The sequence below is a fragment of the Kibdelosporangium aridum genome (assembly GCF_900176515.1).
Lineage (GTDB): Bacteria > Actinomycetota > Actinomycetes > Mycobacteriales > Pseudonocardiaceae > Kibdelosporangium > Kibdelosporangium aridum.
The window spans coordinates 55,631-112,328 of the sequence record NZ_FWXV01000017.1 but is presented as its reverse complement, the minus strand read 5'-3'; the positions used below and the strand labels follow the sequence as shown (position 1 = coordinate 112,328).

The window sequence follows — 56,698 nt, the reverse complement described above, 5'->3', positions numbered from 1 at the left end:
TTGTCAGTGGTTGGCCGAGTCGCAGGTAGCCGAGGCCGACTGATTCCAGGTGATGGAGGGCCTTGGTGATCGCACGGTCGGGCAGGCGCTGAATGGCGTCGGTGATCGTGAGGTCGTCCACGTCCGCAATGGACAGTCCGTCGACCTTGTGGCTCAGCACTTCGGGCGTGAAACGTCGCCCACCGCACGTCTGGCACACGGTCTCCTGGCCGTCCATGAAGGCCAGGTCCGTGTAGATGATGCCGAGGCCGTCGCAGTCCGGGCACGCACCCGACGAGTTGGCGCTGAACAGCGATGCGGGGACGTTGTTCAACCGGGAGAACAGTTTCCGGATGGGTGTGGCGATGCCTGTGTAGGTGATCGGTGTCGATCGCCGGTTCGTGCTGACGGGCTTCTGGTCGATCACGATCGCGTCATGCTGGGCGACCAGTTCGCTTGCCAGACTTGACTTTCCTGAACCCGCGACGCCGGTGAGCACGGTCATCACGCCGGTCGGGATGTCGACCGTCACGTTCTTGAGGTTGTTGCGGGTTGCGTCGGCGATGGTGACGGTTCCGCGTGGCTTCCGTGGTTGATCCTTGATCGGGCGCTGCTGTGCCAACGCGGTTGCGGTGGGCGTCTTGGCGCGGCGGAGTTCGGCGAAGGTTCCTTGGAAAACGAGCTCACCGCCCTGGTCGCCTGCGCGTGGCCCGATCTCGATGATCTGGTCGGCGACCGCCATGACCGCAGGATCATGCTCGACGACCAGGACGCAATTGCCCTTGTCACGAAGCTGTTCGAGCAGGGTTGTCATGGCGGAGACGTCGTGCGGGTGCAGGCCGACCGTGGGCTCGTCGAACACGTACAGCATCTCGATCAGGCTGCTGCCCAGGTGTTTGACCGTCTTGATGCGCTGGGACTCGCCGCCTGACAGGGTTGTCGTGCCGCGGCCGAGGTGGAGATAGCCGAGGCCGATGGTGACCATGGCGTCCAACCTGTCCTTCAGCGCGGCCACGACCGGTGCCACGCTCGCATCCGTCACGTCCGTCACCAGGTCGGCGAGTTCGCTGATCTCCATACGTGCCATCTCGCCGATGGTGTGACCGAGGACTGTGGCGGTTCGGCTGGCTTCGTTGAGTCGATCGCCGTGGCAGTCGGGACATACCTCGGAGCGCGTGAACCGGGCGATGGTCTCCTTCTTGCGGTCCGACAAGTTGTCCGATGTACGCAGGTAGATCCGTTCGAACCGTTCGACAACACCTTCGGGCTCAGTTCCGTAGAGCAGCGCGTCTCGTCGCGCTTTGGGCCAATCGCGCAGCGGTGTGTCGACGTCGAAGGTGCCGTCGGCGTAGAGCGAGTACCAGTAGCCGCCGTTGCCGAAGCCGGGCAGCAGGATCGCGCCGTCCTGCAGCGACTTGTCCAGGTCCAGGAAGCGGTCGACCGCGCTGGCCACGACCTCACCGAGGCCCGAGCACGTCGGGCACATGCCTGCCGGGTCGTTGAACGAGAAGTGGTTCGACTCGCCGACGTGTGGCGTGCTCACGCGGGAGAACAGCAGCCTCAGGTAGGTCCAGGCGTCGGTGATCGTGCCGACCGTGGAACGGGCGTTCCCGCCGATCCGCCGCTGGTCGATCACCACGACTGGGGACAGCCCTTCGATCTGGCCGACTTCGGGCCTTGTCCACTTCGGCAGCCGGTTTCGGGTGAACGGCGGGAACGTCTCGGTGAGCTGGAACCCGGCCTCGGCCGCGATCGTGTCGAACACCAGCGACGACTTGCCCGATCCCGACAGTCCGACGAACACCACCACCTGACCGCGCGGCACGTCGACGTCGATGTCCTTCAGGTTGTTGGTCCTGGCTCCCCTGATCCGGATCATGCTTCGACGGTACGAGTAGATGTGGCCAGAAAATGTCCGCGATTTCGGCGACCATGGACGCATGGCCGATGTGATGCGACGAGTCCTCGCGCTGCTCGCGGCCCTGCAGACGGGCAAGGCGTTCACCGGCGACGAACTGGCGTCCCGGCTCGACGTCAACCCGCGCACGCTGCGGCGAGACGTCGACCGGCTACGGAGTTACGGGTATCCGGTCGAAACCCAGCCCGGTCCAGGCGGCTACTACCGGCTCGCCGCCGGCCGTGCCATGCCGCCGCTGCTCCTGGACGACGATGAGGCCATTGCCACGCTCCTCGGCCTGGCGACTCTCGCCGCGACCGGCAGCGCCAGCGAAGGCAGCGTCGACGACGCGGCGACCCGTGCGTACGGCAAGGTCGACCAGTACCTGCCCAAACGCCTACGTCCGCAGGCCGTGGCCCTGCGTGCCAGCTTGGAGACCACTTCGGTGTCGGCTCCGAGCACCAGCGCCGAGACGATGAGCACGCTCGCCGAGGCGATCCACCACACGCAGGTCGTGACGTTCGACTACGCGGACGCGGCCGGGGCCAGCACCACCCGCCGGGTCGAGCCGCACCGCCAGATCCACCTCAACCTGCGCTGGTACCTGCTGGCCTGGGACACCGACCGGGAGGACTGGCGGGTCTTTCGCATCGACCGCGTGACCAACGTGCACAACACCGGCCGGTCCTTCACCTTCCGGCCGTTGCCCGCCGACAGCGGCATCGACTACCTCCGCCAAGGCCTGACCAAACACAGGCAGCGCGTTGTCGTGACCATCGATGCACCGATGTCCGTAGTGGCGGACGCCTTCACGTACCAGGACGTCGAGTTGACGCTCACCGAGAGCGGGACTCGCGCGGTTCTCATGCTCGATTCCTGGCAGTGGCTCGTGCTGAATCTCGCGTTCATCGACGCCGACTTCACCATCCACGAACCCGCCGCGTTCCGGGAGGCGTGCGCGCGGTTCTCCGGCCGCCTTCAGAGCGGTGCTTCGACCCCGAGGCCGAGCTCGACGGCCTTGCGCAGGATGTGATCGGCGGCGAACAGATCCTCGGTAGCGATGCCGAGCGAACGGAACACCGTGATCGCCTCCGGCCCGGACCGGCCAGGTGCCTTGCCGATCAACAGATCGCCGAGTTCCCCGCGTACGTCCGGCGGGTCGCTCTGGAACTCCTTGGCTTCGCCGAGCACGGACTGCATCGCGTCGACGTAGAGCTCAGCCGCTCGCACGGTCGCCGTGTCGACTTCCTGGTGCTGCACCGTGCTCGCGCCGACAGCGTTGACGTGAGTGCCTGGGCTGAGCCAATCTCGTTGTACCACAGGGTCTTTCGACGTCGTCACGGTCACCACGATGTCGACGTCCCGGACAGCTTCCTCGGCCGTGGGTACTGCCTTCAGCTCGAAGGGGACATTCATCCGTTCCACGAACTCGGGCGCGGAACGCGGCGAGAACACGCGCGCCTCTTTGATCTCCCGGACGAGGGGAATCGCATGCAGATGTGCCTCGGCTTGGACACCGGCACCGATGATCGCGAGGGTTTTGGCATTTTCCCGAGCCAATGAGCGGGTGGCCAGTGCGGACACCGCGGCCGTCCGGATTTCGGTGATCGTCGAAGCGTTCATGAATGCCAGCGGCTCGCCGGTGACCCCGTCGAAGAGGGTGACCGCGCCCTGGTGCGTGTCCAACCCGCGCCCCGGATTGTCCGGCACGATGCACAAGAGTTTTGTCCCGAACAGCGGTGTGCCGCCGCCGCGATACGCGGGCATCCAGACACCGAACGCGTTCGTGGACGACGGCTGGAAAGCGGTCCGCAGCGGCTGCTCGACCAGGCCTTGCGCCCTGGCCTTGAGGGCGTCGGCCATCACGTCGACGCACTCGCTCATCGGCAACGCACGCTTGATGTCCGCCGCGGAGAGTATTCGCATGTGCCCAATTAACACACTGAATCGTTCACGGAATCGTGACTCAGCCCACGGCGCGTGTCGTTGCGACACACGCCGAGGAGGAGAAGTGTTTGAGGATGAGGCCGCGCAGTGTCGCCGACTCGCATCCAGATGCCGGCGCGGCGCGTATCAAGTCGGGGTATTTCGGAAAGGCGACCGCGCATGTCGACACCAACAGTGAATCCATCGCACGTCGACTTCGACGACGACGGTTACAAACCGGGTCTTGAAGGAGTCATCGCGTTTCGGACGCAGATCGCCGAGCCGGACCGGGCCGGCGGTGCGTTGCGTTACCGCGGCGTGGACATCGAAGACCTCGTCGGCCGGGTGACATTCGGCAACGTATGGGCATTGCTCGTGGACGGCCGCTTCGGCCCGGGCCTGCCGCCCGCTGAGCCGTTCCCCATTCCCGTGCACACCGGGGACGTGCGGGTGGATGTGCAGGCGGCGTTGGCGATGCTGGCGCCGATCTGGGGTTTCCAGCCGTTGCTGGACATCACCGATCTGGAAGCACGCGCCCAATTGGCCCGCGCCTCGGTGATGGCACTGTCCTATGTGGCGCAATCGGCTCGCGGTATCGGGCATCCGGCGGTGCCGGAGAGCCGGATCAACGAGTGCGACACGATCACCGAGCGGTTCATGACCCGCTGGCGTGGTGAGCCGGATCCCGCTCACACCAAGGCAATCGACGCCTACTGGGTGTCCGCGGCCGAGCACGGCATGAACGCTTCGACGTTCACCGCGCGCGTGATCGCGTCGACTGGCGCGGACGTGGCCGCGGCTCTGTCCGGCGGCATCGGTGCGATGTCCGGGCCGTTGCACGGTGGCGCTCCGGCTCGGGTGCTGCCGATGATCGAGGCCGTCGAGCGGTCCGGGGATGCCCGCGGGTTCGTGAAGGGCATCTTGGACCGTGGCGAGCGGCTGATGGGTTTCGGGCACCGGGTCTACCGTGCCGAGGACCCGCGGGCTCGCGTGCTCCGGCGGACTTGCCTTGAGCTTGGGGCGACGCGTTACGAAGCCGCGGCGGCTTTGGAGCAGGCGGCGTTGGCGGAGTTGCGGGAACGCCGGCCAGACCGGGCGATCGAGACGAACGTGGAGTTCTGGGCCGCGGTGATCTTGGACTTCGCCGAGGTTCCGCCGCACATGATGCCCTCGATGTTCACGTGCGCCCGGACCGCCGGGTGGTGCGCGCACATCCTGGAGCAGAAGCAGACCGGCCGGTTGATCCGTCCTTCCGCCCGGTACACCGGCCCTGACGCCCGTAAGCCCGAGGAAGTCGAGGGCTGGGACACCATCGCCCACCAGTGATCTGACGAAGCCCCCAGCGCCACGTTGGGGGCTTTCCATCACCCCTGGTGGTGAACATTTCTGTACAGTTGTGAACAGAAATGTTCACCGGGAGGGATGACCATGCTGTCGTTCAGTGATGTCCGGGGTATCGCCACCACGCTGGCCACCAGGGCGGGGAGCAAGCTGCTCGCCGAGGCAGGCGACCTCGTCGCGGCCACCGACTCCAAGCGGTATCACCACAACCCCTATCCAGTCCTCGAACGGATGCGCGCCAAAGGCCCTGTCTACAAAGGGCTTTCCGGGATATACGCACTGACCTCGCACTCCGACTGCTCACAGGCCCTCAAGCACCCGCAGATGAAGGTCAGGCCGCTGCCTGGCAAGCGCGACATGTTCATGACGCAGACCAACGCGTTGGAGGGCTCGTTCGTCCTGATGGACGCGCCGGACCACACCAGGCTGCGCCGGGTCACCGCACCGGCTTTCCGGCCGAAGATGATGCGGCAGCTGCGCGGCAAGATCGAGGCGACCACGCACCGGCTGCTCGACCAGCTCGGCAGCGAGTTCGACATGATGACCGACTTCGCCGGGCCGCTGCCGATCACGGTGATCAGCGATCTGCTCGGCATTCCCGACGCGGACACCGCCAGGTTCGCGCGATACGGCATGGTCATCGCCGAGGCGTTGGACGGCTTGTCCACCCCGGCGAAGGTGCGTGAGTACAACGCCGCCTACGCCGACATCGAGCAGTTGTTCACGCGGCTCATGGCGGAACGCCGGACAGACCCTGGCGACGACGTGATCAGCGTGCTCGTCACCGCCGAGGCCGAGGAGAAGGTGACCACCGACGAGCTCATGACCACGTGCATGTTGCTGCTGCTCGCCGGGTTCGAGACGACCGTGAACATGATCGGCAACGCGACCGTGCTGTTCAGCGAGCACCCCGACCAGTGGGATCTACTGAAGGCACAACCTGATCTCGCGCCGGACGCGGTAGAGGAAGTGCTGCGGTACGAGTCCCCGGTTCCGGTGCTGACGCGGTTCGCGCACGAGCGGGTCGAGCTCGGTGGCGGGGTCCTGCCAGCGGGCGTGGCTGTGCTGTTCATGATCGGCGCGGCCAACCGTGATCCGGCAGTTTTCCCTGAACCACACCGGTTCGACATCACCAGGACGCGAACCGTCGAGCATCTGGCGTTCGGTGGCGGCGTGCACTACTGCCTCGGTGCTCCACTGTCTCGTTTGGAGGGTGAGATCGCGTTCCGGGCGATGGCCGAGCGATTCGCCACGATCAAGCTCACCGGTGAACCGGTGCGCAGGCTGTCGTCCACCATTCGCGGGTTCAGCACCATTCCCGTTCGAGTCTGAGACCTTGTCCACCGATCGGTGGACAACCAGATTCAGTCCAGCAGTCGTTCCGCCGTGCGCTCACCGCGACGAGCATTGTCGGCATGACAGCGGTACAAGTGCGGGGCCTGCGTAAGGCGTACCCGAAGATCCAGGCTGTCGCCGGGATCGACCTGCAAATCGAACGCGGCGAGGTGTTCGCGTTACTCGGCCCCAACGGGGCAGGCAAGACCACGACCGTGGAAATCCTTGAGGGGCACCGGAAACGGGACGCCGGCACGGTGTCCGTGCTCGGCCAGGACCCGGGCACGGCCGGGCGGGAATGGCGAGCACGGCTGGGCATCGTGTTGCAGACCGCGACCGATGCCGCGGAACTGTCGGTGCGCGAGACGATCCGGCACTTCGCGGGGTACTACCCGCGGCCACGGCAGCCCGAAGAGGTCATGGAACTGTGTGGCCTCAAGGAAAAGGCGAACGCGCGGGTGAAGAGCCTGTCTGGTGGGCAGCGCAGGCGGCTGGATGTCGCGCTGGGCATCATCGGCACGCCTGAACTGCTTTTCCTCGACGAACCGACGACTGGCTTCGACCCGGAGGCACGCAGGCAGTTCTGGAGACTGATCCAGAAGCTCGCCGCCGACGGCACGACCATCGTGCTGACCACGCACTACCTCGACGAGGCCGAGTCGCTGGCGGACCGGGTCGCGGTGATCGCCAAGGGAGAGATCGTCGCCGAGGGTGCGCCGGGTGAGCTCGGCGGGCGCTCGAAGCGGGAGGCGACGGTCCGCTGGGTCGACCAGAACGGCGAGCAGGCGGTACAGACCGCGACACCGACCAAGGTGATCGGCGAGCTCTCCCGTGGGGGTGGAGAGCTCGCCGGGCTCACCGTCACCCGGCCGACCCTCGAAGACATCTACCTCGACCTGGTCGGAGGCGCCCGATGACCACCCTGCACCTGCCTTCGCCGGTCACGATCGGCGTGGCCCGTGGCCTGACCGAGCTGAAACTCTTCTTCCGCAGCAAGGAACAGGCGATCTTCACGTTCGCCTTTCCCGCCGGGATCCTCGCCGTGCTCGGCTCGGTGTTCAGCCAGACGTACACCGACACCGGGGTCGAATCCAGCCATGTGCTCACCGCGAGCATGGTCGGTGCGGGCATCATCGCGACGTCGTTCGTGAACCTGAGCATCAGCGTCGCGGTCGACCGGGAGGACGGCACACTGCTGCGGTTGCGCGGCACGCCGATGCCCGCGGTGTCCTACTTCCTCGGCAAGATCATCCTGGTGCTGGTGGCCAGCCTCGCCGAGGCCGTGCTGGTGATCGGGGTCGGCGTGCTGATGTTCGGGATGCCGCTGCCGACCGACCCGGCGAAGTGGCTGACGTTCGCGTGGGTGTTCGTGCTCGCCGTGGTGAGCTGCTCGCTGATCGGCATCTTCACCGCGTCGCTGGCGAAGTCCTCGCAGAGCGCCGCCGCGGTGTCGAACCTGCCGTACGTGGGGCTGCAGTTCATCTCCGGCGTTTACATGAACCCGATCACCTGGCTACCCGCGGGTATGGTCACGGTGGCGTCGTTCTTCCCGATCAAGTGGGCGGCACAAGGCTTCCGGTCAGTGTTCCTGCCGGACAGCATGACGAAGTACGAGATGGCGGGGTCATGGGAACTGGGCAAGACCTCACTGGTCCTTGGCGCATGGTGCGTGGCCGGGCTCGTGCTGTGTCTGATGACGTTCCGGTGGAGCAACAAGAGCCGGTGATCGAGGCCGCCGACCGCTACTTCTGGTTGTGGGACGCGTTCTTCGCGGTCGTCTACGCCTTGGTCGTCCTCTTGGTGCTGTTCGTTGCCGAGGAGGCGACCACGGCGGAACGCTGGGGCTCGATCGCACTGCTCACCGCGATCGCGGCAGGTTACGCCTTCTTCGGCAGGCGGCACATCGCCGCCGAACGATTCGGCTGGCGGCTCAACACGTTCGTGGCCGTGCTGTTCTGCTGCCTCGCCGGGTCGGCGTTCCTTGTCCCGATGACCCAGTACGCCTTCTTCGGCGTGATCCCGATGCTGTTCATGAGCCTGCGGCTGGCTGTGGCGATCATGGTCGTCGCGGTCTCGATCGTGGTGACGACGCTGTTCGCCTCCGCGGGCGACCCGAACGCGAACTGGCTCACCACCGGGGCGGCGATCGGGATCAGCGTGATCTTCTCGGTGATGATCGGTGTGTGGATCGACAAGGTGATCCAGCAGAGCACCGACCGGGGCGAGCTGATCAAGCAGCTGGAAGCCAGCCAGGCGGAGGTGTCCCGGCTGTCGCACGAAGCGGGCGTCGCAGGCGAACGGGAACGGCTGGCAGGCGAGATCCACGACACCCTCGCGCAGGGCTTCACCAGCATCATCACCCTGGTGCAGGCGGCGGAATCGGAACTCGGCCGCGACGAACCCCAAGTGCGCAGGCATTTGGCGCTCGCGCTGCGGACCGCACGGGAGAACCTGGCCGAGTCCCGTGCTCTGGTCGCGGCTCTCGCCCCGGCCGAGCTGACCGAGAGTTCGGTTCTCGACGCGATCCGGCGGCAGGCGGCCAAGCTGACCGAGGAGACCGGCATCGCGGTCGACGTCGACGTGCAGGGTGAGCGACGGCAGTTGGCCACCGGGATCGACGTGGTGCTGCTGCGGACGGTGCAGGAGTCACTGTCCAATGTGCGCAAGCACGCGGATGCGAGAACCGTCGAGATCGTGCTGTCCTATCAGGAGAATTCGGTGGTTCTGCTGGTCACGGACGACGGCAGGGGTTTCGACCCGTCCGCGCCGACCAGCGGGTTCGGGTTACGCGGCATGCGGTCGCGGATCGACCAGGTCGGCGGCTCGCTGTCGGTGACCAGCTTGCCCGGCTCGGGCACCACCGTCGAACTGGAGGTCTGCACGTGATCAAGGTGCTGCTTGTCGACGACCATCCCGTTGTGCGGGAAGGGTTGCGTGGCATGCTCGACGCCGAACCGGACCTGACCGTCGTCGGCGAGGCCGGTTCCGGCGAGGAAGCGGTCGCGCTTGCGGCGGCTCACCGGCCCGACGTCATCCTGATGGACTTGCGGATGCCTGGTCTGGACGGCGCCGGTGCCACCGAGAAGATCATGTCGTCCAACAGCGGCAGCCGGGTCATCGTGCTCACCACGTACGAAACCGACGCGGACATCCTGCGTGCTGTCGAGGCGGGCGCGACCGGGTACCTGTTGAAGGACGCTTCCCGCGCCGAACTGGCTGGAGCGATCCGGGCGGCGACACGCGGTGAGACCGTTCTGGCGCCTTCGGTGGCCGGACGGTTGATGCGGCGGATGCGTCAACCCGCCCAGCAATCCTTGACTGCCAGGGAGATCCAGGTTCTTCGGTTGGTCGCGAAAGGACAGACAAATGCTGAGATCGGCGCGTCGCTGCACATCAGCGAGACCACCGTGAAGACGCATCTGTTGCGCGTGTTCAACAAGCTTGGCGTCTCGGACCGGACTGCGGCCGTCACCACGGCCATGGAACAAGGCGTGCTGTGAAAGAAAATGGGCCCGCTCGATCGCGGGCCCATTTCCGACGAATCAGCCGAGCTGCTCGACGACCCACTCGATGGCGTTGGTCAGGATGGTGATGTCGTCCGGCTCGATCGCCGGGAACATCGCCACCCGCAGCTGGTTGCGGCCGAGCTTGCGGTACGGCTCGACGTCGACAATCCCGTTGGCGCGCAACGCCTTCGCGACCGCAGCCGCGTCCACGTCCTCGGCGAAGTCGATCGTGCCGACGACCTGAGAGCGGTGCGCCGGGTCGGCCACGTACGGCGTGGTGTACGCGGTCTTCTCGGCCCACTGGTACAGGCGCGTGGACGAGTCGGCGGTGCGGGCGGTCGACCAGGCCAGGCCACCGTTGCCGTTGATCCACTCGATCTGGTCGGCCAGCAGGAACAGCGTGGCCACCGACGGCGTGTTGTACGTCTGGTCCTTCACCGAGTTGTCCAAAGCCGTTGGCAGCGAAAGGAACTCGGGCACCCAGCGGCCGCTGGCGGCGATCGACGAGACCCGCTCGAGAGCCGCGGGGGACATCAGCGCGATCCACAGGCCGCCGTCGGAGGCGAAGTTCTTCTGCGGCGCGAAGTAGTAGACGTCAGCGTCCTCGATGTTGACCGGCAGGCCGCCGGCGGCGCTGGTGGCGTCGACCGCGATCAGCGCGTCACCGGAACCCGCCGGACGGACGACCGGCATGACCACACCGGTCGAGGTCTCGTTCTGCGCCCACGCGACCAGGTCAGCACCCTCGGAGTACGTGATCTCCGGCGCGGTGCCCGGCTCGGCCTTGATCACGATCGAGTCGGACAGGAACGGCGCTTCGTTGGTGACCTTGGCGAACTTCGAGGAGAACTCACCGTTGGTGAAGTGCTGGGCCTTGTCGTTCACCAGGCCGAACGCGGCAGCGTCCCAGAACGCGGTCGTACCGCCATTGCCGAGCACGACCTCGTAGCCCTCGGGCAGTGAGAACAGCTCACGCAGGCCCGCACGGACCCGGCCGACCAGGGACTTGACCGGCTTCTGACGGTGCGAGGTACCCATGTAGGCCGCGCCCTCGGACGCGAGACGCGCCAACTGCTCCGGCCGGACCTTGGACGGGCCGCAGCCAAAGCGGCCGTCGGACGGCTTGAGCTCACCGGGCAACTGCAGAGTGGTCGGGTCAACGGTCTGCGTCATGGCGCCTCTTCGGGGGATCTCATCTGGATCGAAATGAACTGCGGCGGTACCGGCGCCGTTGCCGGGAGGTAACCAGTTTGTCATGTGGCCTAGCGGCGCGTACCCCAGCCGTGAGGGTCGACACCTCCGGGGATCGGACCAGCGGGTTCGTACGGACGGCGGGTGAAGATGAACGTGGCCAGGTCCAGGTGGGAGACCTCGCCGTGCTCGTCGCGCACGACCTTGAGCGTTTCCCCAGCGTAATAGGCGTCCAGGCCGGTCCACGTGCCGTCACCGGCCGGCCGGAACCGCGACGCGCGGCCGGCGCCCTGGATCGGCACCAGCTCAAGCCACGCGTGGTCAAGCAGGCGCAACTGGTACATGGCCGGACCCCAATACCAGGCGCCGGTGAGGTCCAGCAGGTCCTTGTTGACCGTCGTCGCTGGCGCCCACTCGGTCGGCAGCTCCGGCTCCATGTCGTCCGCGATCTTCATCAGGTCATAGGAAAGACCGACGATGCCGACCCCGGCCGTCGCGTTGGTCAGCACCAACGAGCCGGTCCCGCTGGCCGCGTCGGTGAGCGCGCACGCCAGGAAGCCGGGCATCGACCCGGTGTGCCCGGCCATCCGCCGCCCGGAGTCCCGCGCGAGCTGCAGGCCAAGACCGAACCCGGCCGTCCAGTGATCGCCGTCGTCCACCATCACGGGCGCGCGCATCTCGGCCATGGTGTCGGGGTGCAGCACGTCGCCGGTGTCCCCGGCGATCAGCCGCAACCAGCGCGACAGGTCGTTGAGCGTCGACCACAGCTGGCCAGCGGGTGCCATCGCGCCCGCGTCCGGTGTGGGTTCGGGCAGCAGCACGTCGGCGTGGGGATGAACCGCCCAGCCCAGTGCGTGCGGTGCCACCGGGTGCGGGGTTGTCCGCGTCATCTCCAGCGGCGCGAGCAGCTCCTGGTTGACCGCGTCCAACCAGCTCATCCCCCGGTGCCGCGACACGAGTTCGCCCAGCGCGCCGTAACCGACGTTGGAGTAGTGCAGCTTGCTGCCCGCACGCAGCACCAAGGCCTCAGGCCCGAGGCTCGCCTGCAGCGCCGCCCAGTCCCCGCCGGGCGCACGCTCCCAGAAGACCCCCGGCGACTCGGAGGTCACGCCGCCCGTGTGCGACAGCAGCTGCGCGAGCGTCCGCTCACCCATGACAGTGCCCGGCACGTGCTTGTCCAGTGGATCGTTCAGGTCCAGCTTGCCTTCGTCCCGCAGGCGCATGACCAGGACGGCGGTGAACGTCTTGGTGATCGACCCGATCCGGTACTGCGTGTCCGGCCCCGGCACCTCGCCGTCGACCCGGCCACGCGCGCCGGACCACACGAGTCCACCCTCCCGCACCACTGCCGCGACCAGGGACGGTGCCCGGCAAGTTGCCTGCTCGTGCGCGACGCGGCGGAGGAGGGCCAGCTCAGTTGAAGGCAGCATGCGGTGATTCTCGCGTGTCATTCTGGGAGCGCGCCCTCGCCCAGGGCATCAACGACGTCTATGGGCGAAAATGTCCAGGTGAAGTGGACTCGCGCGTTCCAGCACCTCGAAACATTGGCGACGGCGTGCGACGAGATGCGCGGCCTGCCGTTGCCGGTCACCCAGCTGTGGGTGTTCGGCCAGTTCCTGGAGTCTCCGGCCGATTTGGACTCGGTGCACGTGGCGCTGGCCGTGGACCTGCCTGAGGTGCCTTGGCTGTCGGCACCGGCGGGCGCATCACACTGGGCCAACGCGACCCGGATGGCTCGCAACCCGTTCACACCGGTGTGGCGGTCGGCCCGGGCACCGATCTGGAACCACTTCGTCGTCCGGCCCGCGCTGGTCTGGGACGCCTCGGAGGGCGTGTTGTCCGACGCGCTCACGGCAATCCGCGACGAGAAGGCAGACCGGGTTCGGATCGCCGCGCCTGGCACGGAGGAGTTGCGGGCGCGGCTCGACGATGAGCTCGCGATCAGCCTTGCCGCCATGCGGTCCCGGGTCTCGGCTTACTCGGAGAAGCGCTGGAGCCCAGGCAAACTGGAGCCCGTCGCCGACGATCTTCATGCGGTGACCAGTGGCTACCTCGACATCCTCGACGCTAGGCGTTGATCGGGCGGCGTTTCTGGTGTGAATTCACCGCTGCTCGCAGGGCTGCGCCCGCGCCTTCGACGATCGGTTCGCCGTGGCCGAAGCACACCGTTTCCACATCCAGGTCCGCCAGCCGCCGGAAGCCGTCGAGCATCAGGTCTTCGTCCTGGTTGAACACGCCGAGCAGCACTCCGCCCTCGTTCGCGACGGTGTCCCCGGTGAACAGGGTCTTGTGCTCGGGCAGGTAGATCGCGATGCTGCCGGGCGTGTGGCCGGGCACGTGCAGGATCTGCGCTCCGCCGCCGAAGTCGAGCACTTCCCCGCCGGACAGCTCGACGTCCACTGTGGATGGTGGGACGTCCATGCCCGGGATGCCCAGTGCCTGGATTTGTTCCCAGATCGGCTTGTCGAACTCGGTCAGGACCGGCGGTGCCTGGCGCGCCTCGCCGCGCACCACAGCCGCGTCGGCCGCATGAACGTGCACCGGGGCGCCGTGCCACGCGCGGATGTCGGCCGCTGAGCCGTAGTGGTCTTCGTGGGCGTGGGTGATGAGGATCCGGCGGATCGCCGAGGTGTCCCGCTGGAGGTGGTACCGGAGGGCGTCGTGAATGTCCTCGGCCGAACCCGGGATGCCGGTGTCGATCAGCGTGAACTCGCTGCCGTCCTGCCAGAGGTACGCCTGCCCGAATTTCAGCTGCACCTGGTACAAAAACGGCCGCAGAGCCATGATCCCCATGCCACAACGCTAGGCAGGATCATGGCCCGCGGCCAGTTTTTTCGCCGTCAGCGGACTACGCCAACGCCGACGTCGGTGGCAGGCGGGCGGCCCGCATCGCCGGGTAGGCACCGGCGATCGCACCGACCACGGCCGAAATCCCGACTCCGCCGATCAATGCCAACGGCGGCAACACCGCAGGCCAGTTCTGGCTCAACGCATAACCCGCCGTCACGCCGATACCGATGACCACGCCGACGATTCCGCCGAGGCCGGACAAAAGCACTGACTCGGCCAGGAATTGACCACGGATCTGCCTTCTGGTCGCGCCAAGCGCCCGGCGCAGACCGATTTCCCGGCGTCGTTCCAGCACCGAGATCACCATGGTGTTGGCGACACCCACTCCGCCGACCAGCAACGCGACTCCACCCAACGCCAGGAACAACGCGCTGTACGACTCGTCCACGAGTTTCTGCGCGGCCAACGCATCCGACGGCAGTGAGACCTGGACCTCGTTGGGGCGCTCAGGGTTCACCGTCGCGGCAAGCACACTGCGGACGTTCTCGACCTGTGCGTCCTGCGCACGGGTGTAGAGCGTGGTGGGGTGGCCGTCGAAGCCGAGCTTGTCCTTGGCCACGTCCCAGCCCACCAGCACCGACCGTTCGATCTCCGGTGCCAGGGGCATCGCGTTGAGGATGCCGACCACGGTGAACCACTGCCCGGCGATCCACACCTGCGGTGGTGCCGCCGGGTCGAGGTGGTCGATGCCAAGGCGGGTCGCCGCGACCGATCCCAGTACGACTGCGGGGAACTTGGCCGATGCCGCGTCGATGAACTTCCCGCTGTGCATCGTTCCGTTCAGCACACCGATCAGGTCGGGTTTTGCCGCGAGCACCGCGAGCCCGGATGTGTCATCGGACGGGATCTGGTCGTTGCGGCGCACCGTCGCCTTGATGTTCCCGGTTGCCGACGCTCCCGTCACCGGGCCGATCCGGCGCGCCATCCCGACCGAGCTCTCCGGCAGTTTCGCCGGATCACCGAACAACGTCTGGCCTGGTTTGGCCACGAGCAGGTTCGGCCCGAGTGCGGCGATCTGGTCGGCAAGCGCCTTGTTGCTGGACGCCGGAATGCTGACCACCGCGATCATCGCGGCAACCCCGATCGCGATTCCCAGTGCTGACAACACCGCTCGCAACGGACGGGTCAGCATGCCGTGGGCGCCAAGGCGAAGCATGTCCTTCGACCCGAGCCGACGCGGGGACGGCAGCGGATCAGCCTCCGGCGGACGATCAAGCAGAGCGGTCATGCGGCGGCTCCCGTGTCGAGGCGCAGCACGCCGTCCCGCATCTCGACCCGCCGTGGCATGGCAGCCGCGATGTCGTTGTCATGCGTGATGACCACGATCGTCGTGCCCGCCGCGTTCAGCTGGTACAGCAACGACAGGATCCCGGAACCGGTTGTGCTGTCGAGGTTCCCGGTCGGCTCGTCGGCCAGCACGATGGCTGGCCGGTTCACCACCGCACGCGCGATCGCGACACGCTGCCTTTCACCGCCGGACATCTCGCTCGGCAGATGCCACGCGCGGCCACCGAGACCGACCTGTTCCAGCGCACCCAACGCGATCTGCCGTCTGCGCCGAGCCGAAACTCCCGCGTACAGCAGGCCAGTCGCCACATTGTCCACTGCGGACAACCCTTCGGTCAGGAAGAACTGCTGGAACACGAACCCGATCCAGCGCGACCGCAAGGCGGAGAGCCGGCGGTCGTTCAACCTGGCGACATCGTGCCCGCGGATCTCGACCCGGCCGGACGTCGGAATGTCCAAAGTGCCCATCAAGTGCAGCAATGTGGACTTCCCCGACCCCGACGGGCCGACGATCGCCAGCAGCTCACCCTGCGACACCGACAATGACACATCACGAAGTGCTTGCACACCACCGGGATACGTCTTCGCCGCGTTGCGGACAGCGAGCACCGGGGTCACGATGTGGTCACCACCTGCATGCCCTCGCGCACGTCCGGACCACTCACCTCGACCTTGCCGTCGGCGAACAGACCCGTCTGCACCGGAACAAGACGCCGCGACGAACCTTCCACGACCTCCAGCGCGTAACCGCCTTCAGCCAACGCCAGCAACGCACCGACCGGCACGGCCAGCACACCGTTGTGGCTCTGCACGGTGAATCGGACGTCCACCGAGCTCGCGTCGGGCGCGGTGATCGCGGCCGGGTCATCCAGCGTGATGGACACGTCGAACTTGGTGTCCTGGTCCTGCCCCGGCATCCCTTGGTTGTTGTCCGGTGCGGCCAACGTGACCTGCTGGACGGTGCCCGTGGTCTGCTTGCCGCCGACGCTCACCGTGACCTTCGCGCCCACCTTGGCGCTGTCGCGCTGCTCGGCCTTGATCTTGACGGTCACGCCACGGTTCACCCCGGTGTACTTCAGCACGTCGGTGGTTGCTTGGCTGCCAAGGGAAGCGACGAGCGTGCTGACCCGGAACGGCCCTGGCGCGATCACCACATCGCCGACCGCGACGGTGCCGTTCTGGTCCAGCTTCAGCTGCTTCTGCCACTTCTTGATCGCAGTGGCTGTCGCGTCGGTGAACTTCTCGTCCGGTGTGCCGAACCCGCCGAACCCCAGTGCTTTCAGGTTCTCCTCGATCAGCTTGACGTCCGGGCCGTTGGTCACGCCCGGGCCGACCGGCCGGTACATCGGGATGGTGCCGTAGAACAACGGGACAGGCTTTGCGTCCACTGTGTACACCGACTTGCCCCGGTCGAACTGGTCGCCGATCGCGGGCAGCCCGGTGATCGTGCCCGGTTTCCGGCCAGGCAGGGCGGTTTCGATGCCGTAACCGAGCTTTCCGCTCTCGGACTTCTTGTCCGCGAGGTCGGTCTTGACCACCTCCGCGGTCTCGACCTTCGCGGGTCCTTGCGGTGCCGCGACGGCCGATCCCGAACCGACCCTGGTCAGCACGACCGCGGTGCCGACCCCGAGCGCGACGACGGTGGCCGTTCCGGTGATCATCCAGCGAGTACGGCGTCGTTTACGCAGTCGCCGTGGTCCTTCGTCGGTCACTTGCCGCCTCCGGCTGCCGGCACGCCCATCATCTCCATGCCGCATTCCTTGAAGGCCTTGTCGAGCTTCTCCTTGTCGCCACTGAGGTCGATGGAGATGCCGGCCTGCCCGCCGTTCGGGTCCGGGTCGGGCCAGTCGAACCCGTGCTCACGCATGCACTTGGCCCTCTGGCGGGCCTTGTCCAGGTCCTCGGGCGAAAGCGGCTTCGGCTTGCCACCGTTGGGCAGAAGCTTGTTGCACGCCTCCCCCGCCTTGTTCATCTTCTCCTCGTCACCCGCCTCCACCCGGGTCGCGGCCATGCTTCCGTCGGGGCCTGGGTCGGGCATGTCGACGCCGTGGTCACGCATGCACTTCGCGAACTCACGCATCCGGTCCTCGTCGGTCTTGCCGTCGTTCTTGTTCTCGCTGTTCTGGGCGTTTCCGCCCTTGCCGTCCCCGAGCGAAGCGACCTTGTCACCGCCGGAGTCGCTGCCGCACGCCGTCGCCAGGACGAACAACGAGGCCACGGCGGCGAGGCGCCACCTGGATCCCATGTGATCTCCCTTTCTCGTCTGGCGGGTCTGGCCCCCGACAGCCCGGACCCGCTGGTCACGATTTCTAGAGACCGACCGGTTCGAGCGCGTTAAGCGAAAGCGCTTATCTCGCGCTTAACCCCAGTTCAGGGACACTGTCCACATGCGCGTTCTGGTCGTCGAGGATGAACGACTGCTCGCCGACACCCTGGCCGAGGGATTGCGGCGGCTTTCCATGGCAGTGGACGTCGTCTACGACGGTGACGCCGCCCTTGAACGCGTCCATGTGCACAGCTACGACGTCGTGGTGCTGGACCGCGACCTGCCGAAAGTGCACGGTGACGACGTCTGCCGGTCGCTCATCAGCGCGGGAGGCGAGGCCAAGGTGCTGATGCTGACCGCCGCGGGTGACGTGACCGATCGCGTGGCCGGCCTGCGCCTGGGCGCCGACGACTACCTCACCAAACCGTTCGCCTTCGACGAGCTGGTCGCCCGGGTGCAAGCGCTTGCGCGGCGGGCCCGGCCCGCGTTGCCGCCCGTGCTCGAACGGTCCGGTGTGGTCCTGGATCTGCCGCGGCACCAGGCGTCTCGTGACGGCAAACACCTCTCGCTGTCACCCAAGGAGTTCGCGGTGCTCGAGGTGCTGATGCGCGCGGAAGGTGCCGTGGTCAGCGCCGAGGATCTACTGGAGAAAGCATGGGACGAGCACACCGATCCGTTCACCAACGCCGTCCGGGTGGCGGTGATGACCTTGCGGCGCAAACTGGGTGATCCGCCGGTGATCGACACGCTGCCAGGCGCCGGGTACCGGCTGTCATGAAGCGCTGGTCGGTACGCACCCGCCTGACGGTCATCTACGGCTTCGTCTTCATGGCCGTCGGCGTGGTGCTCGTGGTGATCAACTACCTGCTGCTGGTGGGCGTTCTGCCCCAGCCAGCCTCGTTCGTCGCGGCGATGCCGACCACGTCGGACATCTACCCGGACAGCGGCGGCGTCTCTCTGCAGCGCACGCAGACCCTCGACACCGTCGCGGACTACCGGGCGTCGACGATCCAGACGATGTTGATGACTTCGGGCATCGCACTGCTGGTCGCGGGCGGGGTCGCGGCGCTGGCGTCCTGGTACATCGCGGGCCGCGTGCTGCGGCCGGTGCACACGATCACGGCCACCGCCCGCAGGCTCGGTGCGGAGAGCCTGAACCGGCGCATCCACCTCGACGGCCCGGACGACGAGCTGAAAGAGCTGGCCAACACCTTCGACGGGATGCTCGACCGGCTCGCGTCGGCCTTCGACAGCCAGACGCACTTCGTCGCGAACGCCTCACACGAACTGCGCACGCCGCTGGCCGTGCAGCGAACACTCGTCGAAGTCGCCATGGCGGACCCGAAAGCCTCGCCTGACCTGCGCAAACTCGGCGAGCACCTGCTCATCACGAACGAGCGCAGCGAACGGCTGATCGAGGGTCTGCTGGTGCTCGCGCGCAGCGACCGCGGCCTGCGCGGCCGCGTCCCCGTCCGGCTGGACGAGGTCGCGCAGACCGTGCTGGTCGGCTCGATCGGCCTGGCCGACCAGCACAACGTGACGATCAAGAAGCGAATCCGGCCGCGGACTGTGGCCGGTGATCCCGTGCTGCTCGAGCGGCTGATCACCAACCTCGTGCACAACGCGATCCGCTACAACGAGCCCGGCGGTTGCGTTTCGGTCGAAGTGGGCGATTCGCCCGCGGTGCGCGTGGTCAACTCCGGGCCCGTGGTGCCGGTGGAGGCGCTGCCCGGGTTGTTCGAGCCCTTCCGCAGGCTGGAGCGCACGGCCACGTCCGGCGGCTCGGGATTGGGGCTGTCGATCGTGCGATCCGTGGTCAAGGCCCACGACGGGTCGATCGGGGTGGCCGCTCGACCGTCCGGCGGACTGGATCTGCGGGTCGACCTGCCGCCCGCGTACGCCACGGCCACGCCCAACAGGATGATCCCGGCGAGTACGTAGATGTCGCTGACGGCTTGTTGCCAGATCCCGTCGCTCCACCCGCCTTGCTCGAACTGCCAGATCGGCGAGTAGACCGCGACACCCGCGGCCAGCACCACCGCCGCGGCCATGCCGATGCGACGCTCAGTGATCGCGACCCAGCCGAACACCACCAGCACCGGCACGAGCCAAACCCAGTGGTGCACCCAGGAAATCGGCGACACGAGCAAACCGCACAACGCCGTTACGGCCAGTCCGACTGGCACGCTGGTACGCCGTATTACGAACACTGTCAAGGCAATGATCACCGCGGCGGGCAGAACCCACCAGAAATCAACGGACAACCGGGCGAACGCGCCGCGAAGTGACTGGTTGCCAACGTAATCCGGACCGCCAATTCGTTCCCCGTTGAACAACAACACGGTCCAGTACGTGACCGAACTGCCGGGCAGTACCACGAAAGCCACGGCAGTCGCGGCGAGGAAAGTCACACCCGCGCGCATGGCCGCCCGATAGTCCTTGCGCACCAGGAAGAACAGGAGGAAGACGGCAGGCGTGAGCTTGATCGCCGCGGCCAGGCCGATCAGCGCACCGCGAAAACGCTTGTTGGGCAGCAAGCAGTCGGCGGCCACGAGTGCCATCAGCACCATGTTGATCTGGCCGTAACCGAGCGTCGACCGGACGGGATCCATGCCCGCGGCGAGCAACTGCACGCCGATCGCGACGAAGGCGGGCAGGACAAGGCCCTTTTCCCGGCCACGCAAGGTCACCAGGAAGACGAACACGACCGCGGGCAGCAGCACGATGGAGATCACGGTGAGGACAAGGAAACCCGCCCACGCGGACACCAAAGTCGCGGGCAGGAACGTGAGGATGGCGAACGGCGGATAGGTGAACGGCAAATGTATGCCGCGGCGTGTCGGCGGCAACACACCGTAAGGATCACCGCCCTGCAGCCATGTCAATGCGCCAAGCCGGTAGATCTCGAAATCCATGCCGTCCAACACCTTCAGCCAGCTGATCAGCCCTACGACGGCCAGCTCGGCTGCGATGATCAGGACAAGCGTTCTCCCCCGCACCGTGTGTTTCCTCCGTTCTGCCTAACCAAAGTACTGGCTAAAGGAGTGCGAATCCGCTGGGGATGCGGGAAGATCGATGTGAGTATCTCGCTGAGGCGCGGCGCGCCTACTTCGTCAAGGAGGCGCGCCGTAATAACGTCACAAAGTCAGCGAGGTGAAGTCATTCGGGAGGCTTGAGGTGCGCGCGCTGCGAGTTGTCGGGCTCGGAGAGGATGGCAAGACTGTCATCCTCGAAGACCCGATGCGTGGCGAGCGTTTCCAACTGCCGGCGGACGAGCGGCTGCGTGCGGCCGCCCGTGGCGACGTCACCAGACTCGGCCAGATCGAAATCGAGCTGGAGAGCCAGATGCGCCCACGTGAAATACAGGCCCGCATCCGTGCGGGTGAGTCCGTCGCACAGGTCGCCGAGGCGTCCGGCCTGCCGGAGGACAAGGTCGAACGGTTCGCCTACCCGGTGCTGCTCGAACGGTCCCGCACGGCCGACCTGGCCCAGCGCGCCCACCCCGTACGTGAGGACGGCCCGGACGTGCAGACGCTCGGCGAGGTCTGCGCGCACGCGTTCGGCCTGCGCGGCCAGGAGTACTCGGAGGCGGTCTGGGACTCGTGGAAGAACGAGGAGAACAAGTGGATCGTCCAGCTGCGCTGGACGGCAGGCCGCTCGGACAACCACGCGCACTGGTCCTTCCACCCGGGTGCCCACGGCGGCACGGTGACCCCGCTCGACGATCACGCCCATGACCTGCTCGACCCGAACCCGAACAGGTCTTTGCGGACCGTCCGGCCGGTGACCGAGCTGGCTCGGCAAGCGCTTGCGGTGGAGGCTCCGCCGCGTCCGGATCCTGCGGCTTCGACTCCGGCTTCCGCCCCGGCACCGGCACCACCTGCACCTGCTTCGACTTCGACCCCGGCTTCGGCTTCGGCTTCGGCTGAGCCCGTTTACCAGGAGCCGGAGCCGGTCGTTCAGCCGGAGCCGGAGCCTGTGCACCGGGAACCCGAGCCTGTTTATCGGGAGCCGGAGCCCGCCCCAGCTGCTCCTGCACCTCCTGCGCCCGCTGCGCCCGCTGTTCCGGCCGCTCCAGCCGCGGTTCACCAGCCACCGGCTGAGCCGGAGCCTGTTGCCCAGCCTGAGCCGGAGCCCGCTCCTGCTGCTGAGCCTGCGGCGGCTTCGACCAAGCCGGTGCAAGAAGAACTGGTGCCCGAGCCAGAGCCCAAGCCGGAAGCCGCCAAGGAGAAGCCAGCGCCGCGGCGCGGCAAGAAGAAGAACCACCCGGTGGTGCCCGCGTGGGAGGACGTCCTGCTGGGTGTCCGCTCCAACCGAGGCTGACAGCAGCGCCGGGCGTGCGCTCCGGCCAGGGCCGACCGCAGCCAAAAGACAGTGAAAAGGGACAGGCCGAGCCTGTCCCTTTTCACATACCCCCAGCTCCCCCTGCCCCCGTACCGCCCCTTGGCCAAGCCCCTCCCCACCAGGAATCCGCCAGGGGGACCCCCTGATTTTCACGCTATCCCAGGGGTACGACAGTTTTGCTCCGCACAAGCGTTGAGCTGGGGAAACAGGGCTCACAAGGCTGCGCCCCGGACACCGGAGTGCCCGGGGCGAGCCTGATCAGCGGAACAGGTTGGCGACCCACTTCGCGGGGTTCGTCGCATCCGGCACGAACTGCAAGGTGGCGATCACCTGCTTGGCGGCCGGGATGCTCGCCGGGTCAGTCATAGCTATGGCGTTCAATCCCGATGCCCGGTCAGTCATCGCGACGTACGCCTCGGTCACCGTGGCCTCGTGACCGCCGAGGTTCTCCTTGACCCCAGGCCCATAGCCGTCCTCGCTCGCCACGATCGACATGGACGGCGTGCCTGGCAGGCCATCGCGGCTGAAATTCAGCGTGACCCTGCTCGGGTCGCCGGGCCGGTTGTCGTAGAACGTCGCGATGTTGGCGACCTTCATCCAGTCCTCCGCCGAACGGTCCAGGGTGAACGGGACCTTCGCGAACTTGTTCGGCACCGCGTTCACGCTCTGCCGCACGCGGTCGGCACGGGCCTGCATGTCGGGTTCCGGGCCGTCCAGCCTGATCCATGCCCACGCGCCCGGGGTCCATTCGAAGCTCAAACCGGGCGGCATGTCCGGTTTCGGGCCTGGCGGGTACACGATGATCGTGCCCGATCCGGTTCCGCCGTCGGCTCGTTTGAGGCGGATCACCTGCTGGGTACGGCCGGTCTCGTACGACTGCGGCTGGAAGCCGCCTGCTGAGCCGACCGTGACCACTTCGATCAGCGGGTTGAACTCCGCGGGGGTCACGGCCGGAGCGACCGCGCCGCGGGAGAACGCCCCCGACAGGGCCGGCACACCGATTCCGACGAGGGCGAAGACGCCGACGACGGCCGCGGCGCCGACCACGGCGCGACGTCGGCTGGTGCGGCGGCCGACACGCTTGGCTTTTTCGATGTCCACGTTGGATCGGGCGTCCGGGTCGAGTTCGCGCAACGGCGCGAGCAACTGCAGTCCGTCGTTCTCGTTCATGCTCGTCACCTCCCGCCCAACAGGCTCAATGTGTGCTCCCCTAGCTGCTTTCGAAGCGTGGCCAGGCCGTGCGAGGTCTGGCTTTTGACGTTGCCCTCCGAGCACCGCAAGGCGCCCGCGACCTCGGTGACTGACATGTCGTAGAGGAACCTCAGCACCAGGACGGCTCGTTGTCTTGGCGGCACCCGGCGCAAGGCCGCGTGCAGGACGTGGCTGGTTTCGACGTCCCGGTCGCGCACCATTCCCTCGGGCGGCTCGTCGACCACACGGGTACGGGAGAACCAGCCGGTGCGTTGTTCGTTCAGGAACGTTCGGACCACCGTGGTTCGTACGTACGCGTCGAGGTTGTCCGCCGACTGTGCCTTCCGCCAGTGCACGTACAACCTGGTGATCGCGTTCTGGACGATGTCATCCGCGCGGTGGCTGTCCCCACACAGCAGATAGGCGACCCTGCGCAAGGCAGGCAGCCGGGTTGTCACGTACTCGGTGTAATGCTCTTCGTCTGACGCTCGCACAACCCACCCCCTTTCGTCTGGGGGACAGTGCCGGAAGCACCATCGGTTGTGTGACGCCAGTCACACAGGCCATGTCCAGACGCCACCAACATAGGTTCCGTTGCCGAACAGCGCGTCACATGCCTGACGTAGTTCACGCTGCCGTTCGTGCGGCCCGAGCACAATCACGCCTGCCCGCCAGTACCGCAGATCGATCTGCGCCTGTGCGCGCTCCGACGGGCCGATCGGGCGGTCATAGCCTTGGGCGATCTGGTCGAGCAGTCGGCTTGTCGGCCGTTGGACCGCCCCGTAGTGACCGAGCCCGTCTCGGTCCGGGCCGACGAAGTACCCCTCGGCCAGCGCGAAGCCCATACCCGACTCGGCCTGCCAGTACAACGGAAGCGAATGGCCTGCGCTCGCCGGCGGCACGGTCATCACTGACTTGTCCGGTCCGGCATGGGCCCGCCACATCCCTTCAGTGAAGTACGCCGGGGTGTCGGCGCGTTCGATGATGGGCAGCGGAGTCGGCGCGATAGGAAGAAGAATCGCGGCCAGCGCGCCAAACCACAGCAGCCGCAACGGAATGTGCGTGGCGTGCGCGGCAAGCGTAAGAATTCGGTGACACGCCATGGCAAGCAGGATTCCGATCACCGGGGCACACGCCATGGCCAGGCGAGGACCGAGCATCGAGTCGTACAGCGGCAGTTCCGACACGATCACCCACGGCAACGGGATCCCCGTCTTCTCGCCGTTCACGGTCAGTTCCCAGCCGAGCGACAGCACCACCATCGCGACCGCGGTGATCACGAGTGCACGGGCCGCAGCCACCCGCCACAGCCAGATCGCCAGCACCACCACCAGGATCACCAGCGGCCAGCCGAAAAACGCGTTCTCCTCGGTCGGGTTGATGGCGATCTTGCCTGCTTGTTCCGGATCGCCCGCGAGCGAGTAGCTGCCGAACGCGGTCACCGTCGCCAAGTCGTTGCCGGCCGGGCCGTGGCCTAAGCCGTCGTAGCTCTGCGGCCCAAAGAACTGATGCCATAAGGGATACGCGACCAGCGGAAGGGTGACCAGTGCGGCGATCCCCACACCCTTGACCAGGTGCATGCTCACGATCGACGGCCGGGCGAGCGCGTAGATCACCAGTGCCGTCGCCGCGATCAGCAGTGGTTCCTCGCCGAGGAAGATTTGATACGCCACCAGCAAACCGAGGATGACCCCGTGGCGCACCATGTTCTCGCCTCGCGCGAGCAGGATGACGCGAGACACGATGAACGGCAGCACGAACAACGCGGTGAAGTTCGGATGTGCGGTCGCGTGCGTGATCATCGGCGGAGCGAAGGCACAGAACGCACCGCCGACCGCCGCCGCGGTCCGGCTGTCCACGATGTGCCGGGAGAGCACCCAGTACCAACCGGCCGCATTCGCCGCGACGCTGGCAGTGAGCGCCAGCGTCCACGTCACCGTCGTGCCGAAGAGCCATGTGATCGGCGCGAGCGGGATCCCCAGGCCCAACACCGACGTGTTGGCCATCATGTTCACGCCGAACGGGTAGTTCTGCAGCGTTGTGAACAACGCGTCGCCCGGCGACGCGGCCGCCACGGCGAAGAACCACTCGAACATGTTCTGGTCCTGCATGCTGTTGTACAGGTACCCATGCCGCAGGTCTGTCCACATGCGACTGTAGAGAAGCACGGCGGCGAGGACGTAGATGCCGATGACGACCGCGTCCCGCGCGGTCAGGCGAGCGGTCACCCGTCGGATCGTTGGACTCTTCTGCAGCACGTTAAAGAGACACTTTCCACGCCCGCCAGGTTGCATCGAGTTGACCTCAAGTGTGCTTGAGGTCGCACGATGGCGGAGAAATTCGGATGCACGTGTAGTGCGTTGCTTTGTAACGTCGAAGGCTGGCATCAAGGAGTTGGGGGGACGGAATGGCAGAGGCGGAGCAACCACGCTCGGCCTATCAATCCCTGTGGCGTCTCGGTCCGTACGCGCGGCCGTGGCGACGATACCTGGTACTCGCGATCATCGCCACGGTCGGTGGGATGGCCGCGGGCCTGACTATTCCACTGATGATCCAGAGCATTCTGGACGGTCCGATCGCCCGAGGTGATACGGCCGGCCTGCTCTGGCCGGTACTCGGAGTGGCACTGCTCGGCTCGGCAGAGGCCGGGCTTTTCTATTTCCGGCGCAAGGTGCTGGCGAGACCGACGACACACATCGAGGCGCAGATGCGCCGTGATCTGTACGCACACCTGCAGCGGTTGCCGGTCGCGTTCCACGACCGCTGGCAGTCCGGGCAGTTGCTGTCCCGCGCGGTGACCGACTTGTCCACCATCCGCGGTTTCATCGCATTTGTCGCGATCTTCCTGGTGGTCAACAGCCTGACGCTGATCGGCGGGCTGATCGTGCTGTTCAGCCTCAACTTCTGGCTGGGGCTGACCGTGCTGGTCGCGGCGCTGCCGTTGATCGCGATCTCCACGGTGTTCGAACGCAAGTACAACGTGGTCGCGCGGCTGGCGCAGGACCAGGACGGTGACCTGGCGACCACGGTGGAGGAGTCCGCACTGGGCATCCGCGTGCTCAAGGCGTTCGGCCGCGGCCCGCACCTGGCCAAGAAGTTCCTCGCCCAAGCGAAGCTGTTGCGCGGTACGGAACTGCACAAGGTACGGATCTCGTCGTTGCTGTGGGCCGCGATCGTCCTGCTGCCAGAGGTCGGTATCGCGGGCCAGTTGCTGGTCGGCACGACCGGCATTGTCAACGGGACCATGACCGTCGGAACGCTGGTCGCGGCCGTGACGGTGGCCGCGTACCTGCGGTGGCCGACCGACTCGATCGGCTGGCTGCTCGCGGAGACCAACCAGGCCGCCACCGCGGCCGACCGGTACTTCGAAGGCCTGGACGAGCCGGTCACGGTGACCGATCCGGCCCAGCCCAAGGCACCTGCCAGCCCGGCCCGTGGTCACCTGCGGTTCGAAAACGTCCACTTCAGCCACTCGGAGGGCGGCAAGGAGATCCTCAGCGGGATCGATCTTGACGTCCAGCCGGGAGAAACCGTGGCCCTCGTCGGCGCGACCGGCTCGGGCAAGACCACGCTGACCGCGTTGGTGCCGCGTCTTGCCGACGCGACCGAGGGCCGGATCACGATCGACGGCGTGAACGTCGCCGACATGCGGCTGGCGGATCTGCGGACGCTGGTGTCGGTGGCGTTCGAGGAGCCAGTGCTGTTCTCCGCGAGCGTGCGGGAGAACGTAGCGCTCGGTTCGGTCGACGCGAACGACGAACAGGTCTGGGAGGCCTTGCGGATCGCTCAGGCGGACAAGTTCGTCGAGGCGTTGCCGTGGGGCTTGGACACTCGGATCGGTGAGCAGGGCCTGTCGTTGTCCGGTGGGCAGCGTCAGCGGCTGGCATTGGCACGGGCGATCGTCGGCAGGCCCGCAGTCCTCGTCCTCGACGACCCACTGTCCGCTTTGGACGTCCACACCGAGGCCGAGGTGGAACGCGCGCTGCGTGAGGTGCTTTCCGGGGTGACCGCGCTGGTCGTGGCGCACCGGCCGAGCACGGTCCAGCTCGCCGACCGGGTGGCGATGCTGGCCGACGGACGCATCGCGACCGTCGGGACCCACTCGGAACTGCTGGCGAGCAACCCGGCGTACCGGAAACTGCTGTCCACATTGGACGAACAGGAGGAGGTGAGGGCATGACACAGGACGACGCATGGCGTGGCGTTGCCGCGGAAGAGGTTCAGGAACTGAATTCCGCGGTCGGCGCCAAACTGCAGGCACGGTCCCGCAAGCTGCTCGGCTCGCTGATCCGCCCGCACCTCTGGCCTGCCGGGGCCGCGTTGGCGCTGGTGGTCTTGCAGAACCTGTCGTCGCTGGTGGGCCCGTTGCTGATCGCCGCGGCGATCGACAGCGGGATCCCGTCGGCGATCCGGGGTGACACCAGCACGCTCGCCTGGTGCATCGGCGGTTACGCGTTCAGCGCGATCGCCAACTCCGGCTTGCTGATGGCGTTCCAGCGGCTCGCCGCACGGATCAGCCAGGACGTGCTGCTGGACCTGCGCCAGCGGCTGTTCCGGCATGTGCAGCGGCTTTCGTTGTCGTTCCACGAGTCCTACACGTCCGGCAAGGTCATCTCCCGCCTGACCGCGGACATGGAGTCGATCGGCAAGCTGCTTGAAGACGGCTTGGACAACCTGCTGAACGCGGTGCTGTCGCTGGCGTTCATCGGCACGCTGCTGCTGATCCTGGACGTGCCGCTGGCGCTGATCGTGATGGCCGGGTTCATCCCGCTGGTGCTGATGCTGCGCTGGTTCCGGGCGACGTCCGGCCGGGCGTACCGGGCCACCCGCGGCGCGATTGCCAAGGTGATCGTGCAGTTCGTCGAGACCATGAACGGAATCCGCGCGGTGCAGGCATTCCGCCGCGAGCGCCGCAACGAGTCCATTATGGACGTGGAGAACGCCAGCTACCGGGACTCGAACTACACCGCGACCAGCGCGGTCGCGACGTTCGCGGCGAGCGTGCGGTTCATCGGCAACGTGTCGCTGGCGGTCGTGCTCGGGATCGGTGCGTGGCGGGTGACCGGCGGAAGCATGGAACTCGGTGTGCTGACCGCGTTCACGCTGTACCTACGCCGGTTCTACGACCCGCTGGACGAGTTGGCACAGGTCGCGAACTCGTACGCCTCGGCGAGCGCGGCGCTGGAGAAGATCTCCGGCGTGCTCGAGGAGGAGCCGACGGTCGTCGAGCCCGCGCATCCGAAACCGTTGCCGCCGGGTGGAACCATCGAGTTCAACCAGGTGGAGTTCCGCTACGGCCCGGAAACACCGGTCGTGCTGCCGAAGTTCGACCTGACCATCCCGGCAGGGCAGACGGTCGCCCTGGTCGGCGCGACCGGGGCGGGCAAATCCACGATCGCCAAGCTGGTCGCCCGGTTCTACGACCCGACAGCCGGGTCCGTCCGGCTGTCCGGAGTGGACCTGCGGGACACGGCGGACGAGGACCTGCGCACCAAGGTGGTCATGGTGACCCAGGAGAACTTCCTGTTCTCCGGGTCGGTCGCGGACAACATCGCGCTCGGCAAGCCCTCGGCGACCCGTGGCGAGATCGAGTCGGCGGCCGCGGCGGTCGGCGCCCACGAGTTCATCGCGGCCCTGCCGGACGGCTACGACACCGACGTGCGCAAGCGTGGCGGCAGGCTTTCCGCAGGTCAGCGCCAGCTGGTCGCGTTCGCGCGGGCGTTTCTGGCCGACCCGTCGGTGCTGGTCCTCGACGAGGCGACGTCCAGCCTCGACGTGCCCGGCGAACGGGCCGTGCAGGCGGCTCTGGAGACGGTGCTGACCGACCGGACGGCCGTGATCATCGCGCACCGGCTCTCGACAGTGCTGATCGCCGATCGGGTGCTCGTGGTCGACGGCGGCCGGATCGTCGAAGACGGTTCGCCCGCTGACCTCGTCGCCGAAGGTCGTGGCGAGTTCGCGGCCCTGCACCAGGCCTGGCTGGAGAGCCTGGCCTAGATCAGCACGAATATCAGCGCGACCCAGCCGATGGCCAGGCCGGACGCGACACCGAGGGCGACCCAGCGCCAGATCAGGACACGGCGGGCCAGCCAGACAGATGGTGCCAGGCCCGCCGTGACCACGGCGTTCGCGCCGATCGCGAGCAAGGCGTTGGTCTCGCTGAGTGTGATCGCCAAGGTCAGCACGGCCGCCACCGTCACGATCGCCATCAGACCGGCCACCGTCAGGCCGGTCAGCCACGGCGTCGGCTCGGGCTGCGGGCGGGGTGGTACCGGAGGCGGCGGAGCGGCCTCAACGAACAGGACTTCGCCGGTCAGCGGGTCGTGGTAGCGCACGGTGGTCTCCAAGACCGCCGAGAGTCTGTCCGCGAGCTGCATGCCACGCCGGGACACCAGGACAGCAGCCGATGCGTCCTCCGGCGCGTCGGCGCGCTGCATCGCGGCCACGACCTGGGCCCATTCGTGCAGGGCCGTGGTCAGCTCGGCCGGCACGTCGAGCACCCGGGGGTCGATGACCTCCTCGTCCGGCCCCACGAGCTCGGCTCGCTCACCGTTCGTGCGCAGTTCCACGGCCACAGCTAACCAGTACCGATGGCGTAAAACGCGACGGCACCAGCTGTGGCGACGTTCAACGAGTCAACACCACCCGTCATGGGGATGCGCACAGCGTGATCGGCCGCGTCGATCGCCTCGTCGGTCAGCCCCGGGCCTTCCGAGCCCAGCAGTACGGCGACCGGACCATCGGTGGCGACTTTGTTCAGCGGCACCGAGTCCGCTCTCGGGGTCAACGCGAGCACCTGGAAACCCTTGCTTCGCAAGTGCTTCAACGCACCCGGCCATTCGGTCACGGTGGTGAACGGCACCGCGAGCACGTGCCCCATGGAAACGCGGACACTGCGGCGGTACAACGGGTCACTGCAGCCAGGGCCGAGCACCACGCCACCGAACCCGAGCGCCGCCACATTGCGGAACAACGCACCGAGGTTCTCGTGGTCGCCCACACCTTCCAGGACGGCGAGGCGTTTCTTCGCGGCCAGGTCGTCCAGGCTCCACGGCTTGACCTTGTCCGCGACCGCGAGCACACCGCGGTTCAGGTGAAAGCCGACCACCTCGGCCATCACGTCGGCTGATGTGACGTATGCCGGGACCGAACTGTCCACTTCGGCGTCGAGCTCAGCGATCCGCCGCTGCACACCGAGCAGCGAGCGCACCGGGTACGGCGAGGCCAGAAGTCGCCGTACGACCACCACACCTTCCGCGATGACCAGGCCTTTTCCGCCTGGCCGGTCGGGTCTGCGGTCGGCCGTGGTCAGGTCGCGGAAGTCGTCCAGCCTCGGGTCCGCGGGGTCTGTTATCCGGATCACTGCGGCCACAAGGGTGATCTTCCCATGGTTGGCACTCCCGTCTGACGGGAAACCCTGCTGTGTCCGACGGCCTTTCTACAGCGGAGCGTTATACCCGGGTGACTTACAGCACCGATTTGGCCGCTAGCGATTCCGCTAGTTGCTGTGTCAACGTTGATTTTCCCGCTAGTGGCGCCGAGCCGAGCGAAGGGGAGGCGGCATGGGAAGGGACGTGACTGCCGGGGCCGACTCCCGGGAGGATCGCCAGCAATATCGCCGCAAAGTCCAGCGGTGTCTTGACGCATTGGCCGCGATGCTCAACAGCGAATCGTTTGCATTCCACCGCAGGCACATGGGTTTGGAGATCGAACTCAACCTGGTCGACGACAAGCTCAACCCGGCCATGACCAATGCCGTTGTGCTGGAGAAGATCGCGGATCCCGACTTCGTGATGGAACTGGGGCAGCACAACCTTGAGCTGAACGTGCAGCCCCGGCCGTTGGACGGCAACGGGGCGATCGAGCTGGAGGAGGACATCCGGACCTCCTTGACCCGGGCCAACTCCAAGGCACACGACGCAGGCTCGGACCTCGTGATGATCGGCATCCTGCCCACATTGCGGGAAGAGCATTTCGACGCGCGGTGGCTTTCCCCGAGCGAACGGTACGCCGTGCTGAACGAGCGCATCTTCGCCGCACGCGGCGAGGAAATGCTGCTGAACATGGAAGGCGAGCCGATGCCGGGCCAAGGCCCGGACCGGTTGCGCAGCTACGCGGAGACGATCCTGCCGGAAGCGGCGTGCACGTCCGCGCAGCTGCACCTGCAAGTCGCACCCGAGGACTTCGCCGCGCACTGGAACGCGGCGCAATGCCTGGCCGGGCCACAGGTCGCGCTCGCCGCGAACTCGCCTTTCCTGCTGGGCAAGGCACTCTGGCACGAGACCAGGATCCCGTTGTTCCAGCAGGCCACCGACACCCGGCCGGAAGAGCTGAAGAACCAAGGCGTCCGGCCGAGGGTGTGGTTCGGCGAGCGGTGGATCACGTCCATCTTCGACCTGTTCGAGGAGAACGTCCGGTACTTCCCGGGTCTGCTGCCCGAGGTGCACCCCGAGGATCCGATGACCGAGCTGGCCGAAGGCCGCGCGCCCGCATTGCGGGAACTGCGGGTGCACAACGGAACCGTGTGGCGGTGGAACCGCCCGGTGTACGACGTGGTCGACGGCGTGCCGCACCTGCGTGTGGAAAACCGTGTGCTGCCAGCAGGTCCGACCGTGGTGGACCTCATCGCCAACGCTGCGTTCTTCTACGGCGTGCAACGCGCACTGGTGAACGAGGATCGTCCACTCTGGACGCAGATGTCGTTCCAGGCGGCTGAGGAGAACCTGTACTCGGCGGCCCGGCACGGCCTCGGCGCCCAGCTGTACTGGCCGGGCATCGGCTGGATCCCACCGGACGAACTCGTGCTGCGGCGTCTGCTTCCCATGGCACACGAGGGTTTGCGCGACTGTGGCGTGTCGGACGCGGCGCGGGAGCGTTACCTGGGCATCATCGAGCAGCGGTGCGTTGCCCGGCGCAACGGCGCTTCCTGGCAACGGGAGACCGTGGCCAGGCTGGAGCAACGCGGCATGAACCGGGACGCGGCACTGCTCGGCATGCTGCGGGCGTACCTCGAGCTGATGCACACTGGTGAACCGGTCCACACCTGGCCAGTGGGCTAATGTCGAGGAATGCCGAAAATCCTCGGCGAGTCGCTGGCCGAGCACCGCTCGCAGGTGCGCGCGAAGGTGTTCGACGCGATGCGCACGCTGCTCTACACCCGTGGCTTCGACGCGATCACGCTGTCCGGGGTGGCCTCGGCGGCCGGGGTCGGCCGGACCGCGATCTACAACCACTTCCCTGACCGGGAATCACTGCTGGTCGCGTTCGTCGAACACGAGACCTCGCAGTACGTCATCCGGCTGCGGGAAGCGCTCGCCGCGGTGTCCGACCCGGTCGAGGCGCTGGCTGTGTTCGTCCGCATGCAGCTGCGCGTGCTCGCCGGACGGCACACGCCGCCGGGCGCGAAACTGAACGCCTTGCTGTCGCCGGAGGCGTACGAGCGGATGGCCGAGCACGTCGACCCGATCACCGCCGAGTTGCGCTCGATCCTGGAATCCGGGATCGCTTCGGGGCAGATGGTCGACGAGGACGTGGATGTGCTGATCACCATGATCACGGCCAGCCTGGCGTCCCGTGAGGTCGTGGACGCGGGGGCCGAGCTCGACAACACGATTGAGACCGCCGTGCGCTTCATTCTCCGAGCCGTCGGAGTTAGGGTGGCCTAACTGCGACAGATCACCTATCCTTTTCTGACAGCGGTGTCAGATAAAGGAGACGTGAGCATGAGCCCGACGTTCTCGGAAACCCTGCGAGCTGCGACGATGCCCGCGCACGAGCAGGCCAACCACTCCCCCTACATCTCGGCACTGCTGGGCGGAGAGTTGTCAGTCGACGCGTTCGGCCAGCTGGCCAGCCAGCTGTACTTCGTGTACTCGGCACTGGAAGACACCGCCGAAGCCATGCGGGACGACCCGATCGCGGGCAAGTTCGTGTTCTCGGAGCTCAACCGCCGCGACGCGTTGCGTGAGGACATGGCGTACTACTTCGGACCTGCGTGGGAGTCGGTCGTCGAGCCGCTCCCGGCGACTACCGAGTACTGCGCACGGATCCGTTCTGTCTCGTGGTCAGGCGAGTTCGTGGCGCATCACTACACGCGCTACCTCGGCGACATCGCGGGCGGCCAGGTCATCCGGCACAGGCTGCGCAAGCTGCACGGGGTCGAAGGCCCCGGATCGATGTTCTACGTCTTCGACCAGATCCCGAGTGCGCCCAAATTCCGGGACAACTACCGCGCGCTGCTGAACTCCGCGCCATGGGACGCCGAGGAGCGCAAGCGAGTCATCGTGGAGAGCCTTCGGGCGTACGAGCTGAATGTGGCCGTCTTCGCCGCACTCGCCGAGGACATGCCCAGATATTCCATGTCCTGAGGTGATCATGGTCGCTTCGAGCCGGCCCCCTTATTGCGAGTAGGTTGCAAGTAGCAGATACTTGCAACGCCTACCTGTAAGGAGGGCCGATGGCCCCGTACGTCCTGCCGGACCTGGACTACGACTACGGCGACCTCGAGCCGGCGATCATCGGCGAGATCAACGAGCTGCACCACGGCAAGCACCACGCCGCGTACGTCAAGGGCGCCAACGACACGCTGGAGAAGATCGACGAAGCCCGCGACAAGGGCGAGTTCGGCTCGATCGTCGGCCTGGAGACCACGCTGGCGTTCAACCTCGCCGGCCACTCGCTGCACCAGGTGTGGTGGAAGAACCTCAGCCCGAACGGCGGCGACAAGCCGACGGGTGAGCTGGCCGCGGCGATCGACGAGTTCTTCGGCTCGTTCGACAAGCTGCGTGCCCAGCTCAACGCGGCCGCCACGACGATCCAGGGCTCGGGCTGGGGCATCCTGTCCTGGGACCCGATCGGCCAGCGGCTGCTGACCCAGCAGCTGAAGGACCACCACGCGAACCTCTCGATCGCCACCACGCCGCTGCTGGCGTTCGACGTGTGGGAGCACGCGTACTACCTGCAGTACCGCAACGTGAAGGCGGACTACATCAACGCGCTGTGGAATGTCGTCAACTGGGAGGACGTCAACCAGCGCTTCGTCGACGCCCGCAACGGGCTGAACGGCCTGCGCGTGCCGCAGGCGTGATCGTTTTCAAGCCTGGCAGCGGATGCTCCGACAAGCGAAGCTGCCTACTCGAAGAAGCCCTCGGCCAGCACGGCCGAGGGCTTCTTCACGTGTTCCAGCCACACCCGGTGCCACTTTCGGGGCACTCGGTGCATGTCGATGTTGCGGAGCTAGTGAGGGTAGGCTAACCTCATACCTGTCCGCTTCGTGGTGGGAGCGGCAGTCAGTTCGGGAACAGTGAGAGCCCCGGCCCGCCGGCCGGGGCTCTCATCTATTCAGAGGCCCTGTGTCAGGTCGGCGCGCCAGTACTTCTGGACCATGCTCTGGTATTCCTCTTCCGGCTCGTCCGCGAACAGGTTCCACGGCCTGCTCATCAGCCGGTCCCGCATGCCGAACAGGTGCATGAACGCCCGGTCCCCATCGCCCGCCAGGCCGCATGCCGCCGCGAAGTAGTTGTGCGCCTCGAACGCGCGCGGGTGCGGCTTTTCGGCCTGCATCCAGCGGTTGGAGGCGGCTTGGATGTTCTGGTAGCTCTTCTTGAACACGCCTTCGGCCATCGCGCGCAGGTTCGGCTTTCGCACTTCCCGCTCCGCGCGGGCTTTGGCCTGGATGAACACCTCGAAGTACGCCACCACGATCATCGCGGTCACCGGGTCGCCGTGCGGGGCGTTGTTCACCGTGGTGATCGCGAACTGGGACATCTCCTCGTGCGAGCCGTACCACTTCTCGGCCAGCACCTGCAGGCGTGTCCAATGTGCTGGGTACAGCGTCGGCGCGCGTTTCACCGTCTCCGCCCAGAACGCGTCCTGTTCGGACCGATCCAGTCCGAGGCCCATGCCCATGGTGACCATCTGCGCCCATGGTGTGGCGTCCGCAGGCAGCATCTCCGCCGCCGCTTCCAGCGGGCCGCGGGCTTTTTCCAGCGTTGTGAGGAACATCTTGGCCCGGTCCTCGCCGACCGACGAGGCCCAGCCGCTGCCGCGGATCGCCCACGCTTCACCGATGTACGCGTCCCCGGCCAGCAGCATCAGTTCCGGGTCACGGTGCTGCGCGGCCAGTTCGGCGATCTCGTCGGCGCTGCCGACCAGCCGGTGCCCCAGCCTGCCCAGGCGCAGGCTCCGCGCCTCCGCGTTCTCCCTGCTGTCCACGAGCACGGTGACCGCCGCGTTGAGCTTGCCCTCCAGCAGTTCCGCTTCCGCCGCGTCGAGCAGGTCGTCGTCGTAGCAGTGGCCCCAGATCACCTCACGTCTGGGCAGTTGTGCCTTCTTCTTGCCGAACAGTCCCACGAACTTCCCCCTGCGCTGCCGATCGCCTTTCAGGCAGACTAGCCCGCCAGCGCAGGATCAGGCCCAGCACGACCGCGGCGATGATCGACACCGCACCACCGACGTAGAACGTCGACCGGCCGCCGAACTGGTCGGCCAACCAGCCGGTCAGCAGCCCGGCGATCGGGTTTCCGCCGAGGAACAGCAGCATGTACAGGCCCATCACCCGGCCACGCATCTCCTGCTCCACCGACAGCTGCACGGTCGTGATCGCGGTATTCATGAACGTCATGACGACCACGCCGACCGGCACAAGGGCGATCGCGAACGCCAGGTACGTCGGCATCAGCCCGGCGCCGATTTCGAGCACGCCGAACACGAGCGCCGAACCGAACACCATCCGCAGTTTCGGCTTGCCGCGCACACTGCGGCGGGCGGCGAGCAGCGCACCGCTGAGGGTGCCGACGGCGAGCATGGTCGACAGCAGGCCGTAGCCGTCGGCTTCCTTGTGGAAGACGTTCGCCGCCATGATCGCCAGCGTGGTGAAGAACGTGATCCCGAAGGTGCTCACGCAGAACACCAGGCTCAGCACGGCCACCAGGTCGGCTCGGCCGCGCACGTAGCGCAAGGCTTCCCGCAGCTGGCCCTTCGCGCGGGCCACCGCAGGCCCGCGGTGCAGTTCCGACGGCCGCATCAGCAGCAACCCGGTGATCACCGCGATCGTGGTGACCGCGTTGATCAGGAACACCATGCCGGTACCGACCCAGATGATCAACAGACCGGCCACCGCCGGGCCGACCACGCGGGCCAGGTTGAACGACGAGGAGTTGAGCGCGAGCGCGTTGGTGACCAGGCCGATGCCGACCATCTCGCTGGTGAACGACTGCCGCACCGGGGTTTCCACCGCGGTGAAGCACCCGAACACGAAGCAGATCACGTAGACCTGCCAGAGCTGCACCCATCCGGAGACGTCCAGCACGCCGAGGATCACCGCACAGCCCGCCATCGCGGCCTGCAGCCCGATCAGCAGCTTGCGCTTGTCCAGGCGGTCGGCCAGGACGCCGCCGTAGAGCGAGAGGAAGAGCGTCGGCGCGAACTGCAGCGCCGCCGCGATACCGAGCGCGACCGGGTTGTTTCCGGTCAGGGTGAAGACCAGCCAGTCCTGGGCGATCCGGTTCATCCAGGTGCCGACGTTGTTGACGACCTGGCCGGAGAAGAAAAGCCGGTAGTTGCGGATGCGTAAGGACGAGAAGGTGCCTTGCTTTGGCTGCTCCGGCGGTGGGGGTAGGTCTGAGTCGAAGTTGCTTGGCTTCTTCTCTCGGGTCCCACCCGCGCCGGTCAGCACCTCTTTATTGCCCCGCCATCCTGTCGATGATCTCGGCCGCGCGGGACAGCAGCTCCCGCTCGGATTCGTCCAATTCGGACAGTCGTGCGTCCAGCCACGCCTCGCGCGCGGCCACGTCGGCCTCGATGTAACCGAGCCCCCGCTCGGTCAGCTCGACGATCACTTGCCTGCCGTCGTTGGGATGGGCTCGTTTGCTGATGTAGCCCAAGTCCTCGAGGGCGGCGATCACCCTCGTCATCGAGGGCGGCTGTACGCCTTCGCGCGCGGCCAGTTCACCCGGCGTCATCGGGCCGCACTTGTGCAGGCTCGACAGCGCTGAGATCTGGCTCAACGTGACTGACGCGTTTGTCCGTTGCGCCCGGAGCCGACGGTTGAGACGCATCACCGACAGCCGGAGTCGGCTGGTCAGCGAGTGCTCGTCGGCGGAACCAGACACATACTTAGCATACCTTATGAATTAGCCGGCCGGGACGATGTGACGGAGCGTCACCCGATCGCGCCCTGGATCGGGCCGACCGCGAAATACGCGACGAACGCGACCGCGACCACCCAGAGCAGCGGGTGAACGCTCTTGGCGCGACCGGAAATGACCTTCAGGACCACGTAGCTGATGAAGCCTGCGCCGATGCCGTTGGCGATCGAGTACGTGAACGGCATGACCACAATGGTCAGGAACGCGGGCAGCGCGATCGAGAAGTCGGTGAAGTCGATCTCCTTGATCTGCGCCATCATCAGCACGCCGACGATCACCAAAGCCGGGGCCGCCGCCTCGACCGGCACGACTTGGTACAGCGGTGTGAGGAACATCGCGGCGATGAACAGCAGGCCGGTGACCACGTTGGCCAGGCCGGTCCGCGCGCCTTCGGCGATACCGGACGCCGATTCGATGTAGACGGTGTTCGAGCTGCTGGACGCGGCACCACCGGCGACCGCCCCGAGCGAGTCCACGAACAGCGCCTTGCCGACGCCGGGCAGCTGCCCGTCCTTGCCGATCACACCGGCTTCCTTGCCCAGACCGGTCATCGTGCCGACCGAGTCGAAGAAGTCGGTGAGGATCAACGTGAACAGCAGCAGGACCACCGTGAGCGCGGGCACCCGGCTCCACGCGCCGAACGAGAACTCACCGAGCAACGACAAGTCCGGCAGACCAACCGCTTGCTCAGGCATCGCCGGGTAGCCCAGGTTCCAGCCCTTCGGGTTCACGCCCTGTGAAGGCCCGGCCTTGACGATCGCCTCCAGCACTATGGCAAGGACCGTGGAGAACAGGACGCCGATCAGGATCGCGCCTTTGACGCGTTTGGCCACCAGGATGCCGGTGACAAGCAGACCGACCACGAACACGAACGTCGGCCACGACGCGATCGACCCCGAGATCCCGAGGCCAACCGGGACCGTCGTGTTCGCCGCGTCCGGAATCCTGCGTACGAACCCGGCGTCGACCAGGCCGATCAGCGTGATGAACAGACCGATCCCGACGGCGATCGCGGCCTTGAGCGGCTGCGGCACGGCGTTGAACACGGCTGTCCGCACGCCGGTCAGCACGAGCACCATCACGACGATGCCGTTCAGCACAACCAGGCCCATGGCCTCGGCCCACGTCATCTGCGGCGCCAGCGTGACCGCGACGAAGCTGTTGATCCCCAGCCCGGTGGCCAGCGCGAACGGGTAGTTCGCGATCAGCCCGAACAGGATGGTCATCACACCGGCGACCAACGCGGTCACGGCGGCGACCTGGCTGACCGGCAGGATGTCGCCGAGGACATCGCGGTGCGCGGACGGTCCCTCTGCCGCGAAACTGCCGATGATCAGCGGGTTCAGTACGACGATGTACGCCATTGTCACGAACGTGACCAGCCCGCCCCGGATCTCCCGTCCGGTGGTCGAGCCACGCTCGCTGATCTTGAAGAAGCGGTCGAGAGCGCCGCGGCGGCTGGTGGTGTCGGCCATGCGGGTAGCCTGCATCACGTGGCGTCCACAGAGGAACCCGAATCGCCAGGCGAAACCGGAAAGTCACTTCCGCCACCCCCGCCGCCCCCGGCGCGGCTGGTGGATCTGTTCCGGATCGTCGTCGTCGGCGAGATTGTCTGGTTCGGTGTCCTGGTCGTCGCCCTCTTCACCGGCCCCAGCATCCTGGCGTGGACGGCCTTCACCGGCGTGGTACTCGGCGGCATCGGCATGGCCATCATGACCTGGCAGCGCTCCGCCGCCCGCAAAGGATCGAAGACGGCCCAGCAGGGGATATAGCCCGGGGATGGGCGCCGTGTCCACCATTCCGGCACCCCGTGTCCACCATTGCGGCACCATGAAATTCCCCTTGCGGCATCGAGCCGCGTGACTTGTGGTGCCGGTACGCGCATCTCAAGGTGCTGGAATGTGCGTTTCGGTGTGTCGGAAAGGTGGACACGCGGGTTATGTGCGGGGGGTGTAGGCCGAGGCCTGCAGGGTGAACAGGCCCGCGTAGGTCCCGCCCAGGGCCATGAGCTCGTGGTGCGTGCCCTGCTCGACGAGTTTGCCCTGGTCGAGGACGACGATCTGGTCTGCGTGCTGGACGTTCGCCAGCCGGTGGGTGATCAGGATCGTGGTCCGGCCGCCGCCGAGCCTGCGCAGCGACTCGAATACGGCGTGCTCCGCTTTGGCGTCCATCGCGGCGGTGGGTTCGTCCACCACAAGGATCGGTGCGTCCCGGTAGATCCCCCTGGCCACGCTGATCCGCTGCCACTGGCCGCCGGACAGGTCCCGGCCCGAGCTGAACAGCCGGGACAGCAGGGTCTGGTAGCCGTTCGGCAGTTCGGCGATCACGTCTTCCGCGCCGGACTCCCTGGCCGCTTCGGCCACCGACATCCCGTCCCGCCGGTCGATCCGGCCCATCCGGATGTTGTCGTGCGCGGTCATCGGCCACCTGGCGGGGTCCTGCAGGACCAACGCGATCTGTTGGTACACCGACTCCTCGTCGAACTCCGCCAGGTCGACGCCGTCCCAGCAGACGCGGCCGCCCGTCGGCTGGTACAGGCCGGTGATCAGTTTGGCGAGGGTGCTCTTGCCTGAACCGTTCTCCCCCACCAGCGCCACGACCTGGCCCTTGGTGATGGTCAGGGACACGTCGCGAAGCGCCGGTGCGTCCTGGCCCGGATAGCTGAAACTGGCTTCCTCCAGTGTGATCACGGCCGGAGCCGGTGCCTGGGCCGCGACCGGCGACCGGGTGCGGGCCCGGGAAATTTCCAGCAACCGCGTGTACAGCTTCACGTAAAGCGTGTCCTCGTAGAGGGTCTTGACGCCCATCATCGTGGTCATCAACGCGGACGTCGCCACTCGCATGGCCACCACCGCAGCGCCCGCGAGCGGCAACGCCAGCCAACCCGCGTGCAGCAGTACGCCGAGCACGGCGTAACCAGCGCCAGTGCCGACACCCGCGATGATCCGTCCGATCAGCCGGACCCTGGTCTGCTTGAGCTCGACCCGGACCGCTTCGTCGGTGAGCATCGTGCTGATCCGCCGGTATTCCTCCAGCAGCGCGAGGCGGGCCGTGGCCGCGCGCATCTCGGCCGCGGTTTCCCGAGCGGTGAGCAGCTCGCTCGCGATGCTGAGCCGCCGGGACCGGGAAAGCATTGCCAGATAGGAAACGTAGGCCAGTTTGGCGGCACGCGCGTACGCCCACATGTTCGGGATGACGGCGATGAGCACGACCGGTGCGAGCAAAGGATGCAACACACCCGCCGAGACCACCGACGCGATGAGGTACACCAGCGAACCCCCGATGCCGGAGATCGCCTTGATACTCGACTCGATGCTGCGTACGCCCGCTGTCATGCACTGCCGCAGCAAGTCCGCGTAGTCGCTGTCCTCGAAGGCGATCAGTTCGACCTGCGAGACCGCAGCGTGCACGGTTTCCTGTGCGGTCTGCTCAACGTGTGGCCGCAGCAACGCCAATGCCGCTGTGCTCGCCGAATCAAGCAACGCCCGCAGTGAAAACGACGCCACGACAAGGGCAACCGACGGCAGAGAAGCCACAACCTGCGTCGGAGTGGGGCCTTGTGCCAGCAGAGTCGTCAGTACGTCCGCGGTGGCGATGAGGCCGAACGCCGTGGCACAACCGGCGGCCACCGACAGGATGGCCGACAGCAGTGTGAGCCGCTTCGACGCCTGCCACGCAAGGCGGAGCACGATGCTCACCCCGGAAGGCAGGGCGCGCAAGGTGTGCCAGAGGCCCGCGTTGGCCACCTGCTGGTCGATCTCTGTCCACTTGGGAAGCTCGACCTCGTCGACGCCGACCAACGGCGCACTCATGCCGTACCTCGCCGCAGAGGTGCGCGGCGCAGTTCGACCTGGCGGCTGCGGAACTCGTCCGCCGTCGCGCGCCGGTCGGCCACTGCGAGCCGGTAGTTGCCGAGTCGTTCGTCTTCGGTCAGCCCAAGCCCGACCAGCAGATCGTCCACTGTGTACATCCCGAGCAGCGTCCGGTCGATGTCGTTGAGGCGCAGCAGGTCGAGTACCGCCGAGCTGTCGGCCGCGAAGAGCGACTCGGCGGCCTCGAGTGCCGTTGGCCCACCGTAACGTTCGAGCTCCCGGTCGTATGTGTCAAGGGCCACACGTGTGCAGTAGCCCCGCTCCACCAATTCCGCCGACCACCGGAGCACCCGTGGCGCCAGCTCGCCGGTCAGCCACCGCGGGTCGCCGGTCCACCGGATCCGCAGATGCGGGCCGGGGTCGACGTACCGCATGAAGAACCAGTTGCCATCGCAGAAGTCCTTGACCGGGCCGGTGAGGAGATCGTTCTCGAACGTCGGCAGGTGGTACAGCTTGGCGAACAGCCAGTCGCTGCCAGGTGGCCGCATCCGCCTGCCTGACGGGATTTGCCGCGCGGGTTCCGGCTCAGGCCCGATTTCTTCACGAATGAGCGGAACCACGAATTCGCTGACGTAACGCCCCTCGCTGCCGGGCAGCCACGCCTGATCCGGCGCGGGCAATGCCTCCTGCAGCACCATCAACCCCTTGTCCGGCAACTGCTTCAGCTGATCGGGGTCGGCCAGGTCCAGCAGCAACCGGTTGTCGGCGGTGGAGAGGTAGACGTGTCGTGGCACTTGCCAGCGTTCCCGCCATTGCTGGGTGAATTCCTCGGCGCGCAGCAGCCACCTTGCCGGCGTCAGAATGATCCGGCCGGCCTGAACCCGTGGCAGGAACGGGAAGTTGGCGGCCGGTCCCCAGTCGAACGAGCTGGGCATGGCGTAGCCGTCCCTGCTGACGTCGTCGAGGAACTGGATCACCGGTGATCCGGAACGCGGGTTGAGCATGTGCCCGGAACACGGCACGACCTCGTGCCCGGTGACCGACCAGCGCAGGACGAACCGGTTGTCCCGGACGCCGACCAGCAGATCCGCGGCCCGGATGATCCGCTCGCCACCAGGCGTCGTATTGAGGACCAGCTCGTGATCACGAACCAGCGCCCTGGTCGCGACGTTGCCCAACCGGCCCTTGCGAGGCAGGTAGTTCACCTCGGCCCACACCCGCCCGGGTCGCACGACGGCCTCGGCGTCGGCCACGGATCGCAATGCGGTTCGCGCCTGTTCACCGAGCAGGTCACCGAACCGGCCGAGTACCCGGCCCGCCGCGGAGGCGCCGAAGTTCGGGCCGACCATCATCTGGAAATCGCCCGCGTCGACCGCTTCCGGTGACAACGCGAGCACGAACACCGAGAGATCAAGGGAGGGCAGCGCCCGGTCGCTGGGCTGCTGCCGTTCGACCGCACGCCACAAGTCGCCTGCGCCGACGGCGAGCGCCCTGCGCACCCGGTGATCAAGTGGTGCTGGCCGAGACAGCGCTCGACGGGCAGCAGTGGCGCCCGCACCATCAGCCAGTCCAGCGGCCGGTACCCGGTCATCAGCAGTTTCTGGACGTCGTCGTGGTACACGTCGAACCGCAAGTGCCACAGTGCGATTCGGTCTCGCATGACTCGAAGTCCGACGTCTTGCCCGCCATGGGCGAGGTCTGCGGCACGATCGGCTCGCCGAACCTGATGTCGAGGTCGAAATCGTCGATCACCGAAGCGGTCATGTTTCTCCTTACCGTTCAAGACAACTAGGGCCTAGTTGCCGGTGGGACACCTAGAGGCAGCTGAAGCTGCGATCGCAGCAGGGGCCGCCGCACGTCACCGCGTGCGAATCGGGGCACTGTTCTGTGGTCGGCGGTGTGCCGCGCATGATTCCGAGTTCGATCGGTTCGCCGAGTCGCACGTCCAGGTCGAACTCATCCCGTATGGGCATTGCTTCTCCTTTCAGGACAACAACAACATCCGGTCCCACGCCGGGTCCTGCTCAGTTGTCGCGGCGAGCAGCGCGAGCGCCACTCCTGCCGCGCCGTCGAGGAATTCCGGCCGGTCTTCGATGCAAGTGCCGTCGTCGCCCAGGAATTCGTAGCCATAGCGGCGTGCTGGGTCGTACATCGTCACGAGTTACCGTGTGAGCGCGTCGGCGTCAGCCTTGAACTGTCCGGTGGCGCGGACGAATCGCAGCGTGATCATCAGCAGCCCGGCGATTCCGTGGCACAGGCCCGGCGAGTGGTCGATGTACCGTTCCTCGGACGGCCGCCGGAACACGGCCGCTCCGCCAACGCGCGCCCATCGGCCGAAGCACGGTCGACGACCCAACGATCGACCTCGGCAAGCACCTGCTGATAGCGCTTGCCATCACGCGACAGGCGCCACGCCGCCAGCCCCAACGTGCCGATGCCGTTGTACAGCCGAGGACTGCGGTTGCCGGTCTGCTCGATCACCCGGACGGCACTGGCGAGCTTGTCCTTCGCCGCGAGTGCCCAGCCACGGCCAGGCTGGATCCGGTCCAGCTCGTCGAACAGCATCGCGATGCCGCAATTCGCGTCAACGTCATCCGCGGCGTCCCGCAGCCGGGTCGCCACTTCGACGGCGACCGACAGTGGATCACTCGGCAACCCCAGCCCCCTCTCGACATGGAGAGAGTGCCGCGAAACCGTGCCCGCCGACCCCGGAGCTGTTCCCGGGTCAGCCGGGAACCTTTCCCGGGCTACGCCAGGACAGTGCGGGGATCGGGGTCTTCGAGGATGGCGTGGATGACGTGCCGGTCGATCCAGTGGTCCGAGGCCCACGCCAGCGCGCGGGCCAGGCCGTCCGGCGTGTCCTCGCAGTGCACGCGGTTCTGCCGGTCGACCCACCAGTGCACGCGCTGGCCGTTGGCGGTCAGCTGGTCGTGGACGATCACGCCTTCGAGCGGCAGCTCGAAGCCCAGCAGCTCAGCGGCGACGACCACGGCACCCAACTCGGCCCATGGGACGAGCTCACCGCCGGTGACATCACCAGCGGACTCCGAGGCCAACGGCAAGTCCAGAAGCTCTGCCAGAGGCTCGGCGGCATCGTCGTCGAGGGCGGCGACAACGCGGTTCGGCGGTAGCACGGCCAGCAGCCAAGGGGCGTCAAGGACAACGCAGTCCTCCGCATCGACGGCCTCGCCGGACAGGACCCGCACACGTTCCGGGGCGTCGAGCAAGGAGACATCGACGGATCCGGCCAAAGCCGCGTGGGCACGCAAGGAAACGCCGTGCGAAACGGACCTGGCCGGGTCGCCGAGGCGTTCCAGCAGGTCCTCGGCGTCCGAGGCGTCCTTGATCTCCAGGTGGGTACGGACTCCGGCCGCCGCGGCGAGCTCATCACCCAACTCGATGGGCAGCGGGTCGTACAGGCCGACGAGGTCGTGCGCTGATGCTGTCCGCCAGAAACGGGGTGCACGGCCGTCAAGCAGGGCGTAGCGCGAGATCCACCAGGCCGTGTAGCCACCGGGTTCCCGCAACGCTTGCCATGTCGCGGGTTCGAGGGCGAGCAGGCGCAGCGCGTCGGGCCACTTGTCGTCGGCGACCAGGTCGAGGTCACGGACGGCCACGACTCGTTTCGGCTCCTCGGTGCCGAACGACCACCATTCGTCCTCGTCCGCGAGGTCGTGTTCCGGGCCGATCGGTTCCTCGTCCACGATCACCGCGAAGCCGGTCAGAACTCCCACGGCCGACAGCACGTCCGCGGACCAGCGCTCGGCGAACTCGGGATCAAGCAGGCCCAACGGCGAGTCCGGATCGAGGACCTCAAGGAACCGCGAACCAGGCAGCGCCAGTTCGTCCGCGGCCCGCCAGTCACCGTCGGAATCGGGAAGCGCCAACGACTTCAGCCACGGACGTCCACCGGCCTGGCCGACCAGGCCCAGCACCGCATGCGCCAGTCCGGACACGATCAGGCCCGCTGACGCGTCGGCGACACTCCGCTCGACGGCCTCCTGCAAAGCGTCCAGCAGCTCGGCAGCACCCGCGTGCCGGGCGCCGAGGCGTTCCAGCAAAGGATGCGCGGCTGCCGGGTGGACCAGGCGCAGCCCCGGAACATCCAAGTCGGACAAGAACTCCGGCTCGTCGGCGAGCAATGTGCCGCGCGGGCCGGGCAGTGTGCGGCCGTCCACCAGCGGCACGGGAAGACCGCTGAGGTTGTCCCGGATCGCGCTGTCGTTCTCCGCGAACGGCGCGATGGCCGCGTAGACCTGCCGCCACCACGACGGTTCCTGGTCGATACCGGTCAGGGCCGCGACGATCTCGGGGATCCGCAGCCGCGAGATCTCCAGCGCCGCCAACGCGTGTGCGTGCTCAGGAGCCGCGAGCTGCGCTGCCGCGAGATTCGGCACGACGTCAGAGAGCAGATCAGCCAAGGCGTCCGAAGGGATCTCAAGCACCCGGGCGGACGCGGGCTTCAACGACTCGGTGACCCCCGGCAGCCAAGCCTGCGTGCGCAACTCGGCGATCAGCAGGTCACGCAGCTGAGCGTCCACATCGGACCGAGGGAAGCCGGGAACCGGCACAAGAGCCGTGCGGTGCATGGCCGGGACGCCGAAGACCAATGAGGGATACAGCTTCGCCGCTTCCGCCAGCACCTCCTGCACGGCGGGCGAGGACATCACGTGCCGGCGGGATGCCTCGATCGGCAGGCTGGCGAGCAGCCGCGCGGGCAAGGAAAGCCGCTCGTCGGTGGGTGTCGGGGCGTGCAGCACGTCCTCGGTCAACGGTTGCGGCACACCGGATTCCGTCACCGGGACGGCCCAGCAGACCATCCACTCGGTGCTGGTCTCCATGCCGAGCCCGGCCGTGTCGGACAACTTCCCCGTAGCCCGACGCAGCATCCAGCGCGTAGTGCCCTCGGGGCCGGTCAGTACGACCGTGTCGCCAGAGTCGGTGCTGGTCCAGACAGATCCGCCGACCTCGATCGACGCCAAGCCGGGTAACGCCAGCAGCAGGTCCGGAGCCTGCTCACGGAAGTTCTCCAGCAGCGCGGCATGGTCGACGTCCGGCCGCAGGGGAAGTCGTACCTCGGTGTCGAAGCCTTCCGGTACGACGGAATCAGTCGGCCAGACCATCCGGAGCACCGGGACCTGGCCGGACCGGGCGGCCACGTGGTCCTGGATCTCGGGGATCTCACGGGTCCGCCGCGCGGAGAACCGGACCGCCCCGGTGGTCGACACCACTTCGGGCTCGTCGGTCACTGACAGCACGGCGGAGAAGCCGACGCCGAACTGGCCGACGGTGCCGAGGATGTCCCGTTTCGCCGACGCACGCAGCGAAGCCAGTGCCGCGACGCCCTCCGCGTCGAGGGGCGCACCCGTGTTGGCCGCTCGCAGCTCATTGTCCACAATGGACAACCGGAGTCGTCCGCCGAAACCGGCCGCGTCGGCCGCGTTCTGGGCGAGCTCGACCAGCAGACGGTCGCGATACGCACCTAACCGCAGGTCTTCCTCGGCGTTCGCGTCCTCACGGAACCGCGTTGGCGAGGCACTCCAGGCTGCCAGCACTGCCTCGCGTAAGCGCTGGGTACCGAACGGATCCGTGTTCATGCTCGATCCTGCCAGCAGATCTTCGGTCACTCCGCCGGTGCCCGCTCGACGTCAAGCAGTGAGTCGTCGTAGATCAAATCGGCCACGAGCACCGGCGAGCCCTGGTCGATCCGCAGCTCCGAGTGGGCGCCGCAGCCGTACTGGACGTGCACCACGTGCCCGTCCGCCGGGGAGATCTCGTTGCCGCAGACGCCGAACGCGGCCCGCAAGGACCCGGCGACCTGCAGGTAGAAGCCACACGTGCCGCAGTGCTCCGGCGCGCTGCGCGCCATGTCGGAGCGAGGCCCGAACTCGCTGTCCTGCCAGCGCGACGCCGCGTCCAACCGGGCCGGGCGGGACATCACACGCACGCGGCCGAGGCCGATCTCGCGTGCGACCTCTTCGACCGCCTCGTCGTCGGACTGCACGTACGCGGGCACGAGCCGCGGGTCATCCGGGGAGGTCGGCAGCAGATCACCGACACCGAGGTCACCGGCCTGCACGCGCTGCTGCCACGGCACCCATGCGGGCGCCACGAGCGCGTCGGGGCCGGGCACGAGCACGACCTCACTGACGGTCACCTTGGTCCCGGGGCCGGAGTTGGCCACCGTCACGGCCCAGTGCCAACCGCGATAGCCGGCTTTGTCAGCCTCGAAGAGGTGCGTGACCGCGGCCTCGTCTTCCGGCTGCACGCCGACGTGCGCGCCGACCTCGTCACCGGCTTCTTCACGGGCGGCGGCGCGCGCTTGCTCCACCACGCCTGCGAGGGCGAGTTCTGGTACGGGCGTCGTGCTCATCACGAAGATTGTGCACCACGTGTGTCACCCTTCCGGCGTGAAGGTGCTTCTTGTTGTTGCGGCCTGCGTATTAGCGGCTTCATGTGGCACTGAGAGCGGCACTGGGACCGCACCGGCTGGCCAGGCGCAACCAGCGAGAATGCGGGCCGAGGTGCTCGCGGTGCTGCCGCACGACCCGAAGGCGTTCACGCAGGGCCTCGAACTGGACGGCGACCGGCTTTACGAAGGCACTGGGCTGGAAGGCGAGTCCAGCGTGCGCGAGGTCGACCCGCAGACCGCACGGGTGGAGAAGAAGGTCGATCTCCCGTCGCCGATGTTCGGCGAGGGCGTGACCGTTTCCGGGTCCACAATCTGGCAGCTGACCTGGAAGGACGGCGTCGCGATCCAGCGCGACAAGGAGACGCTCGCCGAGGTCAAGCGCGTGCCGTACACCGGCGAGGGCTGGGGGCTGTGCCGAGACGGGCAGCGGCTGGTGATGAGCGACGGCACGGACAAACTGACCTTCCGCGACCCGGACACCTTCGACCCGATCGGTGAGGTGCGGGTGCGGTCGGGCAACGACCCGGTCACCCAGCTCAACGAGCTGGAGTGCACCGCGAACGGGGTTTACGCGAACGTGTGGCAGACCGACACGGTCGTGCGAATCGACCCGGCGTCCGGGGCCGTCACCGCCTCCATTGACCTCGCTGGACTGCTGAGCCCGGCGGAACGCGCGGGTGCGGATGTGCTCAACGGGATCGCCGCTGTCCCTGGAACGGACGAGTTCCTGGTCACGGGCAAGTTGTGGCCGAAGATGTTCCGGGTGAAATTCGTCACGGCCTCGTAGCTATCTCCCTGTGTGGGCCGAACGGCTTTACGGCAGGATGGAAGGGTGCTTCGTTCCGGCTCTGACGACCAAGGCGGGGATCGGCCTGCCAAGGGCCGGTCCAAAGGCCGTAAGTGGACCGCGCGCCAACCCAAGCAGTTCGGCAGCCAGCCACAACCACAGCCACCACCGCCCGCGCGGCGGCAGCCGCCGCCTCCGCCCCCTCCTCCGCTTCCTGAGGAGCACCGCCAGACCACCCCGATCCGTCGTGAGCAGCCGCTGCCTCCACCGTCGGGGCGATATGGTCCGGACGGCTATCCGGCGCCCAGGACCGGCCACACGGGCCCGTACGACTACTACGACGAGGGGCCTCCTCAGCCGCCCCGGCAGCAGCAGCCGCCCCCGCAGCCTGAGGCGCAGCACGGTTCGGAAGCCGCGACCTTGCCGCGTGGTGGCCTTCCGCAGGCGCCGAAGAAGCTGACCGTCACGCGTGTGGCGGCGTTGCGCAGCAAGCAGCTGACTCAGCAAGCGGTTGGCGCGTTCAAGCGAGCTGCGAACGCTGACGGCGCCGACAAGTCCGGCCTCACGTCGCTGACGTACGCGACGATGCTGAACTACGCCAGCGACGCGGCAATGGCCGTCGCGTTGGCGAACACACTCTTCTTCGCGGCCGCGAGCGCGGACAGCAGCAAAGGCAAGATCGCGCTGTACCTGCTGATCACCGTGGCTCCGTTCGCGTTGGTCGCGCCCGTGATCGGTCCGGCACTGGACAAGATCCAGCGCGGCCGCAGGCTGGCGATGTGCGTAGCCTCCGCGGGCCAGGCGCTGATGTGCATCGTGATGGCGACCAACTTCGACTCGTGGCTGCTGTATCCGGCCGCGCTCGGCAAGATGGTGCTGTCCAAATCGTTCACGGTGCTCAAGGCGGCGGTCACGCCGAGAGTCCTGCCGCCCGAGATCACGCTGTCCAAAACCAACGCCCGGCTGACGGTTTTCGGCTTGGCGGCCGGGATGGTGTTCGGCGGTATCGCCGCTGGGCTGACGCAGATGTTCGACTCAGAGGGCGCGTTGTGGTTCACCGCCTTGATCTGTGTCGTCGGCGCCGTGCAGGGCATGCGGATCCCGGCGTGGGTCGAGGTCACCGAAGGCGAAGTCCCGGCGACGCTGTCGGCCACGCCGACAAGACCGAAACGTCAGCCGATGGGCCAGCACGTGGTGATCTCGTTGTGGGCCAACGGAACCGTCAAAGTGCTGACCGGCTTCCTGATGATGTTCTCGGCGTTCGCGATCCGCGCGGAGACCGAAGGCCAAGCCTTCCAGCAGCTGTTGTTGCTCGGCATCATCGCGGCCGCGGCCGGTATCGGCAGCTTCGGCGGCAACGCCATCGGCTCCCGGTTGCTGGTCACCCGGCCTGATCAGATGGTGCTCGGCTGCGTGATCGCGTGTGTCACAGCCACTGTGGTCGCCACGATCCTGCCGGGCATCGGCACGATGGCGATCGTCAGCCTGATCGCGGCGACGGCCGCCGCGCTGGCGAAGAACAGCCTGGACGCGGTGATCCAGCACGACCTGCCGGAAGAGTCACGGGCGTCCGCGTTCGGCCGGTCGGAAACCGTGCTGCAGCTTGGCTGGGTGTTCGGTGGCGCGCTTGGTGTGTTGCTGCCGACCACGTTCTGGGTCGGGTTCCTGGTGATCTCGCTGATCCTGGGGCTCGGGATGGTACAGACGATCCTGGCGACCAAGGGGAATTCCCTGCTCAACGTGGTCCGGCGGGCCACCCCGGCGCGCCGGGCGGGTACCGAGCCCACGTAGTCTCACGCCGTGCGCCGATTTGGAATCGCCTCGCTGGTGGCGGGCGGACTGCTGCTCGCGGGCTGCGCCGCGCCACACGACCCCGAGGTCACGTTCTTCGCTGACGGGGAAACGGTCAACATCGGGCCGTCTCCGGCGTGCGACGCGACGCTTGAGGAGTGCAGGCCGACGGGAGCGTTGGCCGTGCCAGGCGGGCAGCCGCTGAGCATCTCCGTGCCCAAGCAGATCGCGGACGCGCCGTGGCTGGTCGTGTTCCGGTACCGCGCCGCGGACGGCAGCGTGCAGAAGGCGCGCTCATCCCTTTTCCGCGCAGGCGAGACGTACGCGTACACGCTGCGCACCCCGACCGCGGGCGATCAGCTGATGCACGTCGAAGTCCAGCGCATCGGCGAAATGGGCTCCGACGAGAACAGGCAGCTCTACTTCGGCATCGACGCGAGCTGGGCGCTGACCGTCTCCTCATGAGTCCGTACGCCCCCAAAGTGGCTTTGGGGGCAGCACGAACACGTGTGTCTACGGATCGAGCTCCCGCGCGACGGCGCGGACGACTTCGGCGATTCGCTTGGTGGCCTTGCGATCCGGGTAGCGACCACGCCGCAGGTCCGGCTGCACCTTGGCTTCCAGCAGCTTGATCATGTCCTCGACGAGGCCGTGCAACTCCTCGGCCGGGCGGCGGCGCGCCTCGGCGACCGAGGGCATCGGATCGATCAGCCGCACCGAAAGCGCCTGCGGGCCACGGCGGCCGTCCGCCACCCCGAACTCAATGCGTTGTCCCGCCTTGAGTCCCGTCACGCCAGGCGGCAGCGCGGATGCACGGACGTACACGTCCTCCCCGCCCTCCTGCGTGACGAACCCGAAGCCCTTCTCCGAGTCGTACCATTTGACCCGTCCGGTCGGCACAGCTCTCACCGTTCCCTCGTCGACTCCACATGCCGCACGGTTCCACCCTCCACGCCGCACGACTAACGCGCCCCAGGCACGCCCAGGACGCGTCGTTCTAGCCTATGCCAAACCCGGGTTCTGGCGTAGCGCATAGTCTGCAGCCGTGCCCAGATTCAAGCTTCTGCCAGCCGCGGTGGCGATGTTCGCCGTCGGGCTGCTCGCGATCATCGCGGTTTTCGTGCTGTACGCCACCGGGCAGACCAACCTCTCGGTGTGGCTGTACGTCGCGGCGATGCTCCTGCCGATCGGTCTGGGGCTGGGAATTCTCAGCGTGGTGCGGCGTCGTTGAACCAGGCTGGGAACTCGACGAGGCTGGACAGCACGACATCGGCTCCGGCCTCGGTGAGCATGGCCGCGTCGCACGGTCCCGTGGTGACGCCGACGGCGACTGCGCCCGCCGCGGCCGCGCCTTTCATGTCACCGATGTGATCTCCCACGTACACGCCTGCGCCGTGCAGTTTCAGCGCGTCGGCCTTGCCCGCCGACCACAGGTCGCCGATCAGGTGATCAACCTCCCAGCCGAGGGCCTCGACGTGCAGTTCGGCGTTGCGTTGGTACTTCGCGGTGACGATCAGCGTCTGCCCGCCCGCTGCCCTGACCGCCTTGAGCGCGGCCGCGGCACCCGGCATCGGCACCGTCGTCGGGATGACGATCTCCGGGTAGGTCGCCCGGAACCGGGCGACCGAGGTGTCGATCCGGTCCTCGGGGATGCCGATGGACAGGAACATGTCGCGCAGCGGCGGGCCCATGTTGGCGGCGATGTACTCGCCGTCCAGCGAGAGCCCGGTCTCCTCGGCCAACGCGGCGATCGCTTTGACGATGCCTTGGCGCGGGTCGATCAGGGTCATGTCCAGGTCGAAGCCGACGGTCACGGTCACCCCATCACCCTAGGTGACTTTACGAATCCCTCAATCGAGTACAAGTGGTTGACACAATCGGATGTCGTGTCAACACTCGGGCGATGACCGATATCACACCGTTCTCCGAACGCGTGCGGATGTCGTTGCGCGAAACGCTGCTGGACGCGGCGGCTGACCTGCTGGCCGAGCACGGTTTCGCGGGTCTGCGGATGGTCGACGTGGCCACGAGCGCCGGGGTCAGCAGGCAGACCGTCTACAACGAGTTCGGCAGCAAGGCCGCATTGGTGAACGCGGTCGCGTTACGGACAGTCTCGGAATTCCTCGACGGCGGTGAGGAACGCTGGCGAGCGACCAGCGATCTGGCCACGGGCTTGCACGCCGTGGTCGAGTACACCGTCCGGCACGGCAGGGAAAACCGGCTTGTCGCCTCCGTTCTCGGTGGCGCGCAGTCGGAGGATCTGTTGCCGTTGTTGACCACCCGGGCCGAGCCGGTTTTCCGGCCAGCCATCGAACAGACCGTCGGCAATCTGACCGAGCGGGTCCCGGCGCTGCCACCGGAAGCCGCCGCGGTGATCGCCGAGACCATCGTGCGGCTTTCGGTCAGCCACATGATGTTGCCCGGCGGCACGCCTTGCGAGGCCGCCGACGCGGTGTGCGCGGTGATCCTGCCCGCGATCGAAGCCCATTCTTGAGCAGAGTCAGTTGGCAAAGGAGCCAGTCATGACCGATACGACAGCCGAGCTTCGCACCGGGTTCGCGTCCTTGCGCAAGGGCGGGCTCAACTGGGACTCGTTCCCGCTCAGGCTTTTCGTCAAGGGCAACGCGAAGTTCTGGAACCCCGCCGACATCGACTTCAGCGCCGACCGGGCCGACTGGGAGTCGCTCAACGACGAGGAACGGCGGTCGGCGACGTACCTGTGCGCGCAGTTCATCGCGGGCGAAGAGGCGGTGACCGAGGACATCCAGCCGTTCATGAAGGCGATGGCCGCGGAGGGCCGGATCTCCGACGAGATGTACCTCACCCAGTTCTGCTTCGAGGAAGCCAAACACACCGAGGTGTTCCGGCGGTGGATGGACGCGGTCGGGCTGACCGATGACCTGCACCCGTTCGTCGCGGAAAACCCTTACTACCGCAAGCTTTTCTACGAGGAGCTGCCCGGCTCGCTCGCCGTGCTCGAGACCGATCCCAGTCCGCTCAACCAGATCCGCGCCTCGGTGACGTACAACCACGTGATCGAGGGCACGCTCGCCCTCACCGGCTACTACGCGTGGCAGAAGATCTGCAAGGGCCGCGGCATCCTGCCGGGCATGCAGGAGCTGGTCCGGCGGATCGGTGACGACGAGCGCAGGCACATGGCGTGGGGCACGTTCACCTGCCGCAGGCACGTCGCCGCGGACGACTCGCTGTTCGACGCCGTCATCCAGCGGATGGGCGAGCTGCTGCCGATCGCGCTGAACATGATCGAGTGGGTCGGCAACCAGTTCGAAGAACCCCGGCCTTTTGAATCGGATCCAAAAGAATATGTCGAATACGCTGGTGACCGCGCCCAGCGCCGCCTCGGTGCCATCTCGTCGGCCCGTGGCACGCCGGTCGCGCAGATCGACCTGGACTACTCACCCGAGGTGCTGGAGGACCAGTTCGGCGAGGAGGACGCGAAGGTCTTCGCGCGAATAGGTGGCTGAGACGTCGATCGCCGCGGCCTCCTATTGCAAGTCATTTGCAGTAGCCTTGCACCCGGTTCGTCGTGGGAGGTCCGTTGTCGCTAGCCAGTGCCATCAAACCCCGGATCGTCCGATTCAGATCCGGTGCCGCGTTACTCGGCCCCGCCTTCGTCGCCGCCATCGCCTATGTGGACCCCGGCAACGTCGCCACCAACACAGCGGCCGGGGCCCAGTTCGGCTACCTGCTGGTCTGGGTTGTCGTGGCCGCCAACGTGATGGCCGGTCTCGTGCAGTTCCTGTCGGCCAAACTCGGCCTGGTCACCGGGCTGTCGCTGCCCGAGGCGGTCCGCGACCGGCTGTCCACACCGACCCGGCTCGGCTACTGGGCGCAGGCCGAGGTCGTGGCCATGGCGACCGATCTCGCCGAGGTGCTCGGCGGCGCGATCGCGTTGAACCTCTTGTTCGACTTGCCGCTGCTGGTCGGTGGGCTGATCACCGGTGTGGTGTCCACCGGTCTGCTGCTGGTGCAGGACCGGGCGGGCCAGCGGCCCTTCGAACGGGTGATCACCGGACTTCTGCTGATCATCGCGATCGGCTTCGCGGCCGGGCTTGTCGTGTCGCCGCCGTCCGGTTCCGGTGTCGTCGGCGGGTTGCTGCCGCAGTTCGCCGGGTCGGAGAGCGTGCTGCTCGCGGCCGGAATGCTTGGTGCGACAGTGATGCCGCACGCGGTGTACCTGCACTCGGCGCTGGCGCGCGACCGGCACGGGCTGCAGACCGGGCCTGAGCTCGGCCGTCTGCTCAACGCGACCCGTTACGACGTCGGCCTGGCAATGGTTTTCGCGGGTGCCGTGAACCTGGCGATGCTGTTGCTCGCGGCGAGCGCATTGTCCGGAATCGACGGCGTGGACACGCTTTCCGGTGTGCACGCAGCCATCGGGCAACACCTCGGGTTCGGTGTCGCGCTGCTGTTCGCCATCGGGCTTCTGGCGTCCGGCCTGGCGTCGACCTCAGTCGGGTGTTACGCCGGTGCGGTCGTGATGGGCGGGTTGCTGCGGCGCCGGATCCCGTTGCTGCTCCGGCGGTTGCTCACGCTGGTGCCCGCGGTCGTGTTGCTGGCGTTCAACGTCGATCCGTCGTGGGCGCTGGTGATCTCGCAGGTGGTGCTGTCGTTCGGAATCCCGTTCGCGCTGATCCCGTTGGTACGGCTGACTTCTTCGCGCACGTTGATGGGCGACAACGTCAACCACAAGGTCACCACCGGGCTGGCGTGGGTGATCGCCGCGCTGGTGATCGCGCTGAACCTGGCGTTGATCTGGCTGACCGTCACGGGTAGCTGACGCCGAGCTGGTCGAGTGCCTCGTCGAGAGTCCGCATGACCGCGAGGGTTTCCTCGAGCGGCATGTCCGGGCTCTCGGTGCGGCCTGCCTGGACGAGCTTGGTCACCTCGGCGATCTGGTACTGGTAGCCGTGTCCGTCGATCTGCATCGAGTGCGTCTCGTCCGGCTGGCCCGGCCGGATCACGGTGAACTCGGTCGGCCGGTAGAACGGTGGCGGGATTTCGATCCGGCCGGCCGTGCCGACCACGGTCGCGGTCATCGGGTAGTGCCCGACCAGCGACGACGACAACTGCGCGAACGAGCCGTTGGCGTAGCGCAGCAAAAGCGCGGCTTCGGCGTCCACACCGTCGATCAAAGTTCCATGCGTGGCAATACTTCTCGGCTCGCCGAGGAGCATGTGCGTGAACGACACCGGATAGACGCCCAGATCAAGCAGGGATCCGCCACCCGCGGCCGGATCCCAGAGCCGGTGCGCGGGATCGTGCGCGAAGAGCGTGCCGAGATCCGCGTGAACACTCCGGACCGCGCCGATCACGCCGTCCGCGACCATTTCCCTGACCAGCTTGATCAACGGGTTGAACCGGGTCCACATCGCCTCCATCAGGAAGACGTCCTGTTTGCGGGCCAGGTCGGCGAGTCGTTCGGCGTCCTTGAGGCTGACCGTGATGGGTTTCTCGCACAGCACGGCTTTGCCTGCCAGCAAGGCGTTGCGGGCCACGATGTAGTGGCTGCTGTGCGGGGTCGCGACGTAGACGACCTCGACATCCGGGTCGGCGACCAGGTCGTGGTAATCACCGTAGAACCTCGGGATGCCGTGCCTGGTGGCGAACTGCTCCGCTTTCGGCGTACTGCGCGAGGAAACCGCGAGGACTTCGGCGTCCGGCACCAAGGCCATGTCCGAGGTCACCAGATCGGCGATCCGGCCGGTGGCCACCACTCCCCATTTGGTCACTCATTCACCCTAGCCGCATCACCACGAGTACAAAGCGGGGTTCTTCGCGGTAAGCCGGGACAGATTCGCCGCGACCATGTTCGCGGCGCGGCTGACCACCGGAGCAATCGACTTGAGCACCCGGTTGTCCAGAACCCGTGCGCTGACCGACGCGATGACCTCTCCGGTGAGCGAGTGCACGACCGGCGCACCAACCGTCGAAACAGCTGGTACGTAAGGGCATTCCTTGTTGATGACCAGTCCGTGGTGCTTGCGCACGTCGCGCACCAGCCGTTGCCACTCCGTGGCAGTGTAAACCGGTGGCAATTCGGTGTTCGGGAAATAGGCTGCCCACAGGCGGTCCTGCCCGACACCAAGCGGGAAGCGCAGCCCAGGGCGGACTTCTATGGCGTCGTCGGCGTCCCCGCGAAGCGTGGCCACGATCAAAGTCCGGCCCGCGTCAGGAACGCCGACGTTCACGCTCGCACCACTGATGGCCGACGCGAGCTGGCGTAACGGATGCCATGCCGCGGCCCGCAACGCCGCAGCCGGTTGCCACGCCTGCCCGACGTGGAACATCCGCGGCCCGATCCGGTACTGACCTGCCCGCTGCTCCACCGCACCGAGCGCGACGAGTTGCCGCAACAGCCGATACGCGGTGGCTTTGGGCAACCCCGCGTTCGCGGCTATCTGGGTCAGCCCCGCCTCACCGCTTCGCGTGAGTTCTTCCAACAGCGCGAACGCGCCGTCCAGTACGCCACGGCCCAATTGGACTCCCCCGCTCCGGTTCACTCAGCGGACCGAGAACTTTCCCTCAGGTTCCCGCCATCGCACGATGTGGCAACCGGCCCAACGGGCCGACAGAGGGGAGAACCAAGGTGAAACTCAGAGCATTGTTCACTGT

56 protein-coding genes and 1 pseudogene (2 of these 57 cut by a window edge) are annotated in these 56,698 nt (G+C 67.0%); 26 read left to right on the top strand and 31 right to left on the bottom strand.

Features of this window, described 5'->3' with window-relative positions:
• Nucleotides 1-1,858: the 5' portion of an ATP-binding cassette domain-containing protein gene (locus tag B9C43_RS51290; RefSeq protein ID WP_084434515.1), read on the bottom strand. Its footprint begins 323 nt before the window's first position; the window shows 1,858 of its 2,181 coding nt (coding positions 1-1,858); its start codon is at nucleotides 1,856-1,858; its stop codon lies off the left edge, out of view.
• Between the two features lie 61 nt (nucleotides 1,859-1,919).
• Between B9C43_RS51290 and B9C43_RS51285 the strand changes: the two genes are divergently transcribed.
• Nucleotides 1,920-2,909 (top strand): helix-turn-helix transcriptional regulator, encoded by a 990-nt coding sequence (locus tag B9C43_RS51285; protein ID WP_084434514.1) that lies wholly within the window; start codon nucleotides 1,920-1,922, stop codon nucleotides 2,907-2,909.
• Here the strand turns inward: B9C43_RS51285 and B9C43_RS51280 are convergent.
• Nucleotides 2,855-3,802, bottom strand: coding sequence for an ornithine cyclodeaminase family protein (locus B9C43_RS51280; protein WP_084434513.1), 948 nt, complete (start codon nucleotides 3,800-3,802; stop codon nucleotides 2,855-2,857). The two genes, B9C43_RS51285 and B9C43_RS51280, sit on opposite strands and share 55 nt — an antisense overlap.
• 180 nt (nucleotides 3,803-3,982) lie before the next feature.
• On the opposite strand from B9C43_RS51280, the gene B9C43_RS51275 reads away from it, so the two are divergent.
• The 6 genes from B9C43_RS51275 (at nucleotide 3,983) to B9C43_RS51250 (ending at nucleotide 9,978) form a co-directional block, all read left to right on the top strand.
• The gene (locus B9C43_RS51275; RefSeq protein ID WP_033384873.1) at nucleotides 3,983-5,128 is read left to right on the top strand and encodes a citrate synthase 2; all 1,146 of its coding nucleotides are present in this window, start codon (nucleotides 3,983-3,985) and stop codon (nucleotides 5,126-5,128) included.
• A 102-nt stretch (nucleotides 5,129-5,230) separates the two neighbouring features.
• Complete coding sequence (locus tag B9C43_RS51270) at nucleotides 5,231-6,475, top strand: cytochrome P450 (protein ID WP_160097333.1); 1,245 nt, start codon at nucleotides 5,231-5,233, stop codon at nucleotides 6,473-6,475.
• Nucleotides 6,476-6,558: 83 nt separating this feature from the next.
• Nucleotides 6,559-7,395: an ABC transporter ATP-binding protein gene (locus tag B9C43_RS51265; RefSeq protein ID WP_084434511.1), complete on the top strand. Its 837-nt coding sequence runs from the start codon at nucleotides 6,559-6,561 to the stop codon at nucleotides 7,393-7,395.
• Nucleotides 7,392-8,204: an ABC transporter permease gene (locus B9C43_RS51260; protein WP_084434510.1), complete on the top strand. Its 813-nt coding sequence runs from the start codon at nucleotides 7,392-7,394 to the stop codon at nucleotides 8,202-8,204. Before B9C43_RS51265 ends, B9C43_RS51260 begins: the two co-directional genes overlap by 4 nt.
• Complete coding sequence (locus tag B9C43_RS51255) at nucleotides 8,183-9,364, top strand: sensor histidine kinase (RefSeq protein WP_235039324.1); 1,182 nt, start codon at nucleotides 8,183-8,185, stop codon at nucleotides 9,362-9,364. The genes B9C43_RS51260 and B9C43_RS51255 overlap by 22 nt, the downstream gene beginning before the upstream one ends.
• Entirely contained in the window at nucleotides 9,361-9,978 is a 618-nt protein-coding gene (locus B9C43_RS51250) for a response regulator (RefSeq protein ID WP_033384879.1), read from the top strand. Before B9C43_RS51255 ends, B9C43_RS51250 begins: the two co-directional genes overlap by 4 nt.
• A 42-nt stretch (nucleotides 9,979-10,020) precedes the next feature.
• Here the strand turns inward: B9C43_RS51250 and serC are convergent, their stop codons facing one another.
• Nucleotides 10,021-11,157, bottom strand: coding sequence for a phosphoserine transaminase (serC, locus tag B9C43_RS51245; protein WP_033384882.1), 1,137 nt, complete (start codon nucleotides 11,155-11,157; stop codon nucleotides 10,021-10,023).
• 89 nt (nucleotides 11,158-11,246) lie between these two features.
• Nucleotides 11,247-12,605, bottom strand: coding sequence for a serine hydrolase domain-containing protein (locus B9C43_RS51240; RefSeq protein ID WP_084434509.1), 1,359 nt, complete (start codon nucleotides 12,603-12,605; stop codon nucleotides 11,247-11,249).
• Between the two features lie 78 nt (nucleotides 12,606-12,683).
• Between B9C43_RS51240 and B9C43_RS51235 the strand changes: the two genes are divergently transcribed.
• Nucleotides 12,684-13,253, top strand: coding sequence for a DUF7711 family protein (locus B9C43_RS51235; RefSeq protein WP_143447196.1), 570 nt, complete (start codon nucleotides 12,684-12,686; stop codon nucleotides 13,251-13,253).
• On the opposite strand, the gene B9C43_RS51230 is transcribed toward B9C43_RS51235, so the two are convergent.
• The 5 genes from B9C43_RS51230 to B9C43_RS51210 are packed head-to-tail and all read right to left on the bottom strand — an operon-like array spanning nucleotide 13,243 to nucleotide 17,557.
• Nucleotides 13,243-13,968, bottom strand: a complete 726-nt coding sequence (locus B9C43_RS51230) for an MBL fold metallo-hydrolase (RefSeq protein ID WP_084434507.1) — start codon at nucleotides 13,966-13,968, stop codon at nucleotides 13,243-13,245. The two genes, B9C43_RS51235 and B9C43_RS51230, sit on opposite strands and share 11 nt — an antisense overlap.
• Nucleotides 13,969-14,023: 55 nt before the next feature.
• Nucleotides 14,024-15,253: an ABC transporter permease gene (locus tag B9C43_RS51225; RefSeq protein WP_084434506.1), complete on the bottom strand. Its 1,230-nt coding sequence runs from the start codon at nucleotides 15,251-15,253 to the stop codon at nucleotides 14,024-14,026.
• Complete coding sequence (locus B9C43_RS51220) at nucleotides 15,250-15,930, bottom strand: ABC transporter ATP-binding protein (RefSeq protein WP_084434505.1); 681 nt, start codon at nucleotides 15,928-15,930, stop codon at nucleotides 15,250-15,252. The genes B9C43_RS51225 and B9C43_RS51220 overlap by 4 nt, the downstream gene beginning before the upstream one ends.
• Complete coding sequence (locus B9C43_RS51215; protein WP_033384890.1) at nucleotides 15,927-17,024, bottom strand: peptidoglycan-binding protein; 1,098 nt, start codon at nucleotides 17,022-17,024, stop codon at nucleotides 15,927-15,929. The genes B9C43_RS51220 and B9C43_RS51215 overlap by 4 nt, the downstream gene beginning before the upstream one ends.
• Complete coding sequence (locus B9C43_RS51210) at nucleotides 17,021-17,557, bottom strand: hypothetical protein (RefSeq protein WP_033384891.1); 537 nt, start codon at nucleotides 17,555-17,557, stop codon at nucleotides 17,021-17,023. The genes B9C43_RS51215 and B9C43_RS51210 overlap by 4 nt, the downstream gene beginning before the upstream one ends.
• Nucleotides 17,558-17,699: 142 nt before the next feature.
• Here B9C43_RS51210 and B9C43_RS51205 point away from each other — a divergent pair, with 142 nt between their 5' ends.
• Both B9C43_RS51205 and B9C43_RS51200 read left to right on the top strand, forming a co-directional pair.
• Complete coding sequence (locus B9C43_RS51205) at nucleotides 17,700-18,356, top strand: response regulator transcription factor (RefSeq protein ID WP_033384893.1); 657 nt, start codon at nucleotides 17,700-17,702, stop codon at nucleotides 18,354-18,356.
• Nucleotides 18,353-19,519, top strand: coding sequence for a sensor histidine kinase (locus B9C43_RS51200; protein ID WP_033384895.1), 1,167 nt, complete (start codon nucleotides 18,353-18,355; stop codon nucleotides 19,517-19,519). The genes B9C43_RS51205 and B9C43_RS51200 overlap by 4 nt, the downstream gene beginning before the upstream one ends.
• A gap of 206 nt (nucleotides 19,520-19,725) precedes the next feature.
• On the opposite strand, the pseudogene B9C43_RS59210 reads toward B9C43_RS51200, so the two are convergent.
• A pseudogene (locus tag B9C43_RS59210) lies at nucleotides 19,726-20,493 on the bottom strand (glycosyltransferase 87 family protein); the annotation flags it as partial.
• A 262-nt stretch (nucleotides 20,494-20,755) separates the two neighbouring features.
• Between B9C43_RS59210 and sepH the strand changes: the two are divergent.
• The gene (sepH, locus tag B9C43_RS59845; RefSeq protein ID WP_084434537.1) at nucleotides 20,756-21,901 is read left to right on the top strand and encodes a septation protein SepH; all 1,146 of its coding nucleotides are present in this window, start codon (nucleotides 20,756-20,758) and stop codon (nucleotides 21,899-21,901) included.
• 279 nt (nucleotides 21,902-22,180) lie between these two features.
• On the opposite strand, the gene B9C43_RS51185 is transcribed toward sepH, so the two are convergent.
• Genes B9C43_RS51185 through B9C43_RS51175 form a run of 3 tightly spaced genes read right to left on the bottom strand, consistent with a single transcriptional unit; the run spans nucleotide 22,181 to nucleotide 25,341 of the window.
• On the bottom strand, nucleotides 22,181-23,092 hold the full coding sequence (locus B9C43_RS51185) for a hypothetical protein (RefSeq protein WP_143447195.1): 912 nt from the start codon (nucleotides 23,090-23,092) through the stop codon (nucleotides 22,181-22,183).
• 5 nt (nucleotides 23,093-23,097) lie between these two features.
• Entirely contained in the window at nucleotides 23,098-23,607 is a 510-nt protein-coding gene (locus tag B9C43_RS51180; protein ID WP_033384902.1) for a SigE family RNA polymerase sigma factor, read from the bottom strand.
• A 60-nt stretch (nucleotides 23,608-23,667) separates the two neighbouring features.
• Nucleotides 23,668-25,341 (bottom strand): glycosyl transferase, encoded by a 1,674-nt coding sequence (locus B9C43_RS51175; protein ID WP_143447194.1) that lies wholly within the window; start codon nucleotides 25,339-25,341, stop codon nucleotides 23,668-23,670.
• A gap of 179 nt (nucleotides 25,342-25,520) precedes the next feature.
• Here B9C43_RS51175 and B9C43_RS51170 point away from each other — a divergent pair, with 179 nt between their 5' ends.
• Together B9C43_RS51170 and B9C43_RS51165 are read left to right on the top strand one after the other, a co-directional pair.
• The gene (locus B9C43_RS51170) at nucleotides 25,521-27,293 is read left to right on the top strand and encodes an ABC transporter ATP-binding protein (RefSeq protein ID WP_084434502.1); all 1,773 of its coding nucleotides are present in this window, start codon (nucleotides 25,521-25,523) and stop codon (nucleotides 27,291-27,293) included.
• A complete protein-coding gene (locus B9C43_RS51165) occupies nucleotides 27,290-29,110 on the top strand; it encodes an ABC transporter ATP-binding protein (RefSeq protein ID WP_033384906.1) in 1,821 nt (606 codons plus the stop codon). The genes B9C43_RS51170 and B9C43_RS51165 overlap by 4 nt, the downstream gene beginning before the upstream one ends.
• On the opposite strand, the gene B9C43_RS51160 is transcribed toward B9C43_RS51165, so the two are convergent.
• Both B9C43_RS51160 and B9C43_RS51155 read right to left on the bottom strand, forming a co-directional pair.
• Entirely contained in the window at nucleotides 29,107-29,682 is a 576-nt protein-coding gene (locus tag B9C43_RS51160; RefSeq protein ID WP_084434536.1) for a DUF2537 domain-containing protein, read from the bottom strand. The two genes, B9C43_RS51165 and B9C43_RS51160, sit on opposite strands and share 4 nt — an antisense overlap.
• 8 nt (nucleotides 29,683-29,690) lie before the next feature.
• On the bottom strand, nucleotides 29,691-30,485 hold the full coding sequence (locus B9C43_RS51155; RefSeq protein ID WP_084434501.1) for a TrmH family RNA methyltransferase: 795 nt from the start codon (nucleotides 30,483-30,485) through the stop codon (nucleotides 29,691-29,693).
• 190 nt (nucleotides 30,486-30,675) lie between these two features.
• Here B9C43_RS51155 and B9C43_RS51150 point away from each other — a divergent pair, with 190 nt between their 5' ends.
• The 4 genes from B9C43_RS51150 to B9C43_RS51135 all read left to right on the top strand — a co-directional run bounded on the left by B9C43_RS51150 (nucleotide 30,676) and on the right by B9C43_RS51135 (nucleotide 34,199).
• Nucleotides 30,676-32,172, top strand: coding sequence for a glutamate-cysteine ligase family protein (locus B9C43_RS51150; RefSeq protein ID WP_084434500.1), 1,497 nt, complete (start codon nucleotides 30,676-30,678; stop codon nucleotides 32,170-32,172).
• Between the two features lie 9 nt (nucleotides 32,173-32,181).
• The gene (locus B9C43_RS51145; protein WP_084434499.1) at nucleotides 32,182-32,778 is read left to right on the top strand and encodes a TetR/AcrR family transcriptional regulator; all 597 of its coding nucleotides are present in this window, start codon (nucleotides 32,182-32,184) and stop codon (nucleotides 32,776-32,778) included.
• Between the two features lie 57 nt (nucleotides 32,779-32,835).
• A complete protein-coding gene (locus B9C43_RS51140; protein ID WP_084434498.1) occupies nucleotides 32,836-33,480 on the top strand; it encodes a biliverdin-producing heme oxygenase in 645 nt (214 codons plus the stop codon).
• A gap of 89 nt (nucleotides 33,481-33,569) precedes the next feature.
• Complete coding sequence (locus tag B9C43_RS51135) at nucleotides 33,570-34,199, top strand: superoxide dismutase (protein WP_033390337.1); 630 nt, start codon at nucleotides 33,570-33,572, stop codon at nucleotides 34,197-34,199.
• A 254-nt stretch (nucleotides 34,200-34,453) separates the two neighbouring features.
• Here B9C43_RS51135 and B9C43_RS51130 read toward each other — a convergent pair whose 3' ends face one another.
• From B9C43_RS51130 to B9C43_RS51115, 4 genes are read right to left on the bottom strand one after another with little or no spacing between them, the layout of a single operon-like run.
• Nucleotides 34,454-35,464 (bottom strand): hypothetical protein, encoded by a 1,011-nt coding sequence (locus B9C43_RS51130; RefSeq protein WP_084434497.1) that lies wholly within the window; start codon nucleotides 35,462-35,464, stop codon nucleotides 34,454-34,456.
• Complete coding sequence (locus tag B9C43_RS51125; RefSeq protein ID WP_084434535.1) at nucleotides 35,421-36,785, bottom strand: MFS transporter; 1,365 nt, start codon at nucleotides 36,783-36,785, stop codon at nucleotides 35,421-35,423. Before B9C43_RS51125 ends, B9C43_RS51130 begins: the two co-directional genes overlap by 44 nt.
• A gap of 7 nt (nucleotides 36,786-36,792) precedes the next feature.
• Nucleotides 36,793-37,224, bottom strand: a complete 432-nt coding sequence (locus B9C43_RS51120) for a MarR family winged helix-turn-helix transcriptional regulator (protein ID WP_033390339.1) — start codon at nucleotides 37,222-37,224, stop codon at nucleotides 36,793-36,795.
• Between the two features lie 50 nt (nucleotides 37,225-37,274).
• Entirely contained in the window at nucleotides 37,275-38,735 is a 1,461-nt protein-coding gene (locus tag B9C43_RS51115) for an NCS2 family permease (protein ID WP_084434534.1), read from the bottom strand.
• Between the two features lie 18 nt (nucleotides 38,736-38,753).
• Between B9C43_RS51115 and B9C43_RS51110 the strand changes: the two genes are divergently transcribed.
• Nucleotides 38,754-39,032, top strand: a complete 279-nt coding sequence (locus B9C43_RS51110) for a DUF2530 domain-containing protein (protein WP_084434496.1) — start codon at nucleotides 38,754-38,756, stop codon at nucleotides 39,030-39,032.
• A 165-nt stretch (nucleotides 39,033-39,197) separates the two neighbouring features.
• Here B9C43_RS51110 and B9C43_RS51105 read toward each other — a convergent pair whose 3' ends face one another.
• The 8 genes from B9C43_RS51105 to B9C43_RS51085 all read right to left on the bottom strand — a co-directional run bounded on the left by B9C43_RS51105 (nucleotide 39,198) and on the right by B9C43_RS51085 (nucleotide 47,445).
• The gene (locus B9C43_RS51105; protein ID WP_084434495.1) at nucleotides 39,198-41,072 is read right to left on the bottom strand and encodes an ABC transporter ATP-binding protein; all 1,875 of its coding nucleotides are present in this window, start codon (nucleotides 41,070-41,072) and stop codon (nucleotides 39,198-39,200) included.
• Nucleotides 41,069-42,571 (bottom strand): lantibiotic dehydratase, encoded by a 1,503-nt coding sequence (locus B9C43_RS51100; protein ID WP_143447193.1) that lies wholly within the window; start codon nucleotides 42,569-42,571, stop codon nucleotides 41,069-41,071. Before B9C43_RS51100 ends, B9C43_RS51105 begins: the two co-directional genes overlap by 4 nt.
• A 91-nt stretch (nucleotides 42,572-42,662) precedes the next feature.
• Complete coding sequence (locus B9C43_RS57245) at nucleotides 42,663-42,836, bottom strand: hypothetical protein (RefSeq protein WP_160097331.1); 174 nt, start codon at nucleotides 42,834-42,836, stop codon at nucleotides 42,663-42,665.
• Nucleotides 42,837-42,886: 50 nt separating this feature from the next.
• Nucleotides 42,887-43,045 (bottom strand): hypothetical protein, encoded by a 159-nt coding sequence (locus tag B9C43_RS57240; RefSeq protein WP_160097329.1) that lies wholly within the window; start codon nucleotides 43,043-43,045, stop codon nucleotides 42,887-42,889.
• Nucleotides 43,046-43,056: 11 nt separating this feature from the next.
• Nucleotides 43,057-43,224, bottom strand: coding sequence for a hypothetical protein (locus B9C43_RS57235; RefSeq protein WP_160097327.1), 168 nt, complete (start codon nucleotides 43,222-43,224; stop codon nucleotides 43,057-43,059).
• A gap of 77 nt (nucleotides 43,225-43,301) precedes the next feature.
• On the bottom strand, nucleotides 43,302-43,727 hold the full coding sequence (locus B9C43_RS51095; RefSeq protein ID WP_084434493.1) for a lanthionine synthetase LanC family protein: 426 nt from the start codon (nucleotides 43,725-43,727) through the stop codon (nucleotides 43,302-43,304).
• A gap of 92 nt (nucleotides 43,728-43,819) precedes the next feature.
• A complete protein-coding gene (locus B9C43_RS51090) occupies nucleotides 43,820-46,669 on the bottom strand; it encodes a sacsin N-terminal ATP-binding-like domain-containing protein (protein ID WP_084434533.1) in 2,850 nt (949 codons plus the stop codon).
• Nucleotides 46,670-46,695: 26 nt separating this feature from the next.
• The gene (locus tag B9C43_RS51085) at nucleotides 46,696-47,445 is read right to left on the bottom strand and encodes a DUF3027 domain-containing protein (protein ID WP_033390348.1); all 750 of its coding nucleotides are present in this window, start codon (nucleotides 47,443-47,445) and stop codon (nucleotides 46,696-46,698) included.
• Nucleotides 47,446-47,488: 43 nt separating this feature from the next.
• Between B9C43_RS51085 and B9C43_RS51080 the strand changes: the two genes are divergently transcribed.
• From B9C43_RS51080 to B9C43_RS51070, 3 genes are read left to right on the top strand one after another with little or no spacing between them, the layout of a single operon-like run.
• On the top strand, nucleotides 47,489-48,271 hold the full coding sequence (locus B9C43_RS51080; RefSeq protein ID WP_143447199.1) for a glutaminyl-peptide cyclotransferase: 783 nt from the start codon (nucleotides 47,489-47,491) through the stop codon (nucleotides 48,269-48,271).
• A gap of 45 nt (nucleotides 48,272-48,316) precedes the next feature.
• Nucleotides 48,317-50,062, top strand: a complete 1,746-nt coding sequence (locus B9C43_RS51075; protein WP_200826083.1) for an MFS transporter — start codon at nucleotides 48,317-48,319, stop codon at nucleotides 50,060-50,062.
• 9 nt (nucleotides 50,063-50,071) lie between these two features.
• Nucleotides 50,072-50,527: a DUF2771 family protein gene (locus B9C43_RS51070; protein WP_084434490.1), complete on the top strand. Its 456-nt coding sequence runs from the start codon at nucleotides 50,072-50,074 to the stop codon at nucleotides 50,525-50,527.
• 48 nt (nucleotides 50,528-50,575) lie between these two features.
• Here B9C43_RS51070 and B9C43_RS51065 read toward each other — a convergent pair whose 3' ends face one another.
• Nucleotides 50,576-50,962, bottom strand: coding sequence for a cold-shock protein (locus B9C43_RS51065; protein ID WP_033390349.1), 387 nt, complete (start codon nucleotides 50,960-50,962; stop codon nucleotides 50,576-50,578).
• Nucleotides 50,963-51,107: 145 nt separating this feature from the next.
• On the opposite strand from B9C43_RS51065, the gene B9C43_RS51060 reads away from it, so the two are divergent.
• Entirely contained in the window at nucleotides 51,108-51,293 is a 186-nt protein-coding gene (locus B9C43_RS51060) for a hypothetical protein (RefSeq protein WP_033390350.1), read from the top strand.
• On the opposite strand, the gene B9C43_RS51055 is transcribed toward B9C43_RS51060, so the two are convergent.
• Nucleotides 51,271-51,882, bottom strand: a complete 612-nt coding sequence (locus B9C43_RS51055) for an HAD family hydrolase (RefSeq protein ID WP_235039322.1) — start codon at nucleotides 51,880-51,882, stop codon at nucleotides 51,271-51,273. The two genes, B9C43_RS51060 and B9C43_RS51055, sit on opposite strands and share 23 nt — an antisense overlap.
• An 83-nt stretch (nucleotides 51,883-51,965) precedes the next feature.
• Here B9C43_RS51055 and B9C43_RS51050 point away from each other — a divergent pair, with 83 nt between their 5' ends.
• The 3 genes from B9C43_RS51050 (at nucleotide 51,966) to B9C43_RS51040 (ending at nucleotide 54,863) form a co-directional block, all read left to right on the top strand.
• Entirely contained in the window at nucleotides 51,966-52,556 is a 591-nt protein-coding gene (locus tag B9C43_RS51050) for a TetR/AcrR family transcriptional regulator (RefSeq protein ID WP_143447192.1), read from the top strand.
• A 28-nt stretch (nucleotides 52,557-52,584) separates the two neighbouring features.
• Entirely contained in the window at nucleotides 52,585-53,547 is a 963-nt protein-coding gene (locus tag B9C43_RS51045) for a R2-like ligand-binding oxidase (RefSeq protein WP_033390352.1), read from the top strand.
• A 74-nt stretch (nucleotides 53,548-53,621) separates the two neighbouring features.
• The gene (locus tag B9C43_RS51040) at nucleotides 53,622-54,863 is read left to right on the top strand and encodes an Nramp family divalent metal transporter (RefSeq protein WP_084434530.1); all 1,242 of its coding nucleotides are present in this window, start codon (nucleotides 53,622-53,624) and stop codon (nucleotides 54,861-54,863) included.
• Here B9C43_RS51040 and B9C43_RS51035 read toward each other — a convergent pair.
• Together B9C43_RS51035 and B9C43_RS51030 are read right to left on the bottom strand one after the other, a co-directional pair.
• A complete protein-coding gene (locus B9C43_RS51035) occupies nucleotides 54,850-55,815 on the bottom strand; it encodes a Gfo/Idh/MocA family protein (RefSeq protein ID WP_235039321.1) in 966 nt (321 codons plus the stop codon). The two genes, B9C43_RS51040 and B9C43_RS51035, sit on opposite strands and share 14 nt — an antisense overlap.
• An 18-nt stretch (nucleotides 55,816-55,833) precedes the next feature.
• Entirely contained in the window at nucleotides 55,834-56,562 is a 729-nt protein-coding gene (locus B9C43_RS51030) for an IclR family transcriptional regulator (RefSeq protein ID WP_235039320.1), read from the bottom strand.
• 110 nt (nucleotides 56,563-56,672) lie between these two features.
• Here B9C43_RS51030 and B9C43_RS51025 point away from each other — a divergent pair, with 110 nt between their 5' ends.
• Nucleotides 56,673-56,698, top strand: the 5' end (the start) of a protein-coding gene (locus tag B9C43_RS51025) for an RICIN domain-containing protein (protein ID WP_160097325.1). The gene runs 502 nt beyond the window's last position; the window shows 26 of its 528 coding nt (coding positions 1-26); the start codon lies at nucleotides 56,673-56,675; its stop codon lies beyond the right edge, outside the window.

Coding starts and splice junctions, on each gene's coding strand:
- B9C43_RS51285 (WP_084434514.1), top strand. CDS start 1,920: ATGGCCGATGTGATGCGACGAGTCCTCGCGCTGCTCGCGGCCCTGCAG.
- B9C43_RS51280 (WP_084434513.1), bottom strand. CDS start 3,802: ATGCGAATACTCTCCGCGGCGGACATCAAGCGTGCGTTGCCGATGAGC.
- B9C43_RS51275 (WP_033384873.1), top strand. CDS start 3,983: ATGTCGACACCAACAGTGAATCCATCGCACGTCGACTTCGACGACGAC.
- B9C43_RS51270 (WP_160097333.1), top strand. CDS start 5,231: ATGCTGTCGTTCAGTGATGTCCGGGGTATCGCCACCACGCTGGCCACC.
- B9C43_RS51265 (WP_084434511.1), top strand. CDS start 6,559: ATGACAGCGGTACAAGTGCGGGGCCTGCGTAAGGCGTACCCGAAGATC.
- B9C43_RS51260 (WP_084434510.1), top strand. CDS start 7,392: ATGACCACCCTGCACCTGCCTTCGCCGGTCACGATCGGCGTGGCCCGT.
- serC (WP_033384882.1), bottom strand. CDS start 11,157: ATGACGCAGACCGTTGACCCGACCACTCTGCAGTTGCCCGGTGAGCTC.
- B9C43_RS51240 (WP_084434509.1), bottom strand. CDS start 12,605: ATGCTGCCTTCAACTGAGCTGGCCCTCCTCCGCCGCGTCGCGCACGAG.
- B9C43_RS51230 (WP_084434507.1), bottom strand. CDS start 13,968: ATGGGGATCATGGCTCTGCGGCCGTTTTTGTACCAGGTGCAGCTGAAA.
- B9C43_RS51225 (WP_084434506.1), bottom strand. CDS start 15,253: ATGACCGCTCTGCTTGATCGTCCGCCGGAGGCTGATCCGCTGCCGTCC.
- B9C43_RS51210 (WP_033384891.1), bottom strand. CDS start 17,557: ATGGGATCCAGGTGGCGCCTCGCCGCCGTGGCCTCGTTGTTCGTCCTG.
- B9C43_RS51205 (WP_033384893.1), top strand. CDS start 17,700: ATGCGCGTTCTGGTCGTCGAGGATGAACGACTGCTCGCCGACACCCTG.
- B9C43_RS51200 (WP_033384895.1), top strand. CDS start 18,353: ATGAAGCGCTGGTCGGTACGCACCCGCCTGACGGTCATCTACGGCTTC.
- B9C43_RS51185 (WP_143447195.1), bottom strand. CDS start 23,092: ATGAACGAGAACGACGGACTGCAGTTGCTCGCGCCGTTGCGCGAACTC.
- B9C43_RS51170 (WP_084434502.1), top strand. CDS start 25,521: ATGGCAGAGGCGGAGCAACCACGCTCGGCCTATCAATCCCTGTGGCGT.
- B9C43_RS51165 (WP_033384906.1), top strand. CDS start 27,290: ATGACACAGGACGACGCATGGCGTGGCGTTGCCGCGGAAGAGGTTCAG.
- B9C43_RS51150 (WP_084434500.1), top strand. CDS start 30,676: ATGGGAAGGGACGTGACTGCCGGGGCCGACTCCCGGGAGGATCGCCAG.
- B9C43_RS51145 (WP_084434499.1), top strand. CDS start 32,182: ATGCCGAAAATCCTCGGCGAGTCGCTGGCCGAGCACCGCTCGCAGGTG.
- B9C43_RS51140 (WP_084434498.1), top strand. CDS start 32,836: ATGAGCCCGACGTTCTCGGAAACCCTGCGAGCTGCGACGATGCCCGCG.
- B9C43_RS51135 (WP_033390337.1), top strand. CDS start 33,570: ATGGCCCCGTACGTCCTGCCGGACCTGGACTACGACTACGGCGACCTC.
- B9C43_RS51115 (WP_084434534.1), bottom strand. CDS start 38,735: ATGGCCGACACCACCAGCCGCCGCGGCGCTCTCGACCGCTTCTTCAAG.
- B9C43_RS51105 (WP_084434495.1), bottom strand. CDS start 41,072: ATGAGTGCGCCGTTGGTCGGCGTCGACGAGGTCGAGCTTCCCAAGTGG.
- B9C43_RS57245 (WP_160097331.1), bottom strand. CDS start 42,836: ATGACCGCTTCGGTGATCGACGATTTCGACCTCGACATCAGGTTCGGC.
- B9C43_RS57240 (WP_160097329.1), bottom strand. CDS start 43,045: ATGCCCATACGGGATGAGTTCGACCTGGACGTGCGACTCGGCGAACCG.
- B9C43_RS57235 (WP_160097327.1), bottom strand. CDS start 43,224: ATGTACGACCCAGCACGCCGCTATGGCTACGAATTCCTGGGCGACGAC.
- B9C43_RS51090 (WP_084434533.1), bottom strand. CDS start 46,669: ATGAACACGGATCCGTTCGGTACCCAGCGCTTACGCGAGGCAGTGCTG.
- B9C43_RS51085 (WP_033390348.1), bottom strand. CDS start 47,445: ATGAGCACGACGCCCGTACCAGAACTCGCCCTCGCAGGCGTGGTGGAG.
- B9C43_RS51050 (WP_143447192.1), top strand. CDS start 51,966: ATGACCGATATCACACCGTTCTCCGAACGCGTGCGGATGTCGTTGCGC.
- B9C43_RS51045 (WP_033390352.1), top strand. CDS start 52,585: ATGACCGATACGACAGCCGAGCTTCGCACCGGGTTCGCGTCCTTGCGC.